General features: G+C 66.4%; 60 protein-coding genes (1 of these 60 cut by a window edge). 12 read left to right on the top strand and 48 right to left on the bottom strand.

Features of this window, described 5'->3' with window-relative positions:
- Positions 1 to 61 precede the first annotated feature (61 nt).
- The 6 genes from flhA to H9Q09_RS09805 are packed head-to-tail and all read left to right on the top strand — an operon-like array spanning position 62 to position 4,704.
- Entirely contained in the window at positions 62 to 2,152 is a 2,091-nt protein-coding gene (flhA, locus tag H9Q09_RS09830; RefSeq protein WP_024350356.1) for a flagellar biosynthesis protein FlhA, read from the top strand.
- Entirely contained in the window at positions 2,149 to 2,904 is a 756-nt protein-coding gene (locus H9Q09_RS09825) for a flagellar biosynthetic protein FliR (protein ID WP_024350355.1), read from the top strand. Before flhA ends, H9Q09_RS09825 begins: the two co-directional genes overlap by 4 nt.
- Complete coding sequence (locus H9Q09_RS09820; protein WP_024350354.1) at positions 2,901 to 3,308, top strand: hypothetical protein; 408 nt, start codon at positions 2,901 to 2,903, stop codon at positions 3,306 to 3,308. Before H9Q09_RS09825 ends, H9Q09_RS09820 begins: the two co-directional genes overlap by 4 nt.
- Positions 3,309 to 3,364: 56 nt before the next feature.
- Positions 3,365 to 3,877: a rod-binding protein gene (locus tag H9Q09_RS09815; RefSeq protein WP_187390859.1), complete on the top strand. Its 513-nt coding sequence runs from the start codon at positions 3,365 to 3,367 to the stop codon at positions 3,875 to 3,877.
- 12 nt (positions 3,878 to 3,889) lie between these two features.
- Complete coding sequence (locus tag H9Q09_RS09810; protein WP_040325827.1) at positions 3,890 to 4,246, top strand: hypothetical protein; 357 nt, start codon at positions 3,890 to 3,892, stop codon at positions 4,244 to 4,246.
- The gene (locus H9Q09_RS09805; protein WP_187390858.1) at positions 4,243 to 4,704 is read left to right on the top strand and encodes a hypothetical protein; all 462 of its coding nucleotides are present in this window, start codon (positions 4,243 to 4,245) and stop codon (positions 4,702 to 4,704) included. Before H9Q09_RS09810 ends, H9Q09_RS09805 begins: the two co-directional genes overlap by 4 nt.
- Before the next feature lie 13 nt (positions 4,705 to 4,717).
- Here the strand turns inward: H9Q09_RS09805 and H9Q09_RS09800 are convergent, their stop codons facing one another.
- Positions 4,718 to 5,020, bottom strand: coding sequence for a hypothetical protein (locus H9Q09_RS09800; RefSeq protein WP_024350350.1), 303 nt, complete (start codon positions 5,018 to 5,020; stop codon positions 4,718 to 4,720).
- A gap of 209 nt (positions 5,021 to 5,229) precedes the next feature.
- On the opposite strand from H9Q09_RS09800, the gene H9Q09_RS09795 reads away from it, so the two are divergent.
- Positions 5,230 to 5,709: a hypothetical protein gene (locus tag H9Q09_RS09795; RefSeq protein WP_187390857.1), complete on the top strand. Its 480-nt coding sequence runs from the start codon at positions 5,230 to 5,232 to the stop codon at positions 5,707 to 5,709.
- 31 nt (positions 5,710 to 5,740) lie between these two features.
- Here H9Q09_RS09795 and H9Q09_RS09790 read toward each other — a convergent pair whose 3' ends face one another.
- The 45 genes from H9Q09_RS09790 to motA form a co-directional block, all read right to left on the bottom strand.
- Positions 5,741 to 6,052 carry a polyhydroxyalkanoic acid system family protein gene (locus tag H9Q09_RS09790; protein ID WP_024350348.1) on the bottom strand — a complete coding sequence of 104 codons (312 nt, stop codon included), beginning with the start codon at positions 6,050 to 6,052 and terminating at the stop codon, positions 5,741 to 5,743.
- 205 nt (positions 6,053 to 6,257) lie between these two features.
- A complete protein-coding gene (locus H9Q09_RS09785) occupies positions 6,258 to 7,622 on the bottom strand; it encodes a DEAD/DEAH box helicase (RefSeq protein WP_187390856.1) in 1,365 nt (454 codons plus the stop codon).
- Positions 7,623 to 7,849: 227 nt separating this feature from the next.
- Entirely contained in the window at positions 7,850 to 9,031 is a 1,182-nt protein-coding gene (locus H9Q09_RS09780; RefSeq protein WP_187390855.1) for a D-alanyl-D-alanine carboxypeptidase family protein, read from the bottom strand.
- A gap of 166 nt (positions 9,032 to 9,197) precedes the next feature.
- Positions 9,198 to 9,467 carry a flagellar biosynthesis protein FliQ gene (fliQ, locus tag H9Q09_RS09775; RefSeq protein ID WP_024350345.1) on the bottom strand — a complete coding sequence of 90 codons (270 nt, stop codon included), beginning with the start codon at positions 9,465 to 9,467 and terminating at the stop codon, positions 9,198 to 9,200.
- Positions 9,468 to 9,472: 5 nt separating this feature from the next.
- Positions 9,473 to 9,877, bottom strand: coding sequence for a flagellar hook assembly protein FlgD (gene flgD, locus H9Q09_RS09770; protein WP_024350344.1), 405 nt, complete (start codon positions 9,875 to 9,877; stop codon positions 9,473 to 9,475).
- Positions 9,874 to 10,323, bottom strand: a complete 450-nt coding sequence (gene flbT, locus H9Q09_RS09765) for a flagellar biosynthesis repressor FlbT (protein WP_244495404.1) — start codon at positions 10,321 to 10,323, stop codon at positions 9,874 to 9,876. Before flbT ends, flgD begins: the two co-directional genes overlap by 4 nt.
- A gap of 11 nt (positions 10,324 to 10,334) precedes the next feature.
- Complete coding sequence (flaF, locus tag H9Q09_RS09760) at positions 10,335 to 10,682, bottom strand: flagellar biosynthesis regulator FlaF (protein WP_009210323.1); 348 nt, start codon at positions 10,680 to 10,682, stop codon at positions 10,335 to 10,337.
- Between the two features lie 146 nt (positions 10,683 to 10,828).
- Positions 10,829 to 11,887: a flagellar hook-associated family protein gene (locus tag H9Q09_RS09755; protein ID WP_187390854.1), complete on the bottom strand. Its 1,059-nt coding sequence runs from the start codon at positions 11,885 to 11,887 to the stop codon at positions 10,829 to 10,831.
- Positions 11,888 to 11,898: 11 nt separating this feature from the next.
- Positions 11,899 to 13,398, bottom strand: a complete 1,500-nt coding sequence (flgK, locus tag H9Q09_RS09750) for a flagellar hook-associated protein FlgK (protein ID WP_187390853.1) — start codon at positions 13,396 to 13,398, stop codon at positions 11,899 to 11,901.
- Between the two features lie 42 nt (positions 13,399 to 13,440).
- The gene (locus tag H9Q09_RS09745) at positions 13,441 to 14,598 is read right to left on the bottom strand and encodes a flagellar hook protein FlgE (RefSeq protein WP_187390852.1); all 1,158 of its coding nucleotides are present in this window, start codon (positions 14,596 to 14,598) and stop codon (positions 13,441 to 13,443) included.
- Positions 14,599 to 14,757: 159 nt separating this feature from the next.
- A complete protein-coding gene (locus H9Q09_RS09740) occupies positions 14,758 to 15,429 on the bottom strand; it encodes a winged helix-turn-helix domain-containing protein (protein ID WP_009210327.1) in 672 nt (223 codons plus the stop codon).
- Between the two features lie 238 nt (positions 15,430 to 15,667).
- Positions 15,668 to 17,179: a flagellar hook-length control protein FliK gene (locus H9Q09_RS22775; protein WP_187390851.1), complete on the bottom strand. Its 1,512-nt coding sequence runs from the start codon at positions 17,177 to 17,179 to the stop codon at positions 15,668 to 15,670.
- The gene (locus H9Q09_RS09730; RefSeq protein WP_187390850.1) at positions 17,176 to 18,561 is read right to left on the bottom strand and encodes a hypothetical protein; all 1,386 of its coding nucleotides are present in this window, start codon (positions 18,559 to 18,561) and stop codon (positions 17,176 to 17,178) included. Before H9Q09_RS09730 ends, H9Q09_RS22775 begins: the two co-directional genes overlap by 4 nt.
- 11 nt (positions 18,562 to 18,572) lie before the next feature.
- Entirely contained in the window at positions 18,573 to 19,814 is a 1,242-nt protein-coding gene (locus H9Q09_RS09725) for a MotB family protein (RefSeq protein WP_187390849.1), read from the bottom strand.
- Positions 19,811 to 20,779, bottom strand: a complete 969-nt coding sequence (locus H9Q09_RS09720) for a hypothetical protein (protein WP_187390848.1) — start codon at positions 20,777 to 20,779, stop codon at positions 19,811 to 19,813. Before H9Q09_RS09720 ends, H9Q09_RS09725 begins: the two co-directional genes overlap by 4 nt.
- A gap of 3 nt (positions 20,780 to 20,782) precedes the next feature.
- Positions 20,783 to 22,474, bottom strand: coding sequence for a flagellar basal-body MS-ring/collar protein FliF (fliF, locus tag H9Q09_RS09715; RefSeq protein ID WP_187390847.1), 1,692 nt, complete (start codon positions 22,472 to 22,474; stop codon positions 20,783 to 20,785).
- Positions 22,475 to 22,646: 172 nt separating this feature from the next.
- A complete protein-coding gene (locus H9Q09_RS09710; RefSeq protein WP_187390846.1) occupies positions 22,647 to 23,009 on the bottom strand; it encodes a hypothetical protein in 363 nt (120 codons plus the stop codon).
- Positions 23,010 to 23,084: 75 nt separating this feature from the next.
- The gene (locus H9Q09_RS09705; protein WP_187390845.1) at positions 23,085 to 23,624 is read right to left on the bottom strand and encodes a chemotaxis protein CheD; all 540 of its coding nucleotides are present in this window, start codon (positions 23,622 to 23,624) and stop codon (positions 23,085 to 23,087) included.
- Positions 23,624 to 24,013 (bottom strand): response regulator, encoded by a 390-nt coding sequence (locus H9Q09_RS09700; protein WP_009210333.1) that lies wholly within the window; start codon positions 24,011 to 24,013, stop codon positions 23,624 to 23,626. Before H9Q09_RS09700 ends, H9Q09_RS09705 begins: the two co-directional genes overlap by 1 nt.
- 110 nt (positions 24,014 to 24,123) lie before the next feature.
- The gene (locus H9Q09_RS09695) at positions 24,124 to 25,167 is read right to left on the bottom strand and encodes a chemotaxis response regulator protein-glutamate methylesterase (RefSeq protein WP_187390844.1); all 1,044 of its coding nucleotides are present in this window, start codon (positions 25,165 to 25,167) and stop codon (positions 24,124 to 24,126) included.
- An 86-nt stretch (positions 25,168 to 25,253) separates the two neighbouring features.
- Positions 25,254 to 26,099 (bottom strand): protein-glutamate O-methyltransferase, encoded by an 846-nt coding sequence (locus tag H9Q09_RS09690; RefSeq protein ID WP_246716080.1) that lies wholly within the window; start codon positions 26,097 to 26,099, stop codon positions 25,254 to 25,256.
- A 185-nt stretch (positions 26,100 to 26,284) separates the two neighbouring features.
- Entirely contained in the window at positions 26,285 to 26,779 is a 495-nt protein-coding gene (locus tag H9Q09_RS09685) for a chemotaxis protein CheW (RefSeq protein ID WP_009210336.1), read from the bottom strand.
- A 5-nt stretch (positions 26,780 to 26,784) separates the two neighbouring features.
- Positions 26,785 to 29,082, bottom strand: coding sequence for a chemotaxis protein CheA (locus H9Q09_RS09680; RefSeq protein ID WP_187390842.1), 2,298 nt, complete (start codon positions 29,080 to 29,082; stop codon positions 26,785 to 26,787).
- 89 nt (positions 29,083 to 29,171) lie between these two features.
- A complete protein-coding gene (locus H9Q09_RS09675; protein ID WP_009210338.1) occupies positions 29,172 to 29,543 on the bottom strand; it encodes a response regulator in 372 nt (123 codons plus the stop codon).
- Positions 29,540 to 29,845, bottom strand: a complete 306-nt coding sequence (locus tag H9Q09_RS09670) for an STAS domain-containing protein (protein ID WP_187390841.1) — start codon at positions 29,843 to 29,845, stop codon at positions 29,540 to 29,542. The genes H9Q09_RS09675 and H9Q09_RS09670 overlap by 4 nt, the downstream gene beginning before the upstream one ends.
- On the bottom strand, positions 29,845 to 31,776 hold the full coding sequence (locus H9Q09_RS09665) for a methyl-accepting chemotaxis protein (protein ID WP_187390840.1): 1,932 nt from the start codon (positions 31,774 to 31,776) through the stop codon (positions 29,845 to 29,847). The genes H9Q09_RS09670 and H9Q09_RS09665 overlap by 1 nt, the downstream gene beginning before the upstream one ends.
- Positions 31,777 to 32,165: 389 nt before the next feature.
- On the bottom strand, positions 32,166 to 33,056 hold the full coding sequence (locus tag H9Q09_RS09660) for a flagellin (protein WP_187390839.1): 891 nt from the start codon (positions 33,054 to 33,056) through the stop codon (positions 32,166 to 32,168).
- A 314-nt stretch (positions 33,057 to 33,370) separates the two neighbouring features.
- Entirely contained in the window at positions 33,371 to 34,339 is a 969-nt protein-coding gene (locus H9Q09_RS09655) for a flagellin (protein WP_187390838.1), read from the bottom strand.
- Positions 34,340 to 34,501: 162 nt separating this feature from the next.
- Positions 34,502 to 35,275, bottom strand: a complete 774-nt coding sequence (gene fliP, locus H9Q09_RS09650; protein ID WP_024350317.1) for a flagellar type III secretion system pore protein FliP — start codon at positions 35,273 to 35,275, stop codon at positions 34,502 to 34,504.
- Complete coding sequence (locus tag H9Q09_RS09645) at positions 35,272 to 35,793, bottom strand: flagellar basal body-associated FliL family protein (RefSeq protein ID WP_024350316.1); 522 nt, start codon at positions 35,791 to 35,793, stop codon at positions 35,272 to 35,274. The genes fliP and H9Q09_RS09645 overlap by 4 nt, the downstream gene beginning before the upstream one ends.
- A 116-nt stretch (positions 35,794 to 35,909) precedes the next feature.
- Complete coding sequence (gene flgH, locus H9Q09_RS09640) at positions 35,910 to 36,614, bottom strand: flagellar basal body L-ring protein FlgH (protein WP_009210349.1); 705 nt, start codon at positions 36,612 to 36,614, stop codon at positions 35,910 to 35,912.
- Positions 36,611 to 37,213, bottom strand: a complete 603-nt coding sequence (locus H9Q09_RS09635; RefSeq protein WP_155898448.1) for a MotE family protein — start codon at positions 37,211 to 37,213, stop codon at positions 36,611 to 36,613. Before H9Q09_RS09635 ends, flgH begins: the two co-directional genes overlap by 4 nt.
- Entirely contained in the window at positions 37,213 to 38,397 is a 1,185-nt protein-coding gene (gene flgI / locus H9Q09_RS09630; protein WP_246716079.1) for a flagellar basal body P-ring protein FlgI, read from the bottom strand. The genes H9Q09_RS09635 and flgI overlap by 1 nt, the downstream gene beginning before the upstream one ends.
- Positions 38,394 to 38,891 (bottom strand): flagellar basal body P-ring formation chaperone FlgA, encoded by a 498-nt coding sequence (gene flgA / locus H9Q09_RS09625; RefSeq protein ID WP_024350313.1) that lies wholly within the window; start codon positions 38,889 to 38,891, stop codon positions 38,394 to 38,396. Before flgA ends, flgI begins: the two co-directional genes overlap by 4 nt.
- 3 nt (positions 38,892 to 38,894) lie before the next feature.
- Positions 38,895 to 39,683, bottom strand: a complete 789-nt coding sequence (gene flgG / locus H9Q09_RS09620) for a flagellar basal-body rod protein FlgG (protein ID WP_024350312.1) — start codon at positions 39,681 to 39,683, stop codon at positions 38,895 to 38,897.
- An 83-nt stretch (positions 39,684 to 39,766) separates the two neighbouring features.
- On the bottom strand, positions 39,767 to 40,084 hold the full coding sequence (locus H9Q09_RS09615; RefSeq protein ID WP_024350311.1) for a flagellar hook-basal body complex protein FliE: 318 nt from the start codon (positions 40,082 to 40,084) through the stop codon (positions 39,767 to 39,769).
- A 2-nt stretch (positions 40,085 to 40,086) separates the two neighbouring features.
- Positions 40,087 to 40,503: a flagellar basal body rod protein FlgC gene (flgC, locus tag H9Q09_RS09610; RefSeq protein WP_009210354.1), complete on the bottom strand. Its 417-nt coding sequence runs from the start codon at positions 40,501 to 40,503 to the stop codon at positions 40,087 to 40,089.
- Between the two features lie 4 nt (positions 40,504 to 40,507).
- Entirely contained in the window at positions 40,508 to 40,888 is a 381-nt protein-coding gene (gene flgB, locus H9Q09_RS09605) for a flagellar basal body rod protein FlgB (protein WP_187390837.1), read from the bottom strand.
- 215 nt (positions 40,889 to 41,103) lie between these two features.
- Positions 41,104 to 41,505, bottom strand: a complete 402-nt coding sequence (locus H9Q09_RS09600; RefSeq protein ID WP_228239723.1) for a hypothetical protein — start codon at positions 41,503 to 41,505, stop codon at positions 41,104 to 41,106.
- Positions 41,506 to 41,534: 29 nt separating this feature from the next.
- Positions 41,535 to 42,623: a flagellar biosynthesis protein FlhB gene (gene flhB, locus H9Q09_RS09595; protein WP_024350308.1), complete on the bottom strand. Its 1,089-nt coding sequence runs from the start codon at positions 42,621 to 42,623 to the stop codon at positions 41,535 to 41,537.
- A 99-nt stretch (positions 42,624 to 42,722) separates the two neighbouring features.
- A complete protein-coding gene (locus tag H9Q09_RS09590; RefSeq protein WP_024350307.1) occupies positions 42,723 to 43,766 on the bottom strand; it encodes a FliG C-terminal domain-containing protein in 1,044 nt (347 codons plus the stop codon).
- A gap of 11 nt (positions 43,767 to 43,777) precedes the next feature.
- Complete coding sequence (gene fliN, locus H9Q09_RS09585) at positions 43,778 to 44,107, bottom strand: flagellar motor switch protein FliN (protein ID WP_024350306.1); 330 nt, start codon at positions 44,105 to 44,107, stop codon at positions 43,778 to 43,780.
- A gap of 74 nt (positions 44,108 to 44,181) precedes the next feature.
- Positions 44,182 to 44,556, bottom strand: coding sequence for a hypothetical protein (locus tag H9Q09_RS09580; protein ID WP_187390836.1), 375 nt, complete (start codon positions 44,554 to 44,556; stop codon positions 44,182 to 44,184).
- Entirely contained in the window at positions 44,537 to 45,472 is a 936-nt protein-coding gene (locus H9Q09_RS09575) for a FliM/FliN family flagellar motor switch protein (RefSeq protein ID WP_024350304.1), read from the bottom strand. Before H9Q09_RS09575 ends, H9Q09_RS09580 begins: the two co-directional genes overlap by 20 nt.
- Before the next feature lie 4 nt (positions 45,473 to 45,476).
- The gene (motA, locus tag H9Q09_RS09570) at positions 45,477 to 46,334 is read right to left on the bottom strand and encodes a flagellar motor stator protein MotA (protein ID WP_024350303.1); all 858 of its coding nucleotides are present in this window, start codon (positions 46,332 to 46,334) and stop codon (positions 45,477 to 45,479) included.
- Between the two features lie 338 nt (positions 46,335 to 46,672).
- On the opposite strand from motA, the gene flgF reads away from it, so the two are divergent.
- From flgF to H9Q09_RS09545, 5 genes are all read left to right on the top strand, one after another.
- On the top strand, positions 46,673 to 47,398 hold the full coding sequence (gene flgF, locus H9Q09_RS09565) for a flagellar basal-body rod protein FlgF (RefSeq protein ID WP_009210361.1): 726 nt from the start codon (positions 46,673 to 46,675) through the stop codon (positions 47,396 to 47,398).
- On the top strand, positions 47,395 to 48,768 hold the full coding sequence (gene fliI / locus H9Q09_RS09560; protein ID WP_187390835.1) for a flagellar protein export ATPase FliI: 1,374 nt from the start codon (positions 47,395 to 47,397) through the stop codon (positions 48,766 to 48,768). The genes flgF and fliI overlap by 4 nt, the downstream gene beginning before the upstream one ends.
- 90 nt (positions 48,769 to 48,858) lie before the next feature.
- Complete coding sequence (locus H9Q09_RS09555) at positions 48,859 to 49,377, top strand: MarR family transcriptional regulator (RefSeq protein ID WP_187390834.1); 519 nt, start codon at positions 48,859 to 48,861, stop codon at positions 49,375 to 49,377.
- Positions 49,374 to 50,927 (top strand): efflux RND transporter periplasmic adaptor subunit, encoded by a 1,554-nt coding sequence (locus H9Q09_RS09550; protein WP_187390833.1) that lies wholly within the window; start codon positions 49,374 to 49,376, stop codon positions 50,925 to 50,927. Before H9Q09_RS09555 ends, H9Q09_RS09550 begins: the two co-directional genes overlap by 4 nt.
- A complete protein-coding gene (locus H9Q09_RS09545) occupies positions 50,924 to 54,130 on the top strand; it encodes an efflux RND transporter permease subunit (protein WP_187390832.1) in 3,207 nt (1,068 codons plus the stop codon). Before H9Q09_RS09550 ends, H9Q09_RS09545 begins: the two co-directional genes overlap by 4 nt.
- A gap of 113 nt (positions 54,131 to 54,243) precedes the next feature.
- On the opposite strand, the gene H9Q09_RS09540 is transcribed toward H9Q09_RS09545, so the two are convergent.
- Positions 54,244 to 55,239, bottom strand: coding sequence for an ABC transporter substrate-binding protein (locus H9Q09_RS09540; RefSeq protein WP_024350298.1), 996 nt, complete (start codon positions 55,237 to 55,239; stop codon positions 54,244 to 54,246).
- Between the two features lie 35 nt (positions 55,240 to 55,274).
- Positions 55,275 to 55,898, bottom strand: the 3' portion of a protein-coding gene (locus H9Q09_RS09535; RefSeq protein ID WP_210315295.1) for an ABC transporter permease. It continues 282 nt past the right edge of the window; only the last 624 of its 906 coding nucleotides appear in the window; its start codon lies beyond the right edge, outside the window — the gene reads right to left on this strand; it ends in the stop codon at positions 55,275 to 55,277.

Here is a 55,898-nt window from a genome sequence, read left to right as displayed (position 1 = left end):
GCGATGAAGCCCGTCTGAGCTTTGGGGTCTGGCGGAACGCAATGCCGCAGAAGGGCCCCCTATGGCCGTCGACACGCTGAATCCCATCGCCTCCGTCGAATCCAAGGGTGGGCGCGACATCGGCTTCGCCGTTGCCGTGGTCTTCGTCCTCACCGTCCTGTTCGTTCCGATTCCGGCATTTCTCATCGACATGGGGCTGGCGCTGTCCATCGCCCTGTCGGTGCTGATCCTCATGGTCTCCCTGTGGATCCAGAAGCCGCTGGATTTCTCCGCCTTCCCGACCGTCCTCCTGCTCGCGACCATGCTGCGGCTGTCGCTGAACATCGCCACGACGCGCGTGATCCTGTCCGAGGGCCACCAGGGCGTGAACGCCGCCGGTCATGTCATCGGCGGCTTCTCGCAATTCGTCATGAGCGGCGACTTCTTCATCGGCATCGTGGTCTTCGTGATCCTGATCGTCGTGAACTTCATGGTCATCACCAAGGGCGCCACGCGTATCGCGGAAGTCGGCGCCCGCTTCACCCTCGACGCCATCCCCGGCAAGCAGATGGCCATCGACGCCGACATGTCGTCGGGCCTGATCGACGAGAAGCAGGCTCAGGCCCGCCGCAAGGAGCTGGAAGAAGAAAGCGCCTTCTTCGGCTCCATGGACGGTGCCTCGAAATTCGTGCGCGGCGACGCCATCGCCGGCCTGATCATCACCGCCGTCAACGTCTTCGGCGGCATCATCATCGGCATCACCCGCCACGACATGGATGCCGCCGGCGCCGCCGAGGTGTTCACCAAGCTGTCGGTCGGCGACGGCCTCGTCTCGCAGATCCCGGCGCTGATCGTCTCGCTGGCCGCCGGCCTTCTGGTGTCGAAGGGCGGCACCCGCGGCGCGGCCCAGACCGCCGTTCTCGGCCAGCTCGGCTTCTACCCGCGCGCCCTCGCCGTCGCCGCCGGCCTGATGGCGCTGCTCGCACTGCTGCCGGGCCTGCCCTTCATCCCCTTCATGCTGCTGGCCGGGATCATGGCGTCGATCGCCTATCTCGTTCCCAAGCGCCGCAACGAGGAACTGCGCCAGGCCGCGGCGACCGTCGCCGAGGAAAAGCAGGTCGCCCAGAACGCCGAGCGCAACTCGGTCAAGGAATCGCTGAAGATCGTCGAGATCGAGCTGGTCTTCGGCAAGCAGACCTCGGCGCATCTCCTCCTGCAGCGCGACGAGATGGCCCACCGCGTCCAGAAGATGCGCCGCCGCTTCGCCGCGCGCTACGGCTTCGTGGTGCCCGAGATCAAGCTGTCCGACGATCTGGCGCTCGATCCCAAATCCTACGCCATCAAGATCCATGGCACGACCATCGCCACCCAGCCGCTGCGGCTTGGCGAGTCGATGATCGTCCTCGGCGACGCCGGCGCGCCCGACGTGCCGCACGACCTGACCAAGGAGCCGGCCTTCGGCATGCGCGCCGCCTGGGTCTCGGAGACCTTCGCCACGGAAGTGCGCCGCCAGGGCTTCGAGCCTATCGACACGCTGTCGATCGTCCTCACCCATCTGTCGGAGACGATCCGCAACAACCTGGCGCAGCTCCTGTCCTACAAGGACATGCGCACCCTGCTCGATCGCCTGGAGCCGGAATACAAGCGCCTGATCGACGAGATCATCCCGGCCAACATGTCCTATTCGGGCCTGCAGGCGGTGCTCAAGCTGCTGCTCGCCGAGCGCGTCTCGGTCCGCAACCTGAACCTCATCCTGGAGGCCATCGCCGAGATCGCGCCGCATGTGCGCCGGTCCGAGCAGATCGTCGAGCATGTGCGCATGCGCATGGCCCAGCAGATCTGCGGCGATCTCCTGCACAACGGCCAGCTCGGCGTCCTGCGCCTCGGCAACCAGTGGGACCTCGCCTTCCACCAGGCGCTGAAACGCGACGCCAAGGGCGAGGTCGTCGAGTTCGACATCGACCCGCGCCTCGTCGAGCAGTTCGCCACCGAGGCCACCAAGGTGATCCGCGAGAAGATGGATCAGGGCGAGATGTTCGTGCTGGTCGCGGCGCCCGACGCCCGCCCGTATGTGCGCATGATGATCGAGCGCATCTTCGTCACCCTGCCGGTGCTCTCGCATCTCGAGATCGCACGCGGCGTGGATATCCGGGCGCTCGGTTCGATCTCATGAGCGTGGAACTGTCGGAACTCGTCTTTTCGCTGTTCCTGATCTTCTGCCGCTTCGGCTCCTGCCTTCTCTTGATGCCGGGTTTCTCATCGTCGCGCGTGCCGCTGCAGGTGCGCCTGTTCCTGTCCCTCGCCGTCTCGGTGGCGTTGTCGCCGGCACTCCTGCCGACATTGCAGCCGCTGGTCGCGGCGGCCGACGACAACGGCAAGGTGGCGCTGATGATCTCCGAGATCCTCAACGGGCTGTTCATCGGCCTGCTCGGCCGCAGCTTCATGATCGCCCTGCAGTTCGCCGGCCACGTCATCGCCAACTCGATCGGCATGGGCATGCAGATGGGCGTGCCGATCGACGAGAGCGATCCGATGCCGGCCGTCGCCTCGCTGATCACGCTGACCGCGACGACGCTGATCTTCGTGCTCAATCTGCATGCCGAGATCGCCCGGGCGCTGGTCGCCTCCTACTCAGCCATGCCAGCCGCCGCCGGCTTCTCGATCCGCGGCAGCCTCGTCAACATCACCGACAATCTCGACGAGGCCTTCCTGCTCTGCCTGCGCATTTCCAGCCCGTTCGTGCTCTACGGCGTCGTCGTCAATTTCGCCATCGGCCTCGCCAACAAGCTGACGCCGACCATCCCGATCTACTTCATCTCGCTGCCCTTCGTCCTCGCCGGCGGCCTCGTGCTGCTCGGCTACACGATCAGCGATTTCCTCATCCTGTTCATGCAGGATTTCGAACGCTGGGTGCTGGTGGGATGAGCGACGACAGATCGCGCGTGCGCCGGCTCGACCGCATCCTCAAGGTCCAGGGCCAGAAGCGTCTCCTGGAGGAATGGCGCCTGTCGAACCTGCGCCAAGAGCGTGAGACCATCGACAAGGACGACGTCGCCCTGCTCGACAGTCTCGGCACGGAATCGCAGTTGCACGGCCTGTTCATCGAGGCCAAGGTCCGCAATCTGCGCCGCAACGAGGTGAAGCGCAGCGCCAATCTGGCCGACCAGAGCGCCACCGAACAGCGCATCACCACGACGCGCCGTGCAGAAAAGGGCGTCGAGAAGGTGCGCGACGACGCCCGGCGCAACCGCGATGCCGACGAGGAAACGCGCAGCCTCGAAAGCAGCGTCGAGGGACATCTGGCCCGCCGTCACCCCAGCTTCGAATAAGCCTGCGCCGGTAGAAGCGGTTCGAACCTTCCCGTGTTTGAACCGCGAACCCGCCGATGACCAGCACCGCCAGCCTCCATGCCATCCTGCCCGCCGCCCAGACGGCGAGCGCCAGGACAGCACCTGCCCGCAAGAGCCCCGATGGCGGCAGCGAGACCTTCGTGGCGGCCCTCGACGCGGTCAAGACCAACAAGCCCGATGGTGGCAGCGCTCCCGCCGCCCCCATCGTTCCGCTCGTCAAGCACCGCTCCCGGGAGATCTCGCCGCTCGAACAGTTCGAGGGCTTCGTCCTGCGCAACTTCGTCGAATCCATGCTGCCGACCGAAGCCTCGAACTATTTCGGCGAAGGCACGGCCGGCGAAGTCTGGCGCTCGATGATGGCCGAGGAGATCGGCAACGAGCTGGCCAAGAACGGCGGCATCGGCATCGCCGATTCGATCCGCAGCCGCGAAACCACCAGCCTCGCCTCGGACAACGGCGCCGTGTCGGCGACCAGCGGCCTCGAGCGCATGCTGCGGCAGGCGGATCTCGCCCGCGCCGGCGCCATGCGCGACAACATCGCAGAATAGGAGTTGCACATCGTGGACCTCGCCCTCAGCAAAGCCGTCGACCGCCTGGAAGCGGTCCTCACCGCCGAAACCGGCGCCCTGGCCAGCGGTACGCCGATCGATCTCGGCGAGATCGCGGCCCGCAAGAACCAGAGCCTTCTGGAGTTCAGCCGCCTCAGCCGCCGCATGCCGGCGCGCGACGATGTCGAGCCGGAATTCGGCGACCGCCTGAAGCGTCTGGCCGGGCTTCTCGAGCAGAACCGCCGGACGCTGGAGCTCCACGTCACGGCCAGCCACGAAGTCTCGGAGATGATCTCGCGCTCCATGACCGAGGCGGAATCCGACGGCACCTATAGCGCCCAGATGGGCCGCCGGGCAGCCGCACGGTGATCAAGCTCCTCGCGGTCGGTCTGTGGGTTTGTGCCGTGACGCTCGGATCGAGCTACGTCATGGCGTCGATCAACTCCGCCCCGAGCGAGGTGGCGGAGCCGGACTATTTCGAAGGGCTCGACTACCGCAAGACCGAGAACATCACGATCCCGATGATCAAGAATTCGGCGATCCGGGGCTATATCCTGGCGCGCTTCGTCTACACGATCGACGGCAAGACGGTGGCCCAGCTCAAGGTGCCGCCGGACCCGTTCATCCTCGACGAGGCCTTCCGCCGGCTCTACACGACCGACGGCTTCGACTTCGACGAGCCGACGCGGTTCGACCTCAGTTCGCTGACCAACGGGATTCGCGACGCCGTGAACGCCCGCTACAGCGAGGAACTCGTCAAGGAGATCCTGGTCGACCAGTTCGACTACATCGCCAAGGACGACATCCGCAACGGACGGCCGGGGTAGGCACCCCGCGCCGTCATCCGGTGACGGCGTAGAAGCGTCCGGTGAGGCGGTGGACGTCGGCCCGCGTGCCGGCGCGCGGCGTGCCGACGAAGCGCACGCCGATCTCAGGCCCCCGCGACCAGATCACCAGCGCAAGGCGGAAGCTGTTATCCGCCTCGTCATAGACCGCCAGCCGCCCGGGAACTCGGCCGGTGCCGAACCGCCGGATGCGGCAGCCAGTCTCCGACACGTCGATGGCCGTTCCGTCCTCGATGAACCGTCCGGCGACCGTGACGAGCTTGACCGGGCGCAGGCGCGTGCGGCGGCGCGATGCCATCCGGCTTTCGTGACTGTCGGGATTCGGGGGTCCGGCCATGCCCGATGATAGCCTGCACAAGCCGAACAAATCCTGAAGGCGCTGCCTGAGCCCGCCGCACCGGCGGCGCAGAAAGCATTAACCGTTCGATGCGATGTTGGATGGGCAATCCAGCTCCGGACCAGTTCCGGCGGCTGGATCCCCGAAATCCAGCGTTCGTCGAGGTCGCCTTGTCCGCGTCAGGTTCCCCATCTTCCGACGCCGGTCGCAGGAAAGCTGCGGACGAATCCAGTTCCGACCGGATCGGGTTCCTCGGCGGCACGCTCTTTGCGCTGTCCATCCTCTTCTTCGCCGGCGTCAACGCCATCTCGTCGCTGGACCCGGGCTATTTCGACCGGCTGCTCTTGTCGGCGATGCGCGACGACGCGATCGACCCGATCGAGACCGGATCGACCGACACGGGCGAGGCAACCGGCGTCGACGCCATGCCGGTGTCGACCGTGGTGCGGGCGGTGCCGCTGAAGCCCGAGGATTTCCAGATCATCATGGTCTTCCAGGCCGAGGCGCATCTGGCCTCGCCGGGCGAACTCTGGCGCGTGCGCGTCGGCTCGCAGGTGCCCGGCCTCGGCCGCATCCTCGCCATCGAATCGGGCCGCCACGGCGGCACGGTCAAGACCGAGAAGGCGACCCTGACGGGCGTCCTGAAATAGGCTTCGGAAGGAAGCGGCCTGAGAGCCGCTCCTACTTCTTTTCGAGCAGGACCTGGCCTTCCTTGCGCAGGCGGCCCTTCAGCTTCTCGGCGATGGCGGCGAGGAAGCTCGGCAGGTCGATTTCCAGATGCACCGACTCGTCGAGAACGTCGAGGCGGCCGGTCACGCGCTGGCCCATGACCCGCGCGGTGAAATCCAGATGGTCGCCCGTCCAGGTGTCCTCGAACTTGACCATGCCGCCCAGCATCTCCTGACGCACGCGGTCGAAACCGTCGTCGATGCGCTGGCGTGCGGTCTCGCGGGTCAGCTTGTGCGGGATGTCCACCTTGATGGTCTCGGCCATGAAATAGCTCCTCGTCTCGTTGCGCCTCATATGGCGACCCCGCCGTCGCCAGACAACGGTCACGCCTGCCGCCGGCTCCAGCGCCGTTCATGGAGACCCCGTGCCGGGCTGCCCCGAAACGCAAAAGGGGGCGGCCGGTAAGGCCACCCCCTCTCGATGTCGACTGCCGTGCCTGCCCGCTCTTTCGAGGGGGCGGCGGGCCGTGTCAGGCGTAAGTCGCCGAACGGTTCGAGGTGCCGCTGCGCCGCGGACGGCTGCTGCGACCACCGGGCTTGCCGCCCTCGGTGCGCTGGCCACGGCCCTCGCCCGAACGCTGGCCGCCCGCACCCTGGCCACCGCCACCACGGCGACCGGCGCCCTGGGGCTTATTGCCGAAGCGCTTCGGGGCGCCGCGCGGCGGACGCTTCTCTTCCGGCGCGTTCAGGTCGACATGCGCCGAATAATCGGTCTGCTGCAGGTCGAAGTTCAGGCCGGTCAGACGCTCGATCTGGCGCAGCTTGGACCGCTCCGACGGATCGACCAGCGCGACCGCGATACCGGACTTACCGGCGCGGGCCGTGCGGCCGATGCGGTGCACGTAGCTTTCCGGCTCTTCCGGCAGGTCGAAGTTCACGACATGGGAGATGTCGTCGACATGGATGCCGCGGGCCACGATGTCGGTGGCGACGAGCACGCTGACCGTGCCGGTCTGGAACTCGCCCAGCGCCTTCTGGCGGGCGCCCTGGCTCTTGTTGCCGTGGATCGCGCGGGCGTCGATGCCGGCCTTCTCTAGATCGGCGGCGAGCTTGTTGGCGCCGTGCTTGGTGCGGGTGAAGATCACCGTCTTCTCGAAGTCGGGCTTGGCCAGATGCTCGATGAGCCAGAGCTTCTTGGCCTTCTGGGGGACCAGATAGACGCTCTGGTTGATCTTCTCGACGGTGACGACTTCCGGCGTCACTTCGACCCGAACCGGATTGGTCAGGATCTTGGCGGCCAGCTCTTCCATCGCACGCGGCATGGTGGCCGAGAACAGCAGCGACTGGCGGTCCGCCGGAAGCTGCGCGACGATGCGCATGACGTCCTTGACGAAGCCCATGTCGAGCATCCGGTCGGCCTCGTCGAGAACGACGTGGTGGACTTCGGACAGCGTCAGGGCACGTTGGTTCAACAGGTCGAGCAGACGGCCCGGCGTCGCGATGACGATGTCGACGCCGCGGCGCATCGCCTCGATCTGCGGACGGATCGAGACACCGCCGAAGATCACGTGATGGGTCAGCTTGGTGCCGGCGGTGTAGGACTTGACGTTGCCGGCGATCTGCGAGGCGAGCTCGCGGGTCGGGGTCAGGACAAGGACCTTCGGCGTCTTCGGAGCCGGGCGACCGCCCTTGGCGATCAGCGCGTCGATGACGGGCAGCGAGAAGGCCGCGGTCTTGCCGGTGCCGGTCTGGGCGATACCCAGAACGTCGCGGCCCTGCATGACCGCCGGAATCGCCTGGGCCTGGATCGGCGTCGGCTGGGTGATGTCGAGACGCGCAAGCGCGGAAAGAAGCGTGTCGGCGAGGCCGAACGCCTTGAAATCGGTATGGGTCAAGATATGCCTTGCGGAAGGCGGACACTGTCGGTCCGCTTGAGATGCCGATCGTCTTCGCGCTGGCGGACGGTTCGGCGGGCCGTGTCGGAACGCGGGACCCCGCAAGCTTCAGAAGCTGCGGGCCGGTCCGATGGCGCTGGCTAAGAATTCCGTCAGATGTCGGGAAACAAGCAGGCGCTGCGCGATCACGGCGTGCAGGCTTCATATCGGCGTTTAGGTGCGCCGCGTCAAGGCGTTTGTGCGCCGCCCCATGTCAGGTGCCGGGCCAAGGTGTCGGCGATCCGCTGAAACAGCCCCGCCTCCTCGACCGCGGTTTCGGCCACGAGCGGCACCTGCCGCAGGCTCTCGTCGCCCCGGCCGAACCGCACCCAGCCGAGCCGCTGGCCCTTGGCGACGGGCGCCACGAAGGGACCGTTCTCGACCACCTCGCGCTCGACATCGGCCAGGCTGCCGCGCGGCACCAGCATCCGCAGGTCCTCGGCCGCGGCCATGCCGACGGTCTCGGCGACGCCGCCCCGCACCTGCACGGTGCCGAGGGTTTCGCCCGCGGTCACCAGCACCACTTCCTCAAAGTCCTGCAGGCCGAAATTCATCAGCCGGCGGGCTTCGCTCGCCCGCTCGGCAGTCGAACTCATGCCGCTCATGGCGAGGACAATGCGTCGGCCGTCGCGTTCGGCGGAGGCGACCAGACCGTAGCCCGCAGCCGACGTATGGCCGGTCTTCAGGCCGTCGGCGCCCAGATCCAGGAGCGGATTGCGGTTCTGCTGCTTGATGCCGTTATAGGTGAAGCTCTCCTCGGCGAAGATCGGGTAATCCTCGGGAAATTCGCGGATGAGGTATGTGGCAAGGCGGGCGAGATCGCGCACGCTGACATGCTGCTCAGGGTCCGGCAGTCCATGCGGATTGGTGAAGTGGGAATGCGTCAGGCCGATCTTCTCGGCCTCGGCGTTCATCCGTCCCGCAAAGGCCTCGACCGAGCCGGACAGGCCTTCGGCGACGACGATCGTCGCGTCGTTGCCGGACTGGACGATGATGCCACGGATCAGATCCTCGACGGCGACCTCGGAGTTCAACGGCAGAAACATGGTCGAGCCGCCGGATGACGCGCCGCCGGTGCGCCAGGCGTGTTCGGAGACGACAAAGCGGTCGTCGCGCTGCACCCTGCCCTGTTTCAGATCGTCGAACAGGACCGCGATGGTCATCAGCTTGGCGAGGCTGGCCGGGGGAATCTCGGTATCGGCGTCCTTCTCGTAGAGGACGCGGCCGGTGCCATAATCCACCAGGATGGCGGTCGGCGCTGTGGTCTCGAAGGCGGCGGCGGGCAGAGCGAACAGCGCGGCAAGCATTGCCAGCACGGCAAAGCCGCGACGCAGGCCGGCGCGAAGGGCGCCGCCGGGACGGCGCGGCATTTTATACGATGTCTGGTTTCGACTGGTCCTGAACGCCACCTGCCTGCCCTCTTTCCGTCCGCGACGCGGCCTACCGGCCGGGCGTCGCTCCTGTCACGCTGGGTCAACCTACAGGGTTTGACCGGTCTGCGTGAACAGGAAACGGTGAGTTACGGCGCCATTGCGCTCAGCGGAAGCCGTTCTCGATGCGCGAGTAGGATTCCTGGGTGAAGGCGTAGACCTGCGCGCCGGTGAAGGAGGCGGTCAGCGCGATCACCACGAAGATCGCCAGGATCTTCGGGACGAAGGTCAGCGTGACCTCCTGGATCTGGGTGAGTGCCTGAAACAGTGCGATCAGGACACCCACGAACATGGCGGCGCCGACGGCCGGCCCGCAGGCGGCGACGATCGTCCAGACCGCGGACTGGACGATATCGAGTGCATCGGCTTCGTTCATGTCTTCTACCCCACGGTGGTTCCGGAGATCAGCGGCAGGCTGTCGCCGCTCTCCAGGATGGCCTCGACGACACCATTGACCGCGCGTACCGCGGCAACCTTGCCGGACAGTGAGCCGTCCGCCGAGGTCGCCGTCTGACCGATCAGCGAGTTCGCCTGGGTCAGCGCGGAGACCGTCATCATCGAGTCCAGCTTCTTATTGGTCTGGATGGCTTGCTCGACGCTGGAGAAGGACGCGAACTGGGCGACATATTCGGTGGAATCCGTCGGGTTGAGCGGATCCTGATTGGACATCTCGGCGACCAGCAGCTTCAGGAAGGCGTCGTAATCCATCCCGGTCTGCTGGGTCGCGGCGCTGATGCCGTTCTGGGCCGCGGTGGCGCTGGTAGCGCCGACACCGGTCACGTTCATCGCATTCCTCCGGCGGCAAGCCGCAGTTCGGGTGTGTGGGGGACGACCGGCGCGCGCGCCTCGCCCTGCCCCTGGATGACGCCGTCCTCGATCGGGATCAGCGTCCGCAGTCCCTTGAGCGCCTCGAAATTGCGCTCGCGGCCGACCAGTTCCTTGATCTCGATGAGGCCCTCGATGATGTCGCGATTGCGGTAGGTGCCGATCATCGCCGCGTGGGTGGTGCCGAAGAGCTCGCGGGCGGCCTCGGCGCTGCCCGGCTCGATCAGCATCATCTGGACGATGAAGTAGAGCTGGCGCAGCGGGGTCGTGGCATCCTCGGCCTGCATCACATGGCTTTCGAGGAGGAAGGTCACGTCGTTGAGGAATTCCAGCGTGGTCTTGCGGTCGACCTTCAGGACGGCCCCGTTGACGAAGATCCGTTCGCCTGCCCGCAGGGTGATGCGCAAACTTGCCATGGTTATTTCAAGCCTTCGCGGATGAGGGTCGTGATCTCGATGATGCCCTTGAAGTTCTCGGACTTGCCGAGACGGATGGCTTCGGCCTCGCGCATGATCCACAGGCCGATCGAGATCAGCTCGGCGCGCAGCGCCTCCGGCAGGCCGTTGTCGGCGCTGGCCAAATCCTCGATCACCAGCGCCCAGAGGCTGCGGGTGGTGTAGATCGCTTCGATCGCCGCACGCGAACGTGGCCCCTCGGCATCGGCTTTCTTCAGCTGCTCGATCGAATGATCGAGCGCCTGCCGCTCGCGCTCACGGGCATCGACTTCGATGTCCTGCGCCACTTCCGCGTATGAGAACTGATACATTCCATCCCCTTGTGATCGTCAGATCGGTTTGGCAGCGCCCCGGACCGACCCTTGCGACCTGTCGTTTTCATGTGCCCGGCCGACAGTCCCCGACGCCGGCCGATCGCTCGGTTGCCGGAGGATTTCGGGTCCGGCGCCCGCTGAAACTACAGGTAGTTCATGATGCTGAGCCGCGAGATGCGGGCGGTCAGCGCGTAGGAAGCCTCAAGCAGATTGGTCAGTGTGGTCACCCGCGTGGATGCCTCGTAGGCGTCGACATCCTCGAAGGAGGAGATCGACATGGTCAGGACGTTCTTGCGGGTTCCCAGCGTCTCGTTGGTGATCTCCAGCCGGCTCTGCTTGCCGCCGATCTCCGCCCGGATTTCGGTCAGCTGCGACAGGCCCAGGCTCAGAGTTTCCACTGCCCGGCTTGTGAGAAGCTGACGTTGCTCCTCGTCCATGGTCTTCGCGCCAAGATCGCTGATCATGACGTAGGCCTTCACGATGTTGCGGAAGGCTTCGTCGCTGGCCGGATAGGACACATCGAGGGTTTCGCTATCGCTGATCCGGTTGACCACCGGCGAAGGATCCGCCTTCGACCACATATCCCAGCCGGTGCCGTCGCTGGGCTCAGGGACCTTGAAGAGGTCGTTGAACGCGCCGTCGAGGAAGGCTTCCAGATCCACCGCGCTCGCCGGGGCTGCCGCGGTCAATGCGTCGTTCACGGCCTTCTTGGCGGTCGAACTGTCCTCGTAGCTGGAAGCGACACCGCCGCCGACCTTGCTGAAGGCGAGCGCCGGCTGGTCGGTCGCGGCACCCGAGAACAGGAAGCGCGAGCCCGAAGCGGCGTTGATCGCACCCATGAACTGCTGCAACCCCGCCTTGGCCTGCTGCACGCTGGCCGAGATGCCGGCATCGGCAGGGCCGTTCGAGATCAGCGACGCCAGAAGGTTCTCGCCGGTCTTGGCGATGGATTCCAGGGCCGTCTGCATGGTGTCGAAGCGCTGCCCGATGAGGGTGTTGGCTTCCTGGATCCGGATGGCGCTCTCGCGTTCGACGCGCAGCGACACGGTCTGGTTGGTGCGCGATCCGAGGGTAAGGCCGACATCGGCGAAGCGGCCGGTCGTGACCTCCTTCTGCGCGTTGCGCAGCTCATCCTGGATGCGGAAGACGGCGGAGCGCGGCGCCGACGAGAGCGAGAAGCTGGAGACGAGGAAGTTGCTCATCGATGGTCCGTTCAGGCGATCGCAAGGAGGGAGTCGATCATCTGACCGACCGTGGAAATCAGCTTGCTGGACGCCTGGTAGGAGCGCTCCAGGTCGAGCAGGCGCGTCATCTCGTCGTCGATGTTGATGCCGGTCGCGTCGGAGAGCGTCTCCTGGGTCCGCGAAAGCAGCACCGTCTGGTAGGACGAGGCGTCGTTCGCCGTGGCGCGGCGGCCCTCGAACCAGCCGATCGACGAGGCGGTGTATTCGGTCAGGGTCGCCGAACTGCCGGCGCCGAAGGCCGCATCGAAGCTGCGCGGCGTGGAGAAGCCGGCGATCAGGTCGTTCAGGCGGCCGGTGAAGCCGCTCGAGCCGTTGGCGTTGTAGCTGAAATACTGCTCGTTCGCGGTACCGGCGAAGGCAATGCCGCCGTCGCGCAGACGGGCCGGCTCGCCGCCGGGCTTGGTCGGATCGACCCCGGCCGCGATCTGGATGGTGCCGGCAAGCCCCTTGGCGCCGGCCATGCTTGCCGGGATGGCATTGCTGCCGCCATCGGTGAAGAGGCCGGCATAGCTGCCGGGCATGTACCCGGGATCGCCGGCGGCCCGCTGATCGGTCTCGGCAAAGGCCTGGACCAGCGCATAGGCGATGCCGTCGAGCTGGCCCTGGAAGGTTGCGGCGGTCTCGTCGCGCAGGGTGATCAGGCCGTAGACGCTGCCGCCCTTGATCGGCATGGGCGAAGAGGCGCCGGCGACGACGACACCGTCGATCTTGAAGCTGTTGCCCGCCACGGTGGCGTCGTAGGCCGGCTGCGGCGTGAACTCGACCGACCGCGCGGTCTTGTCGAACATCGTGATGCCGGAGTCGGTGTAGAGGGCCATGTCGTTACCGGCCCGCACCTGCACGTTCAGGCCGACATAGCCCGACAGGGTGCGCACGATCTGGTCGCGCCGGTCGACGGCGTCGGTGACGTCCGAGCCGCTCGCGCTGCCGGCCATGATCTTGGCGTTCAGGGTACCGAACTCGCCGAGCAGGAGGTTCATGTCCTTGGCGGCGAGATCGAGCTGGTCGTCCGCGTCCTTGCGGGCGGACTGCACCGCGCTGGTGGCACGGTTGAGGCTCAGCGCCATGTCACGGGCGGCGTTCACCGCCGCCTCGGCGGTCTGGCCGTTCTCCGGGGAGACCGCGAACTGCGACAGCGCCGCCTTCAGCGACGACAGGGTCGCAGCCGGCGAGGTCGGTGAATCGACGTCGCCGATGACCTCGCGGATCCGGTTCAGCGACTCGGCGCTGACACTGGCCGAGCCGAGGGCGGAGTTGGTCGTGATCAGCGAGCGGAACAGGGCCTGGTCGCCCGACTGGGCGATCGACATGATCCGCACGCCGCCGGTCTGGCCGACGGTGAGGCCCGCATATTTCTTGGTCGCGTAGGGACTGTCCGCATTCGCGATGTTGCGCGACACGAGCGCCGACTGGCTGGCGACGCTCGAAAGCGACGCCGTTGCGTTGGAGAAGGCTGACAGAAGTGACATGATGAGGACTTATCCAGTGCGCAGCAAAGAGCGGGCTCGCGCCTATCGCTTCAGGTTCACGAGGACGTCGAGGATCTCGGCGCCGGTCTGGAAGACTTTCGAGTTCGCGCTGTAGCTGCGCTGGGACTCGATCATGCTGGTCAGTTCCGAGGCGAGGTCGACATTCGACTGCTCCAGACCGCTGGAGACCAGCGAGCCGTAGCCGTTGGTGCCTGGTCCACCGAGGGCCGCGACGCCCGACGAGGCGGTGGCGCTGTAGACGTTGCCGGCGGAGGCCTGAAGCTGGTCCGGGCTGGCGAAACGCGCGAGGTTCATCTCGTAGAGCGGGATCAACTGGCCGGTGTTCATGACGCCGCTCAGCGTGCCGTCGTCGGCAAAGGCAAAGCCCGTGAAGCTGCCGGGAGGGTTGCCGTTGGCGACCAGCTTGGCCGAAAAGTCGGTGGCATACTCGGTCAGCGACTCGAACTCGATGTCGATCGCGTCGCCGTTCACCGGGGTATAGGTCATGTTGGCCGGAGCGGCCGTCGGCCGACCGGTATTCGGGTCGAAGACAATTGTCGTCGGCGCTCCGCCGCCCACTGTGATGTCCCAAGTGTTAGCGCCGGTCTTTTCCATCTCGACCGGGACCTCGATCGCCTTACCGATCTTGTCATATACAACCATCGACGACTTCTTGGTGTCGCCGACAGCGGCTGATTCCGGGAACTGGATCGAGAAGGATCCGGCGTTCGTGGCCTGCGGGGCGACGATCGCGCCGACCGGGAGCTCGATTGGCGCGGCGGCGCCGCCACCGACGGGCGTGCCGGTCAAGCGGTAGCCGGCTGTATTGACCAGGAAGGTGGTCTCTTTGCCGCCGACGGTCTCGGTGCGCTGCACGAAGGAACCGGCGCGGGTATAGAATTCGCGGCCGGCCGTATCCTGCACGACGAAGAACCCGTCGCCCTGAATGGCGAGGTCCGAACCCGACGAGGTGGCGGCGATGCTGCCCTGCTGGCTGATCGACTGGCGAACCTGGGTCTTCACCGACCCCGGATTGTACTCGCCGCCGCCCTGGGCAAGGACGAGGGAGGCGAATTCGGTGGAATTGCGCTTGTAGCCGTTCGTGCTGGAGTTCGCGATGTTCTCCGACACGGTGGACAGCCGGTTGGCCTGTGCATTCATGCCGGACACGCTGGTCCTGAAGACACCGTTGATGCTCATTGCCTGGTACTCCGTGGCGTAGATCTCTCTTCCGCAATACGGAGTGAAGCTTGCGCCGAACTGTCAGGAACCAGCTTTTGCAGTATACCGGCAAAATAAAAGGCCCCGCCGAACTAACGGCGAGGCCTCTATTCTTAAGAACTTGTTAACCAGTTTGTGTCAGTCGACGCCGATGCCGTAGCCGAGATAGCGCTTCGAGGACACCGGATCGTAGCCGAGGCGCATCTTCAGCTTCTTGCGCAGCTTCGAGATGTGGCTCTCGATGACGTTCTCCTCGACGTTCTCGTCGAAGATGCCGTAGATCGCGCTGAACAGCTGCTGCTTGGAAACGCGGCGGCCGCGGTTGGCAACCAGATATTCCAGGATACGGCGCTCGCGGCGCGGCAGGGCCATCGGCTTGCCGGCGACTTCAGCGTCGCGGCCGTCCTGGTAGACGGAGATCTCTCCGACGACGGTGCGGGCGTCCTCGGTCTCGTTGCGGCGGCGGATGGCGCCGACCCGGGCGAGGATTTCCTTGACGTGGACCGGCTTGGCGACGACGTCATCGACGCCGGCGGCGAACAGGTCGAGCGTGCCATCCAGGTTGCGGCCTTCCGACAGCGCGATCATCGGCGCCTTGGAACGAGCCCGGATCAGTCGCGGGCAGATCGTGCGGTCATCGAAATCGCCGAGCAGGAAAGCCTCGACGGCCGAGAGATCGGACTCCGGTGCGGTCTCGACCCAGTCGCGGAATTCGTCGGCCTTGAAGCCCGCTGCCGACACGCCTTCGCGACCGAACATGGACTCGTAGCCGTCCGTCACGAGTTCCCGGTTGTCCACTACAACGATCATTTCCGTCACCCTCGGTCCGCCGTTTGTCTGTGAACAGAGAGTTAAACTGACCCCGAACTTGCGCCTATCCTGAAATTTAGTGATCCGTTAACCATGCCGTTCATTTTCGGACTAAGTCACGAATCCGACTCACGAATTTTTTTCGTTAACGAAGTCTTAACGGCCCGATCGCCGCCATGATTGCGCCATGGTCGGCCAAACGCGTCGCCGCGATCTAGTCCAGTCGGACCGTGAGGTCTCAGAGATAAACGGAGGGATCGAGTTCGCGGCGGGGCGCGCCGGTCTCCTCGGCGGGCGTTGACGTCATGGCCTGCTCCGGTCGTCCCCCCCCCTGGCGCGCTGAGCCCTCGCCGCCAGAGCTTGCGGCGCCGTCACGGGCCGCGCCATTCTGCGATTGGCCCGTCGATGCCTGGCCATCGGCCTGACCCTGCGCATTGGCGATGCCGCCGCGCGGCGCGCCGGCGTCACGGACACCGATGCTGATCGCGGCTTCGTCGACCGAGAAACCAGCCTTGGTCAAAAGCTTGTTCAGGCCTTCGGCGTCGTCCTTGATGCGCAGTGCCGTGTCGGCTTCGCTGGCCACGATGTGGACCGCGAGCTTGCCGTCGATCAGACGCATGGTGACGTCGAGCTTGCCCAGCTGCTCGGGCTGAAGCTGGATCTGGATGGTCTTGAGCGCTGCACCGCCGGCCCGCATCTGCACGCGTGCGGCTTCGGCGGTATCACCCGTCGGCAGCGGCGAACCTGTGAGCGAGGTGGTCACGGCGTCGGCGACCTGCCGGCCAATAGTCGACGTCGCACCCGCAGCGGCCATACCGGTCGCCGCGGTTTCGCTCACCTTGACGCTCACGCCGGCCGCGCCGTTCCTGGTGCCGTCACTGTCGGCACGCGGATTGCGATCGAAGGCCGCGCGCTCGCCCCTCGGCTCGCTGCGGCCGCGACGTGTCTCGTTGCCTTCGCCAGCGGCAAAGACGTCGCCGGTTTCACCGTCGACAGCCGATCCGCCCTCGCCGTCCGGCGTCGCGCCGTTGCCGGCGCGCATGTCGACGGATGCCAGCAACTGGCGGATGTTCGTGGTGGCCGCGCCGCCCGGCTTGCCTGCGGCAATGGCTGATGCGCCAGCGGCGGTGGTCGCCGGTTCGAAATCAGTGCGCTGCGAGACGAGGTCGACCCGCGCACGCGCCTGTTCACCGGCGGTCTGCGCCGAGCTGGCACTCGCCGTTTTGTTGGCGCCAAGTGCCTCGCCTGTCGCTGCCGCGATCCGCGAAACGGTCTCGTCAGCATCGTTTGCGGCGAACCGGGCAAGGGGATTGGCAACCTTCTCGTCCTTGCCCATGGCCGTCCTGGCCAGAGCCGCATCAGTCGCGGAGCCCGCCTCGCCATCGGCCGCGTTGGCCATGGTCGCGGCGGTCGCGGTTCCAGAGCGCAGCAGGCGGTCCATGTCGGCGAGGATTGCGGCGAGACCGTTGTCGCGCGGCCGCCCGGCCGGTGCGGCGTCCGCGTCTCGGTCGCTGGCCTGCGTCGTCTCGGCGGCGTCCTCGGAGCCTTCAGCCCTAGTCTCGTCGGTCTCGGCCTCGCGGGTGTCCCTGCTCTCGCTGTCGGAACGCGAGGCCTTAGGAGCCTGCTCGGCATCCTTGACGAAGCTGTCGAAGGCATCGCGCGCCTCAGTGGCGCTTTCCGCGCCACGGCCGGTCGGCGCACGGGTCGCCGGAGCGCGCATTTCGACGGAGGTGCTGACGGATGCGGTCACGGCATGGCTCTCTTCAGGTCGCCGCGAACGGCGTCGAGGAGCGCGGCTCCCCGGGTCAGAACGGCGGATTGCTCGACGGGCGGCTGCGGACCGTAGCGTTCGGCGGGGTCGATATTGGCGGCCATCAGCGGCTTGCGCATCTCGCTGAGCACCTCGTAGGCGGCCTCGTGCAGCTTGCGATCGGCGGGATGGAGCGTGGCAACGTCGATTGCTTCCAGCGCGACACGCGCTTCGACCGGATTGCCCGTCGTCAGCGTGGCGGCGGTCTTGTAGAGCAGCGCGCGCTGGCTGTCGGCGGGAGCGGCATTGCCGTTCTCCAGCGCCTCGGTCGCCATTGCGGCGGCGAGCGGCAGATTGCCGCCGACGAGCGCGCGGCGCGCCACGGCGAGGAAGATCGCCAGCCGCTGGTCGTCCGGGATACGGGCGGTCGCGTTGTCGATCGTGGCGACCGTTGCGTCCTTGGTCTCCGGTGGCCGTGCCGCGTAGACCGCCGAGAAGCGGGCGCGGAAATTGCCGGCATAGGCGGAATCGGCGAAACGGTCGAAATATTGCCGCGCATAGCGATCGGCGGCCTTGTGGGAGCCGATGCCCTCGGCGAGCAGCACGCCCATTCGCAGCGCCGCCTCTTCCAGAAGCGTGCCGGGCGCCGCCAGCATGACCTGCTCCAACCGGTGCAGCGCATCGGCCGGGGCGTCCTTCTGCTGGAGCTGCGCGACCGCCAGGTTCAGCTGGGCCGCAAGGGCGGTGTCCATCTCCGATACGTCGATCGGCACCAGGGCCGCGCGGGCGTCCCGCGCACGGTTTTCGACATAGGCCAGGGCGCCGTCCAGCAGGGCCCGTTCGTCGCCATCGATGGTGGCAGTCGACAGGATGCCGCGCAGGACCGCAGGCGGCCCTCCGCTCAGGACGAACAGGGCTGCGGCGCGCAGGTTGCGCGGGTCGGTCCACACTTCGGGCGGCTGTTCGAGGAAGGTCGGTCCGTAGCGGCGCAGGAGCTGCGCCTGCACGCGGATCGCCGCGCCGTTGCCGCGGGCCACCTGGTCCTGCAGGAACTGCACCGAGCGCACGATCTCGTAGGGCATCGGGGCCCGTTCGCGCGGCCAGGGCCCGGTGCCGTCGCCGTTCTCGTCCTCATGCGCGTCGGCCTCGCCATCCGTCGCGACCTCCGCATGTTCGCTTGCGGCCTCGCCTGCATGGGCCTCGGGTTCGACCGCAGGACCGCCTTCGGAGCGGATCGCATCCTCACCCGCCTGGCGCACCCGCTCGGCGACGCTGGCCGGCTCTGATGCGCTCTCTCCGGCCGCCCATGCCACCGGCAAGGCGGTCGTCAGCATCAGGGCGTAGGCGATCACGCCCAGCCCCAGCCGGCGTTCGGTGGACAAGCAACCCATTCTCATTGCGCCGGCTCGGTCAGCAGGATCTCGATCCGGCGGTTCGCTGCCGCTTCCGGATCGTCGGCAATCTTCGGCGCGCGGTCGGCGACACCCTCGATCGCCTTGACGCGGTCCTCTTCCAAGCCGCCGCGGGCCAGCATGTAGTAGGCCATGTGGGCGCGGGCGGTGGACAGGCGCCAGTTGTCGTACTGGGCGCTGCGGAACGGCCGGGAGTCGGTATGGCCGCGGATGGAGACGTTGCCGGGCTGCTTCGACAGGACGGAGGCAATGCGCTCCATCATGGCGACGACCTGCGGCGTCGGCCGGGCCGATCCGACCTCGAACATGCCCGACATCATGTCGTCGGCGATCGAGATGGTCACGCCGCCTTCGCCTGGCACGACCTCGAAATTGGTCGGCAGGGGCTCGCCCTGGCGGGCAAATTCGGCGGCGATCTCGGCCTTGAGCTCGTCGGCCCGGTCGGCCTGCGCAACGGCTTCGCCATCCGCCGGCTCGGCGTCCGCATCGGCCTCGGCCAGCTCGGCCTCTCCGGCTTCAGGGGTCTCGGCTTCGGCCTCAGCCTTGGCCTCGGAGACCGCCTCGGCCTGCGTCTCCGCATCCACCGGCACCGGCTCGTCCGACATGTCGTTCGGCAGCACCGCGGTCTTGAACTCGCTCGGCGGCGCCTCGTCGATGACGGCCGCGCTTTCGGTGGCGTTCGGGGCGAGCTGCCAGGAGGCGGGATCGAACGGGTCGCGATAGGCGTCGCCGCCATTCAGGCCCGGCAGGCCCGTGCCATCCGGCTTGCCCTGCAATTCGCCCGTGGTCTCGGACGCGCCCTCGGCGGCGATCTCGGCGAGCACCGCATAGGGATCGCGGAACAGCGCTTCTTCCTCGCCGCCTTCCTGGTCGCCGGCCAGCGGCTTGCCGTGGGGATCGCCGTTGGTGTCGGCCTTGCTGATGCCGTTCTCGTTCTCGTCGCGCGAGGCGCCGTCGTCGGACTGCTCGACGCCGCGCGTCGCCGGCGACGCGTCGTTGAGACGGATCGGATTGAAATACTGGGCGACCTGCTTGCGCGTCGCCATGTCGGAGGCCTGGGTCAGCCACATCACCAGGAAGAAGGCCATCATTGCCGTCATGAAGTCGGCGAAGGCGATCTTCCAGACGCCGCCGTGATGGGCTTCCTCGCCGTTGCCGCCGCGGCGGCGCACGATAATGATTTCCTGACGGTCCAGATGCCCCGCCCCGGACTGATCGGTCACGCGAGCGCCTCTTCCAGTGCCGTGCGCCAGCCCATCAGTCGTGTCTCGACGACGGTCTGGTCGCATTCAATTTTCACCTCGACCATGTCGGGGTCGGGTTCACAAACGATGAAGGCCTTGCGCTTGCCGAGCGCCTGTTCCAGCGCTTCGAGCAGATCGGCCGGGCCGGTGACGCGGATGTTCAGGGCCTTGCCGTCGCCGATCAGCATGTGGACCGCGTCGGCCAGTTCCAGAACGGTCTGGCGCCGGCGCGCATCGAGCGCGATCGGCTTCAGGACGCTGGACAGCGAGGCCCGCACGATGGTCTCGATCCGGTCGAGCCGATCGGTCAGGAGCGCGCCCATCTGCTCGCCCTCCTCGCCGGCCCATTCGCCGCGGGCCGCCTCGACAGCAGCGGCCTTCGCCGCTTCCGCCGTTTCGCGCGCCTCGTTCAGTGCCGCCGCGGCCTCGGCCTCGGCTTCCGCCCTGCCCTGCTGGATGCCCGCCTCACGGGCGGCCTCCAGCGGATCGAGCTCGCCCGACGGTGCTGCGGCGAGGTCCGGCAGACCGTCCTCTGCATCCTCGTCGCAGAAGCCATTCATCGCCGCATCGGGATCGAAGTCCGGCGCATCGAAGCCGCCGAGATCCGGCAAACCGCCGGCGGCGCCATCGGCATCGTCGTCATCGAGGTTAAGCGCCGAGGAATCCGGCAGCATGCCGGCCGGTGCCGGGGGCTCGCCATCGTCCTCGCCGGCGAACTGCGCGGCAAAGTCGATATCGGCTGCGCCGGTCTCGGCCTCGTCCTCTTCCTCGATCTCAATCTCGGGGATCGGCGAGGACTTGGTCTGGGCCGCGGGGCGCGCCTGGTTGGCGGCCACGAGCGCCAGCGGTTCGAAGACTGTCGCCTCGCGGGCCGACGCCCCGGGGCGGTCCGGCATGTCGGTATCGGCGTCCAGCTCGGGCAGGTACTGAGCGAGAGAGATCATGGCTTAGGCCGCCTCTTTCTGGTTGAGCCACTGTTTCATGACGGTGGCGGCATGCTCTTCGTTGTGGTCCAGGAGCCGCTCGAGGCGGGCCCTCGGCGAATTGCCCACATTGAAGTTGAGGTCGTCGAGGAAGCCGATCTCGTTGCCGGAGCCGCCGGCCGGATCGGAATCGTAGTTCAGGTTCTCCAGGAGGCTTTCCGACAGGGCGCGGGCATCGTCGTCCAGCTCCGGCATCTCGTCGTCGTCCAGTGCGGCCAGGGTGGTCCCTTCGGCGGCCGGCATGGCGGCGATGGCGCGGACGGCCGGCTTGAGACCGAACCAGATCAGCATGATCGCCACGGCGAGGATGGTGAGAGCGTTGATGAGCGTGCCGGACTGGCGCATGAACATCTCGCCGAGGCTCGGGGCCGGGATCGGCTCGAGGGCGTCGTCGGAGGCGATGAAGTCGACGGCGGTCACCTCGATCTGGTCGCCGCGATCGGCCGAGAAGCCCGACGCCGAAGCGACCAGAGCCTTGATCTCGCCGATCCGCGCGTCGATCTGGGCGTCGGTCGGGTTCTCGCCGATGGCTTCGAGCACGCGCTTGCGGTCGACGACCACGGCCACCGACAGGCGCTCGACTTGGTAGCCGTCGCTGGTCGTGGAGATGGTCTTCTCGTTGATCTCGTAGTTGGTGAGTTCCTCGCGACGCTCGGTCTCTTCCGACGACTGCTCGCCGCCACCGCCGCCCGCCGGGGGCGCGTCGATTTCGCGGACATCCTGCTCGACGCCCACCGGGGTCTCGCTGGCGCGGTTGGCCGACTGGTTGTTCTCGCGGATGGTGCGGGTCGAGCGCTCGACCCGGCTTTCGGGATCGAAGATGCGCTCGCTGATCTGCTTGCGGTCCGTGTCGAGGCGGGCAACGACGCTGGTCTGGAAGTTGCCGATGCCGAGATAGGGCGCGAGCGTGCGGCGGATCGACTGCTCGATGTCCTTGGAGACGACGCTTTCGATGCCGAAGAGCTTGGTGGGCGCGGCCGAAACACCTTCGTCGCCGGACGCCAGCAGCGTGCCGTCGGCATTGAGGATGGTCACCTCTTCCGGCGTCATGGACGGGATCGCCGAGGCGACCAGCGAGCGGATCGCCTGGGCGGACCCGAAATCATTGCCGTTCTCGGTGCGCACGACGACGCTGGCCGAGGGCTTCTGCTGTTCACGGCGGAACGAGCCCTTGTCGGGCAGGACGATGTGGACGCGGGCGGCGCGCACGTTGCGCAGGGTCTGGATGGTGCGGGCGATCTCGCCTTCCAGGGCGCGAACCCGGGTGATCTCCTGCATGAAGGAGGTCAGGCCGATCGAGCCGAGATTGTCGAAGAGCTCGTAGCCGGCGTTCTCGGAACGCGGCAGGCCCTTTTCGGCGAGCAGCATGCGCGCCGGGGCCGTCTGCGAGAAGGGCGTCAGGATGGCGTCGCCCTTGGAATCTACGTCGAAGGGGATGCCCGCTTCGGTCAGGGCCGCGCCGATGCGTGTCACGTCGGTGCGGTCGAGCCCCGAATAGAGCGTCTCCATGTCGGGACGCGACAGGTAGTAGCTGCCCAGTCCGACCAGGGCGACGACGAGCAGTCCGACCAGGCCAAGTGCTCCGAGCCTGCGTGGACCGAGCGCGGTCAGATTCGTCAAAAGCTGCTGAGCTTTTCCGCCAACGGCAAGCGCCATGGATCTCTCTACCCTGCCTTAACTGTAGCTGCGAAGTACGAGCGGACCATGCCGGTCGAAGCTTGCGCGAGACCACGGTTAATGAAGGGTTAACGCGAGAAACCTGTCGGTGAATGCAATCTGGGCGAGTGTCCGGCGCCGTGGAACGGAACGTCGGAGATGTCGGGGCCGGTCAGGACGCCTGGGAGAACAGTTCCATCTCGCCGTCGGAATCGTCCGACATTGCTGCGGCCATGCTGTGCGCGGAGGGGACGAGACGCAGCTTGAGATCGTTCAGGCGCACGGTCTCGAGCGCCGATTTCAGCGCGACTTCGTAGCTCTCCGGCAGTTCGTCCCGGGCCGCTTCGAGGAAGGTGGAGAGATTGCACAGCGTCTGCTGGGTGCGGTCGATGCGCTGCACGGCGCGCACATAGGCGGCGTCCTGCGTCGCGTGGTCCGGGCAGACGAGATCATGCATCGCCTCGGCATCCTTGGCGAGTTCCCGCAGCTCGAGGGAGAGGGTCCTGAAAAGGTCGGACAGGGAACTCATCGACATGGCGCTTCGCTTCGATCGCTAGAATTGAACGAGACAGTGGTTCGAGACGGCTCGCCAGAGTACGTCGCGATCCTTTCAGAAAAGTTCCACGTCGCCGATGGCATCGGGCTTGCGGACGGGACGGGCCACCGGGATCTTCGGCATCGCCGTCGGCGCGAACAGGATCTGCCGGGCCCGGCCGGAATGCGGCCAGTACTCGATGCGGCGTCCCGATTCCCCGCCCAGGCTGCCGCCCAGATAGGTGATCTTCTCCGTGCGCAGGAAGCGCTCGGCGAAGACGGCATTCTTGGAGCCGACATTCGACAGGCGATCGACGGTCTGGGCGCCGCCGAACAGCTTCGCCTCGAGATTCTCGCGACGCGCGCCCTGCTGCAGCAGCCCGTTGATCAGCAGTTCCATCAGATAGAGGCCGAAGCTCTCCGTCCGGCCGCTCTCCGAGTCGCCGGCGCCCGGCAACAGGAAGTGGTTCATGCCGCCGACCCCCGCCACCCGATCGTGGATGCAGGCCGCAACGCAGGAACCCAGCAGGGTCGTCAGGACCGTATCCGGTCCCGTCGCCACCCGGGCTTCGCCTTGCATAACATGGATGCGCTGCATTCCCGACCGGTTCAGCATCACTGAAGACGACCGACCACCGCTTCCATGGTCTTCTTAAGGACGGGGACCGTGATCGGCTTGGCGAGGAAGTTGTTGACGCCGAACTGGGCGGCACGCTGCACCAGCTCGCGGTCGCCCTGCCCCGTCAGGATGATGAAGGGCGTCTTCTTCGTCGGCGCATAGGAGCGTACGGCCTTCAGAAGCTGGATGCCGTCCAGCTTGGGCATGTTGAAATCCGAGATGATGATGTGGCACGGCGCCGTCATCATCGTCTGCAGCGCCTCTTCACCGTCGACGGCAAAGATGATCTGCTTGATTCCAAGTTGTTCCAACGCATCTCGTATCAGCATCCGGCTGGTACGATGATCGTCGACGATGAGAACTCTGATCCGGTCTGCGATGCTCATGGGGTCTATCCTTGTCGGATCCCTATTAAAGGGGAATTTTATGAAGAGATTCTCTCATCCGGATCGAATTTTGCGCTGACTTGAAACAATGTCGGATGAACATCAGTCCGTCAGGCAAATATTTGCCGTGTCACTCTGGCAAGAGGGACTCTCTTCTCCGCGGCGCCGATCTCGTAGGCCACGCGCGGCATGCCGTAGACGAGCGAACTCGCCTCATCCTGCGCCAGGGTGCGCGAGCCACCCTTGCGCATCTCCAGGAGCCCCTGCGCACCGTCGCGGCCCATGCCGGTCAGGATCACGCCGCTGGAGCGGCCCTTGAAGTTCTTGGCGATGGACGCGAACAGGACGTCCACCGAAGGTCGGTGCCCGGAAACCGGATCGTCGGCGACCAGCGAGATGTAAGGCTGCATCGACTTGCGCAGGACCATATGCCGGCCGCCACCGGGGGCCAGATAGATATGGCCCGGCCGCAAAACGTCGCCATCCTTGGCTTCGCTCACATGGGCCGGGCACAGGCGGTCGAGCCGGGCGGCGAAGGAACCGGTGAAGGCGGCAGGCAGATGCTGCACGATCAGCGTCGGCGGACAGTCGGCCGGGAACTCGGCCAGGACCTGGGTCAGCGCCTCGACGCCGCCGGTCGACGACCCGATGCCGATCAGCTCGGGCCCGGTCGGCGAGCAGGTGATCTCGTGCTGCGCTTGCGCCGACGGTGCAGTGCGGGTCGTCGGTGCCGCCACCCTGCCCCGACGCTTGACCAAACGGCCCTTGGCCTGCGCGGCTTCCTTGATCAGGCCCGGCAGGGTCTCGAAGGTATTGCTGCCGGCGCCGGGCTTGGCGATGCAGTCGAAGGCGCCGATCTCCAGCGCTTCGAGGGTCGCCGACGCGCCGGGCGCGGTGAGGTTCGACACCATGATCACCGGCGTCGGCCGCAGCTGCATGATCTTCTGCAGGAAGTCGATGCCGTTCATGTTGGGCATCTCGACGTCGAGCGTCACCACGTCGGGATCGAGCGCCTTCATCTTCTCGCGCGCCTCGAAGGGATTGGCGGCCTCGCCGACCACCTCAATGCCCGGATCGTTGCGCAGCACGTTGCGGATCAGGGCCCGCATGGTCATCGAATCGTCGACGATGAGAACGGTTGCGGGTGCCGTCATCGGTGCTCTGCTCCGTCCGGAATCACGAGGGTCGGATCCAGTGGACGAATCCGCAATCTGGTTCGGGTCGATGCGGTCCATCACGATCAGCCACCAGCCTTGCGATAGGAGGTGTTGGATTCGTAGCTGAGCGTGTTGGACGCCGGTCCGGTGACCCGCTCGGAATGGCCGACATAGAGAAAGCCGTCCGGCAGGATGCGCTCGGCGAAGCGGTTCCACACCTTTTCGCGGGTCGTCTGGTCGAAATAGATGGTCACGTTCCGACAGAAGATCGCGTCGAACATGCCCTTCATCGGCCACTGGCCGATCAGGTTCAGTTCGCGAAAGGCGACGAGATCGCGCATCGTGTCGGCGACCTCGAAGGCCATCTCGTCGGTCGCGCCGCGCTTGCCGCCGGAGGCCCCGTGCACCGGGCGGAACCACCGCCGGCGCAGATCGGCCGGCACGTTCTGCAGGTCGCTCGACAGATAGATACCGGCGCGGCCCGTCGCCACGACGTTCGGGTCGATGTCGGAGGCCAGGATGCGCACGTCGTGATCGGCCGCATCCGGCATCATCGACAGGACGGTCATGGCGATCGAATAGGGTTCATGGCCGTTGGAGCAGCCTGCCGACCAGATGCGCACCCGCCCGCCCAGCTTGGCGCTCGCCAGGAGCGGCGGCAGTAGGTTGTTGCGCAGATGGTCGAAGTGATGCTGCTCGCGGAAGAAATGCGTGACGTTGGTGGTCAGCGAAGCGAGCATCTTCATCCGCTCGTCGGCGCCACCCGCACCGGCGACATGCTCGCAATAGTCGCGGAAACTCTCCATGCCGAGGCTGCGCAGCCGCTTGGACAGCCGCGAATAGACCAGTGTCGCCTTGGAGGGCGACAGATGGATGCCCGCGTCATCGTAGAGAATGCGCGCGATATTGGTGAAATCCGCCTCGGTCATCGGGAACTCGCCCGCCCCGATCGACGCGGAATCGGCCCGCCGCCTGCCTACCGGCTTTTCCTGCTGATATCCGGCCGCCAAACGCCCCACTCCACTTCGGGCACGGGAACCGGGCATCCCATGCCCGGCTCCATCGCACCATTTCTGTCATCTTGTCTGCTGTTGCCTACCGTGCTGCGCCCGGCTCAGGCCGCGTCGCGCAGCTGCGGCAGCACGTTGTCGGTGGCGATCAGGGAGACCATGCGGCCTTCCAGCGCCATGACGCCGCGCACGAACTGCTTGGCGAACTCCGTCGCCATGTCCGGCGGCGGCTGCAGGGCGTCGTCGGTCACCGTCAGTATATCGGAGACCGCGTCCACCAGCAGGCCGAAGAGCTGCTGCTGCGAGCGTGCCACGATGATGACGCTGCGCGCCGTCGGCTGCGTCTTCGGGAAGCCGAGACGGGCCGCCAGGTCGACGATCGGCAGAACCGCGCCGCGCAGGTTGATGACGCCGTTGACGTAGGACGGGGCGTGCGGGATCGGGGTCGCCGGGGTCCAGCCACGGATTTCGCGCACCGACATGATGTCGACGCAGAATTCCTGCTCGCCGATGCGGAAGGCGACGAGCTCGCGGCCATTGCCTTCACCGCGATTGTCGTTCTGGGCGGGCTTGCCGATCTGATTGTGAGAAGTCGTCATCTATCCTACTCCGCGGCCTGTTGCATGGCGTTGCTGGCGAAGGCGATATCGCCCCGCGATGTCGCGACGACGGTATCGACGTCGAGAATGAGGGCGACACGACCGTCGCCGAGAATGGTGGCCGCGGCGATGCCGGGCACGTTGCCGTAATTGGTCTCGAGGCTCTTGATCACGACCTGGCGCTGCCCCTGGATGGCATCGACGAGGAGCGCCGAACGCAGGCCCTTCTCCGCTTCGACCAGGATCGCGACGCCGCCGGTGGCGTCCGTCGGCTGATCGGTGAAGCCGAGCTCCCGCCCGACATCGACCAGCGGCAGGAAGCTGTCGCGCACCTTCACCAGCCGCGCGTCGCCGCCGAAGCTCTTCACCTCTTCGGGCTTGGGCTGCAGCGTCTCGATGATCGCGGTCAGCGGCACGACGACGGTCTGGTCGCCGACCGAGACGATCATGCCGTCGAGGACGGCCAGCGTCAGCGGCAGGCTCATCGTGAAGATCGAGCCCTTGCCGGGTTCGGAGGTGATCGACACGCGGCCGCCGAGGGCCTGGATCGAACGCTTGACGACATCCATGCCGACGCCGCGGCCCGAAAGCTCGGACACCGAGGAGGCGGTCGAGAAGCCCGGCGCGAAGATCAGATTGTCGATCTCCTCGTTGGTCAGGTTCGCATCGGCCGGGACGAGGCCCTTGCTGACGGCGATCTCCTGGACCTTAGGACGGTTGATGCCGGCGCCGTCATCGGTGATCTCGATGACGATGCGGCCGGAGCGGTGCATCGCCGCGACCTTCACCACGCCTTCGGCGGGCTTGCCGGCCGCCAGCCGCACCTCGGGCTTCTCCAGCCCGTGGTCGATGGCGTTGCGCAGCATGTGGGTGAGCGGATCGGCGAGGCGCTCGATGACCGTCTTGTCGACTTCGGTCCACTCGCCTTCCGTGACGAGGCGCACGGTCTTGCCGGAGATCTCGGCGACTTCGCGGGCAAGCCGTGGCAGCCGCTGGAAGACCGACTTCACCGGCTGGGCGCGGATCGCCATGACGCTGTCTTGGATGCCGCGGGTGAGCTGCTCCAGCTCGTCGAGACCGACCGCCAGCTCCGAGGTACGGGCAAGGCCTGCCTGATAGGCGCGCTGGGACAGCATGACCTGATGGATGACCAGCTCACCGACGAGGTCGATCAGCCGGTCGACGCGCTCCAGATCGACACGGATGGTCTGGGCGGCCGCGGTGGTGGCGGTGGCCGGCTTGCCGTCGGATTCGGGAGCCGCCTTGGCCTCGGAAGGCATCGCCTTCGGCACGGCGTTGGCGGCCGGAGCCGGTGCTGCGGCCGGAACGCTCGCCGGCTCGGGCGCAGCGGCCGCTGCCGGAGCGGCGGGCGTCTCGTCCTCGGCGACGGGTTCGACGTCGGGCGCGGCTGCTTCCGGCGCGTCGGCGATCTCCTCAGGAGCCTCCGCCGGCACGTCCCCGCGGATGCGGGCGAGGATCTCGGCCAGATCGGAATCGAAGCCGCCGGCGTCGCCTTCCGGCTTGTCGGCCTCGATCGTCAGGTCGCAATCCCACTCGACGAATTCGAAGATCTCGCGCACGGCCTCTTCGGTCGCGGAGGTGCGCAGCTCGATGTTCCAGGTGAGATAGGCGCTCTCGGGATCGAGATCCTGAAGCTGCGGCAGCTCGCTGGTGTCGCAGGTTACCTCGGCCTCGCCGAGCTTGCAGAGATCGCGCAGGACGACCGCCGCCTCGTTGGCCTTGGAATAGAGACCTTCATGCGGCTTGAAGGAGATCTGGAAAACCGTCTCGCCGTCATCGTCCGCGTCGTCGCCGCCGCCGAGAAGATCGTCGAGATCCACGGCGATCGGGACGAAATCGAGATCGCCCATGCCCTGGTTGTCGTCCTCGCCGGCCGCGTCCTCGGTCTCGACCGCGCCGCCGCCGACCAGTGCCTTGAGTTCGGCGGCCAGGCCGTCATTGCGGGCCGCGTCGGCCACGCCGCCGTCGCGGGCGACGGTGACGAGATCGGCCAGCGCGTCGCCGGAACGCAGCATCACCTTGATGACCGTGTCCGTCGCTTCCAGCCGGTTGGAGCGCAGCTCGTCGAGCGTCGTCTCGAAGATGTGGGCAAAGCGCACCAGATCGTCGAGGCTAAAGGCGCCGGCGCCGCCCTTGATCGAATGGACAGCCCGGAAGACGGCGTTGACCGTATCGGAGTCGGCCTCGCCGTTCTCGATCGCCAGCAGCCCGGCTTCCAGCTCTGCAAGCTGCTCGGCACATTCCTCGAAGAATGTCTGCCGGATTTCGGCCATCGCGTCCATGTCGCTACCTTCTTGTTCCTGCTCGGACTGCTGTCTGCGTCGCGGTCACTGGCCCGCTCGGGCCCGTGACCGCCGACAGGGCGCTCTGCCTAGGCGGCGACGCGGTTGATCGCGTCGACCAGCTTGACCGGGTCGAACGGCTTGACGATCCAGCCGGTCGCGCCCGCGGTGCGGGCCCGCTGTTTCTTCTCGGCGTCGCTCTCGGTGGTCAGCACCAGGATCGGGATGGCGCGGCGCCGGGGATCGACCCGCACTTCCTCGATGAACTGGAAGCCGTCCTTGCGGGGCATGTTGATGTCCGTGATGATGACATCCGGCTCGACTTCCATACCTTCCAGAACCTCGATCCCGTGGGCACCGTCCTCGGCCTGCACGACAATGAAACCTTGCGACGACAGCGTCGCCCGCAGCATCTCGCGCATGGTGCGCGAGTCGTCGATCGTCAGAACTGTCCTGCTCATGCGAGGCTTCCCTTGTCGCTGATGTGCTCGGGCGACAGCCCGAGAAGTTCGAGGCCGCTCAAAAAGGCGTCCGAAGGTGTGTCGAGGTCGAACGGCGTGTCATCGCCCTTCCAGGTCGCGGCTGCCGAGAGCAGGACCTGAACGCACTGGCCGCCGAGCCGGGTGACCTTGGAGGCGTCGACCTTGACCGGTCCGCCGCGCAGGGCCAGGAGCTGTTCCGCCAGTGGCGCGGCTGCCTTGATGTCGAGAACTTCCGGCAGGCCGACGGATGTCGCCTTGCGGGTTGCGGGCTTCCGGGCCATCAGAACTCCTCCCAGCTATCTTCTTGAATCTGCGCGGCGCGGGCGGCGCCGCCCGAACCGGTGGTGCGCATCTGCGTCACGCCGCGGGACGGAGCATGGCGCTGCGGCTGCGCCCGGCCATCGCTGCGGCGGGCGCCGGCATTGCCGGCACTGGTGCTGAACTTGGCCATGGCATGGGCCAGTTCGTCGGTCTCGTTGGCCAGCGTCTGGCTGGCCGCGGTCGCCTCTTCCACCATCGCGGCGTTCTGCTGGGTCACCTTGTCCATCTGGTCGGCGGCGCCCGAGACTTCCCGCAGGCTCGTCGCCTGTTCGCGGGCCGAGGAGGCAATGGTCGAGATGACCTCCGCCATGGCGCTGACTTCGGTGACGATCTCCTCCAGCGACTTGCCCGAGGCCGTGACCAGCTCGACGCCGGTGCCGACCTGCTCGCGGGACGTGGCGATCAGCGTCTTGATCTCCTTGGCCGCTTCCGCCGAGCGCTGGGCGAGGCCCCGCACTTCCTGGGCGACGACCGCAAAGCCCTTGCCCGCCTCGCCGGCCCGTGCCGCCTCGACGCCGGCATTCAGCGCCAGGAGGTTGGTCTGGAAGGCGATCTCGTCGATGACGGAGATGATCGAGTTGATCTTCTCGGAGGACTGCTCGATCTGGCCCATGGCCGCGACCGCCTTGCCGACGACCTCGCCGCCCTTCTGGGCCTTCTCACGGGCACCCGACGCCACCTGCTGCGCCTTGCCGGCGCCCTCGGCAGTCTCGTTGACGGCCTGGGTCACTTCGCCAAGGGCTGCGACGGTTTCCTCGAGGCTCGCCGCCTGCTGTTCGGTGCGGTGGGCGAGATCGTTGGACGCCGTGTTGATCTCGCCGAGACCGGTGCGGATCGAGGCGATGGACGTCACGACATGGCCGATGGCCTCTTCCAGCGAGGTGACGCTGGCATTGAACTTCGCCCGGATCGGCTCGAATTCCTCGGCCACCCTGTCCTGCATGCGCACGGTCAGGTCGCCGGCCGACAGACGCTCGAAGCCCACTTCGACGACCGCGACAAAGGCTCGTAGGTCTTCCGCTTTGGCATTGTCGAGCGCCGCCTGGCGCTTCTTGGCCTCGTCCTGGCTGATGCGGGCGGCCTCGGCCGTTGCGGCGAGTTCGTCCCGCTCGATCGCTGCCTGCTTGAAGGTCTCGACAGCGCCGGCCATCTCGCCGACCTCGTCCTTGCGCTGCGCGCCAGGGACCGTGATGGTCTTGTCGCCATCGGCCAGCTTGCGCATCACGCCGGTCATCTGGACGATCGGAGTGGCGATCCCGCGGGACAGGGCCCAACCGAGACCGGCGGCAACCAGGATCAGCGCGCCCATGCCGGCCAGAAGAGCGCTCTCGGCGGCGACATTGGCAGCGGCTTCGGCGTTGCTGGCCGCGGCGACGCCGGCCGTCGTCGTCTCGCGGACGCCATCGAGAATGGTCTCGATCGGCTCGATGAACTCGTCAGCCTTGCCGGAATTGAAGAGCGCCAGCGCCTGCGGGTAGGTGAGTTCGTTGCCGGCATTGCGGATCACCGGGTCGGCGATCTCGGTCTGCCAAGCCTGCATCGCGGCAGACACCTGCGGCAATTGCGCGGCGATCGGGCTGCCGGCACCGGCGACCTCGCCGAGATATGCGACGTTCTTCTGGAAGGTCGCATAATGCTCCTTCACCCGGCCCGAGAAATAGGCGTCGCGGGTGATCATGAAGCCGCGCAGCGAGTTTTCCTGGCGGGCCAGCGCGAAGCGCGCGTCGATCGCGGCGTTCGACAGCGCGACCTGATTGTTCTTGTCCTCGGCGGCCGTCTCGATCTTGACCATCGACTGGAACAGCAGCGCCCCCATGCAGGCGGCGATCACGACGAGGATCGCGAAGGCTGCTGCGATCTTCGTTGATATCTTGAGATTGGCCATTTGCATGAGCAGGTACGTCCTTGGAAAGCGGCGGCGACGGCTCCGGGCTTGCGGAACGACGCCGAGTGGAAATTAGGGGAGCGATGGTTAACGGATTCTTATCGTCGGCCCATCGAAGCTTGCGTCAGGGATGCGCTGCATCGTCTTTGCAGTCGCCGCCCATCTGGACTGAAATTGCTTTCATTTGTCTTGCGGACCCGGCCCTGAGGTTGGTTCTCGGAAAATAAAAACAGTAAGATTATCTTGCAGTTGCCCCGTGCAAGGTAAGATTGTCGTACAGTTCGTAGGCCGATCTGTTCCACCCCCCTCCCCTCACCGCCGGCCGGAAGCCGGACGCAAAACGGGCCCGGCCTTGCGGCCGGACCCGACCGGTCCCTTCGGACTGTGCGATCCGATTAACGGAAGAGCGACAGCACCGACTGCGAGGACGAGTTGGCGATGGACAGCGCCTGGACGCCGAGCTGCTGCTGCGTCTGCAGCGCCTTCAGCCGGGTCGACTCCTCGGTCATGTCCGCATCCACCAGCGTGCCGACGCCCTTCTCGATGGAGTCGCGCAGAGTCGAGACGAACTCCGACTGGATGTCGACACGGTTCTTGGCAGCGCCGAGGTTCGAGGCAGCGGTCGTCATGTCCTGCAGCGCCTCGTCCACATCCGAGATCATCAGAGAAACCTGAGGGTCCGACGCGCCGACGATCGTGAAGGTGGAGACGACGGTGCCGTTGGTGCGTCCGACATCGAGAATGCCGTTGTTGTTGTCGGCATCGAACAGCTTGGTCTTGGTGGTGTCGACGCCGATGGTGCTGACCGAAACCGAAGCATCGGCGGCACGGTTGAACGAGGACACGATCGTCTTGGTGCCGGCGGTGATACCCGCGCCGATTGACAGCCAGTTCTCGCCCGAGAAGGAGGCCGAAGTCGCGATCGAGGTCAGCTGGCCCTGCAACTCGGTGATTTCCGCCTGGATCTTGGTCTTGTCGACGCCCGGCTCGCGGGCTGCAACGAGCTTCGCCTTGATCTCGTCGACCACGTCGATGGCGGCCTTCATGCCGGTATAGGCGGTGTCCAGCTTGGCCTGGCCGAGGCCGAGCGCGTCCTCGACGGCACCGAGCGCCTTGTTGTCGGAGCGCATGGTGGTGGCGATCGACCAGTAGGCCGCGTTGTCGGACGCCGCGTTGACGCGGTAGCCGGTCGAGATGCGGCTCTGCGTCTCGTTGAGATTGGTGTTGATCATCGACAGGCTCTGGAGAGCCGTCATCGCCGACACATTGGTATTGATCGAGGTCATGATGATGTCCCGTAACGCGGTAAACTGAATAGGGGGACAGTCCGGGTTGGCCGGCATAGCGAGACGGCATCATGCCCTGCGCTCTCGACCTGCAAGGTGGAACGCATCGCTATGAGGACGACTATCGCGGCAGCCTCCTTCCGACTTGTTAACGGTAACGCTCTGTTCCCTTTCATGGTTAACAGAGACTTTCGGGCCCTCTCCCCTCACCCCGGCCTGCGCAGTACGTTAGAACGCAAAAAGCCGCCCCTGAGGACGGCTTCCATTCGTCATGCCGGCGACCCGCGAGAGGCGCCGCCGAAGTCTTGCGCCGATCAGTTCTGGAAGAGCTGCAGGATCGCCTGGCTCGAGGAATTGGCGATCGACAGCGCCTGGACGCCCAGCTGCTGTTGCGTCTGCAGCGCCTTCAGGCGGGTCGATTCTTCCGTCATGTCCGCATCCACCAGTGCGCCGATGCCCGACGAGATCGAGTCGGTGAGATTGGAGACAAAATTCTGCTGCAGCTCGATACGCGACTTGGCGGCACCCAGATTGGCTGCGACGTTGGTCATGTCCTTGAGGATCGCGTCGACGACCTTGATCATCGACGAAATCTGGAGGGTGGTGGTCGCGCCGGTCAGTGCGATCTCGGTGCCGCTCGCGCCCGTGCCCGTCGCGCCGGCATCCAAAAGGACGTAGTCGGCGGCGGTGCCGGCCGGAATGCTGATGCCGTCGGCGTTGTAGTTCTTGGTCAGAACGCCGGTGGTCTCGTTCACCGTTCCGATCAGGGTCATCGCCGAAACGTCAACGGTGATCGTGCCGATCGAGACCGCGCCGGTGGAGTCGCGGTTGAAGGAGGCGACGATGTCCTTGTTGCCGGCGGCCAAAGCAGCGTCATTCTGCAGCCAGTTCTCGCCGGAGAACGAGGCGGAGGACGCGATGCTCTGCAGCTGCTTCTTCAGCTCGCTGATTTCCGACTGGATCTTGGTCTTGTCGACACCCGGCTCGCTGGCCGCGACCAGCTTGGCCTTGATCTCGTCGACCACGTCGATGGCGCTTTCGAGCGCGGTGTAGGCGATGTCGACCTTGGCGGCGCCGAGACCCAGCGAGTCCTCGACTGCCGACAGGGCCTTGTTGTCCGAGCGCATCGTCGTGGCGATCGACCAATAGGCGGCATTGTCCTTGGCTTCGGCGACGCGGTAGCCCGTCGAGATGCGGTTCTGGGTCGCATCCATCGACCGGTTGGTCGCCTGCAGCGTCTGCAAGGCCGCCATGGCCGCGATATTGGTATTGATGCTGGTCATGACACTCTACCCTCGGTGCTAACTTCGCCCGCATTCCGCTAAGGCGACGCACGGAGGCCCGCCTGCGCTCGCCCCCATTGGTCGTAAAGGTAGTTTGTTAACCTTAATGGGGAGTTAAGGCTGACGACGCGGCAGGCGGAACGCGCCCGGAAAATCGCGTCGTCAGAAGAAGGATCGGACCAGGGACCCGACCAGCATGTTCCAGCCGTCGATCAGGATGAAGAACAGGATCTTGAACGGCAGCGAGATGATCGTCGGCGGCAGCATCATCATGCCCATCGACATGGTCAGCGTGGCGACGATCATGTCGATCACCAGGAACGGCAGCACGATGAGGAAGCCGATCTCGAAGCCGCGGCGCAGCTCGGAGATCATGAAGGCCGGGATCAGCTCCCGCAGATCGACGTCGCGCTCGTCGGCGGCGCCCTGCTCTTCCGGCTCGACCCGCTCGCGGCTGGTGGCCGCCGCGATGTCGCCGAACAAGGTCAGGTCTTCCGGCCGCACCTGCGTCAGCATGAAGTCCTTGAACGGCTCGCTGATCCGGTAGAACGCCTCTTCCTCGGTGATCTCGTTGTTCAGCAGCGGCTGCAGGCCGTCGTTCCAGGCCCGGTCGAAGGTCGGCGCCATGACGAAGAAGGTCATGAACAAGGACAGCGAGATCAGGATCAGGTTGGCCGGCGTCGTCTGCAGGCCGAGACCGGTGCGCAGGATCGACAGCGCGATGACGATGCGCGTGAAGGACGTGACCATGACCAGGAGGCCCGGCGCGATCGACAGGATGGTGACGATGCCGAAGAGCTGGACGATGCGGCCGGAGGCGGTCGAGTCGCCGGCCGGCAGGAGGCTGGCGAGATCGGGCAGTCCCGAGGTCTGGGCGGTCTGTGCGAGCGCCGGTCCGGCAAACAGCAGCGCCGCCAGAAAGAGGAGCGTTCTCATTCGGCGATCATCGTCTGGATGAGGTAGTCGACAACGGCGGGCGAGCGCAGCTTGGCGCGCTGGCGCAGATCCTCGCGCAGATGCATCAGGCCGCGGGTGCCCTCGACCTGGGACAATTGCACCGAGCGCAGGAAGGCCAGCGTGTCGGCCTCGATCTGGGCAGCCAGCACCTCGGGATCGGCCGAGCCGTCGTCGCGATAGACCAGGGCCGCCTCGACGCGGAGCCAGGTCTGGGGCGGCGAATAGATGTTGGTGAGGACCGGCTTGAGCGGCATCAGCTTGAGCGGCAGCTTGTCCGCGCTCTCGGCCAGATCGCCGGCCTCGATGTCGACGATCTCGGCGCCGGGCGCCTCGGCCGGCGCCGTCGTGGCCGCTGCGGGTTCCGGCGAAGCGAGCATCATGCCCAGCACCGCGCCGCCGCCGCCGCCCACGAGCGTCAGTATCGCCACTGCGATCGCCGTGGGGATCAGACCCCCTGCCTTTTCGGTCTCTTCGTCCGATGCGCCAATGCTGGCCATGCGCCGAACCCTTCCGCTGTTTCGTCGATGGACGGACCCTCATGGTCCAGCCCTGCCCGACGATCGAGCGTTAGCGGTTCAGCCTGACGCGAGACTTGCCTTGGCGGCAGCGTCCCCTACTGGATGGCGACGGCGTCGTAGATCTGCTGCCCCCAGCCGGGCTGCTGGACGTCGGTTATCCGGCCGCGGCCGCCGTAGGAGATCCGCGCCTCGGCGATCTTGTCGTAGTTGATCGTGTTGTCCGGCAGGATGTCGCGCGGCCGGATGATGCCGGCGATCGACAGCACGCGCACCTCGAAATTGACCCGCACTTCCTGCTGGCCCGAGATGAACAGATTGCCGTTCGGCAGCTTCTGGCCGACGACCGCGGCGACCGACAGGTCGATGTCCTCGGAGCGCTTGATCTTGCCCTTGCCGGTCATGTCGGAGCTGTTGTCCGAGCCGAGCTGGGCGCCCACCGTCGGCAGCGTGTACTGGCCGAGATTGCCGGCCAGATCGAGGCCGGCGGCGATGCCGGACTTGCGCGAGCGTTCGGAGTTGTTGTCGATCGAGGCCTGGTCGCGGATGCGGATCTTGACCGTGACGATGTCACCCTCGCTCAGGGCCCGCGGGTCCTGGTAAAAATCGGCCCGGGCATCGGACCACAGCGAATGCGACGTATGCGGCTTGCTGGCCGGGAAGGACGCCGGCTGGGCGATGATCGGCGGATATTCGTAGAGCCCTGCGCCGACCGGCGAGAGCGACGGCTCGCGCAGCGCGTCGTTGCCGGCCGTCGAACAGCCGGCGAGAGCCGCGACGGCGAGAAGGATCAAAGGCTTCACGTGCGCTTCTCCGCAACCTGCTCGGCGCCCTGGGTGCTGCCGGCCGACGTCTTGGCGACGATGAGCGAGGCGATCTCGGCGGCCACCTTCGGTTCCATCTCGCTGAGGATGTCGCTCGCCAGGCGCGATTTCAGGCGCACCAGCACCGACGCGGCATCGCTGCGCGAGACGATCGCAAGCTGCGACGCGGCGGCGACGGAATCCATGTTGGTGTAGATGTCGACGACGATCTTGGAGGCGTCGTCGAGGAAGCGCTGACGCTCGGCGAGCCAGGCGTTGTAGTCCTCGCGCTTGGCCTGCAATTCGTCGATCTGCTCGGAGACCGCCGCTTCCAGTTCGGTCAGCTGCTTCTGCTCGAGGGCATAGCGCGCATCCTGGGCCTTGTCGGCGATGCTCAGGCAATAGGCCTCGACCTCGGTCGAAGGCTTGGGGGGCGTGATCACCTCCCCCTTCGGCCCGACGACCCGCACTTCCTGCGGCGGCAGTTCGTCCGGCTGCACCGGCTTCTTGGCTTCGACCGCATGGGCGGTACCCGCGGCAAGGGAGACGGTCAGGAACAGGGCGAGGCACCGCCAGCGGGGATGGAAAGCCTGGATCATCATTGCACCACGAGTTCGGCCTGAAGGGCGCCGGCCGTCTTGATCGCCTGCAGGATCGCGATGATCCCGGTCGGCTTGAGTCCGATGCGGTTGAGGCCGCGGACGACTGTTTCGAGATCCGCGCCGCCGACGAAGGCGAAATTGCCGCCATCCTCGCGAGCGTCGATGATGGTCTCCGACGTGACGACCGTCTGGCCGTCCGAGAGCGGGGCCGGCTGCGACACCGACGGCATCTCGCTGATCCGCACCGTCAGATTGCCGTGGGTGACGGCGACGAGGGAGATCTGCACATCCTTGCCGATGATGACGGTGCCGGTGCGCTCGTCGATCACCACGCGTGCCGGCTGGTCCGGTGCGATCCGCAATTCGCCGATCTCGGCGATGAAGCGCGTGCTGGAGACCTCGGACGGGCGCTTGAGATGCACCGTGCGGAAATCCTCCTCGCGGGCCACCGGCTGGCCCCAGCGGCTGCGGGCATAATCGTTGATCACGTCGACGACGCGGATCGAGGTGCGGAAATCGGGATTGCGCAGCTCGATCGCCAGCTTGCCGTCGTCGTTGAAGCCGCCGGGCACCTCGCGCTCGACCAGCGCGCCATTGGGCACGCGGCCGGTGGTCGGCACGCCCTGGGTCAGCTTCTCGCTGTCGCCTTCCGAAGCGAAGCCGCTGACGGCGAGCGACCCCTGCGCAACCGCATAGATCTCGCCATCGGCGCCGTAGAGCGGTGTCATCACCAGCGTGCCGCCCATCAGCGAGGTGGCGTCGCCGAGCGAGGACACGGTCACGTCGATGCGCGAGCCGGTGCCGATGAAGGCCGGCAGTTCGCTGGTCACGGTGACGGCGGCGACGTTCTTGCTGCGCGAATTCTGCGAGCGGATGTTGACGCCCATGCGGTCGAGCATCGACTGCATCGACTGTTCGGTGAAGGGCGAGTTGCGCATGGAATCGCCGGTGCCCTGCAGGCCGATGACGAGACCGTAGCCGACGAGCTGGTTGGGGCGCACGCCGCGGATGTCGACGATATCCTTGATGCGCACGCTGCCGCGGGCACTCGCCGCGTCGCCGATGACCGGCGCCGGCAGCGACGGCACACCGCCGCCCGAGCCCGGATAGTCGGCGGCCAGGCTGCTGTTCACCAATGCGGCGACCAGGCCGGCAACGAGGATCAGATGCTTGCGGATCATCCCGATATCCTGATGCTTCCGTCCGCCGACACGATGCCGGAGACGATGATGCCGCTGTCGGCATTGCGGACGCGTATGGTCTCGCCGGCGCCAGCGGAGCGCAGCGCGGTACCCTGGCCGGTGATGACGAGGCCCGCCTCGCTGTAGACGAGGGTAACGGCGGCTCCGGCGCGCACCAGATCCGGCTCCTTCAGGTCGGACAGGCGGATCGCCTTGCCCGGCAGAAGGGTGCGGCGGGCGACCCGGCCGATCAGGGCGCTGTCATCGACGGCATAGAGCCCGATCTTGTCGTCCTTGACGTAAAAGGCTTTGTGGTTGAGCCCCGGCGCGGTGACGCTCTGGCCGGGATAGATGACCGTGGTCGGCACCGGCAGTTCGAGTTCGGCCGCCAGGGCCCGAACCGGAACCGACAGGATGACGAGGGCCGCGAGCGCCAGCGCCACGGCGTAGAGTACGGCCATGACCCGGCCGGGATCGCGCGTACCGCCGCCCATGATTCAGCGAATCCCCTTCGAGACGACGCTCGCCATCTCGTCGGCTGCCGAGATCACCTTGGAGTTCATCTCGTAGGCGCGCTGGGCCGAGATCAGCTCGGAGATTTCCTTCACCGGATCGACGTTGGAATCTTCCAGATAGCCCTGCTGGATGGTGGCATAGCCCTCGTCGCCCGGAACGCCGGCCGTCGGGGCACCCGAAGCGATGGTCTCGCGGAACAGATTGCCGCCCTGCGCGGCAAGGCCGGCATTGTTGGCGAAGGTGGCAAGCGTCAGCTGGCCGAGCTCTTCCAGATCGGCGGCACCGCCGACGCGGGCGAAGACCTGGCCGCTCTCGTTGACGATGACCTCGCTGGTGTTGGCCGGCACGGTGATCGCCGGATCGACGAGCAGGCCGTCAAGGGTCACGAGCTGGCCGTCGCCATTGGTGTTGAAGGCGCCGTCGCGAGTGTAGAGAATCTCGCCGCCCGGGCCCTGGACCTGGAACCAGCCTTCGCCGTTCAGGGCGAGATCGAGCTTGTTGCCGGTCTGGTTGAGCGTGCCCTGGATATGCAGGTTGCGGATGGCCGCGAGCCGCGTACCGAGGCCGAGCTGGGCACCCTCGGGCACCACGCCCTGACCGCCGCGGGCTGCGACGCCCTGGGCGCGCTCGACCTGGTAGAGCAGATCGGTGAACTCGGCACGGGCCCGCTTGAAGCCGGTCGTGTTGATGTTCGCGATGTTGTTGGCAATGACCTCGACATTGGTCTGCTGCGCATTCATGCCGGTCGCGGCGATCGCAAGGGCTCGCATCGGATGCTTCCTTCAGGACGGTGTGCCCGGTCCCCGTCGATGCGGGGCGCCGTGGAAAGTTTCAGGTGGCGGAGACCGCCGGATCAGATCGCCATCCGCGACAGTTCCATGTAGGCGCTGACCGCCTTGTCGCGGATCGAGACCGCGGTCTGCAGCGTGCGTTCGGCTTCCATGACCGCCTCGACGACGGCCTGGGTGGTCGCCTGGCCGTTGATCCCACGGATCGAGGTGGCCTCGGCGGACTGGACGGTGGTCACGGCGTCCTTGGCGATCTGCGACAGGACGGCGCTGAAATCGGCGCCGGCGCCCTGGGGGGTCGCGGTTGCGCCGGTGGTGGCGAGGCCGGCATCCACGCTGCCGGTCTGGATGCGGGGCAGGCTCGCTCCGATAGCAGGAATCATGGTCAGCTCCTCAGCAGGTCGATGGTCATGTTGATGATTTCACGCGCCTGCTTCACCACCTGGATGTTGGCTTCGTAGGAGCGGTTGGCTTCGCGCATATCGGCCATCTCGACCAGCATCCGCACATTCGGCATCTTAACGTAGCCGTCGGCATTGGCGGCCGGATTGCCGGGATCGCTTTCCAGGATGAACGGCGTGTCGTCGCGGCCGACCTTGTCGACCGAGACCATCTGGGCGCCCGAGACCCGGTCGAGCTCGCTCTGGAAGCTGACCATCTTGCGCTGATACGGATCGCTGCCGGGCGTCGTGCCGGTGGTCTGCGCATTGGCGATGTTCTCGGAGACGATGCGCATGCGCGTCGATTGCGCCTGCAGGCCGCTGGCGGCGATCTTCAGAGACGAGAGCAGTGGATCGGCCATCGGATTATCCCTTCGCGGACATGATGAGCATGCGATGGAACGACTTCACCACCGACGTGCCGAGGGCGTATTCGCGCGACACTTCGCCGGCCTTCAGCATTTCCTGCGGCAGGCTGACGGAGTTGCCCGAATGCTTGACGCTCCAGGGCATCTCGTTGACGACGTCGGAACCGCCGCCCGCACTGTCCATCGAGGCCAGATGCATCGCCTGCGACCGCGACATGCGCAGCGCCGTGGCGTCGAGCGCCTCGGTGAAGGACGAGATATCCTTGGAGGTGTAGCCGGGCGTGTCGACATTGGCGACGTTCTCGGCGACCACCGTCTGGCGCTGGGCCAGATAGGCGGTGCGCTGCGATGCGAGCCCGAAGATGTAGAGACTATCCATGACGATCCGCGCTGAAAACTTGCGACGGGTCCAGCCTTAGGACGAGGCGCTTGTCCGAAGCTTGATGGATCGGCAGGAACGACTTGAAATGAAACGTCAGGGGGAAAGTATTGCCCGCAGGAGGCCATAATCCCGCATCCGCGGCATGGCGCGCGGAGCGGGGCTGGTGCGGGACTTGCGGAGAGGGATCGGAGCGGTCCGCCGGACCGCCCGGATCAGGACGCGCGCGGCTTCAGATGCGCGTCGTGGATGGCGTTTTCCAGACGCTCGACGCCCTCGTCGGGGCAGGCCGGGCTGTCGAAGGAGATGTAGGTGATGTCGACGGCCGCGGTGGCGGCGCCCAGCTCGAGCTGGAAATGCGCGGTCACGCCGTCATAGACGAATTCCAGCGCCAGGCAGACGATCGGCACCGTGCCCCACGACACCCGGACATGACCGGAATTGGCGAAGCGCAGGACACCCGGCTTGAGAAACAGCTCCGCCGAGGAGGTCACGATGTCGGACAGATTGCCGTAGCGCTCCAGTCGCAGGAAGGCGATGTAATCGACCACTTCGACCAGCCGCAGCTCGGCGGCGACTTCCTTGATGCCTTCGGCGAGCGCGCGCTCCCGGGACAAGGTCCTGTGCTTGCGAATATCCAGCATGGCTACGCTGTAGCAACTCCTACCTTGGATCCCGTGCGGGAGTGGAGGAAATAGATGATCTCAGCGATCGCCTTGAAGAACTGGGGCGGAATCATCTGATCGATTTCGACATGATCGTACATCGACCTTGCCAAGAGCTTGTCTTCGATTACCGGAACATCGTTGGCTTCGGCGATTTCACGAATTTTCAGCGCGACCAGATCGGCGCCCTTGGCGACGACCATCGGAGCGCCGCCCTCTTCGCGATTGTAGCGCAGCGCGATGGCGTAATGGGTCGGGTTGGCGATCACCAGGGTGGCCAGCGGCACGTCGGCCATCATGCGGCGGCGGACACGGTCACGGCCGATCTGGCGCTGGCGCGCCTTGATCTGCGGATCGCCCTCGGCCTGCTTGTTCTCGTCCTTGATTTCCTGCTTCGACATCATCAGGTCGCGGCGCCAGTGGAACCGGGTCATGGCCAGGTCGGCGGCGACGAGCACGATGGTGGCGATCGAGATGCCCGACAAGAGCTTCATCGCCATCTGCAGGATCAGCTCGGGCACCAGCACGGGGTCCGCGAACATGGCCTGCATCATCGTCGGGAAGCTCGACACGAGCAACATGCTGACGACGACGCCGATGGTGATGAACTTGAACACCGCCTTGCCGAACTCCGTCAGCCCGCGCAGGCCGAAAATGCGCGTGAAGCCGGATGCCGGCGACACGTTCGACCATTTCGGCCGAATGCGCTCGATATTGATCTGGGGCGGATTCTGCAGGACGGAAGAGATGACGCCGCCGGCGACGAAGAGCCCTGCGGCCGGCAGGATGAACCAGACGGCCTCGCGGGCCAGCATATGCAGGACGTGTAGAGCATCGGCACTCGTATCCAAATCCCACTGGAGCGGGTTCTCGAACGTCGTCTGCAGCGACAGCAGGAGGCGCTGGACACCCTCACGGGCTTGCAGCGCGATGAACGCCATGATGGCCAGAAGCGAGGCCAAAATAGGCGCTTCCCGCGAAACCGGAAGGTTGCCCTTCTCGACCGCGTCGCTGATCTTCTTCTCGGTCGGGAACTCTGTTTTTGAGGATTTGTCCTCGCTATCCGACACTGGCGATTAAGCTCCGCAGGTGTTGACGTTCAGTGAAGAGAACGGCTTTCCCGGCCGATGACGGGAAAGCCGTGGAGGACACGCGGCGCTTTCGCGCCGTTATGCTTCGGATTCGCCGTGCAGATCCAGCTTGCCCTGGCTCCACAGCTCCAGCGCCGTGCTGGCCACCTGGCGGCGGGCGCGATCGATGTCGGCCGCCGGCTTTTCGTCGCCGCGCTTGAACTCGGCCTCGACCATGCGCCGCGAACGGGCACTGAGCGAGGACAGTGCGGCCTCCTTCAGCTCTTCGCTCGCGCTGACGAAGGCGGTGATGATCACCTCCGTGTCGATCGCATCGAACAGCACCATGCGGGCGCGCTTGTCGAGCGCCACGATGTCGTCGAAGGCGAAGAGCAGGTTGCGGAGCTTCTCGGCATCCTTCGGCGAGGTCTGGTCGAGCATCACGATCAGGTCGTCGGCATGGCTCTTCGACATGCGGTTGACGATGTCGGCGAGGATCGTGTGGCTGCTCTGCTGCTCGCCCCTGTCCGGCGACGCCAGATAGGCCTGCCGCAGATGGACCTCGAGCAGGCGCTGCACCGGCCGCGTCAGCGACTTCAGCGTCAGCACCCGGCGCATGACGTCATGCCGGAAAGCCGGATCGAATTCGCGGGCGACGGTCGCCGCCGTATCGGGCCGGATCTTCGACAGGAGCACCGCCACCACATGCGGGTGTTCGCGCGACAGCCGCGGCGCAAGGATCTCGCCCTGCAGCTCGGCGACCGAATCCCAGACATTGCGGGAATCGCGCTCGGCAGCCTTCGCGCCGTCGTCGCCTTCGCCGGGCGACACCGAGAAGATCGTCTCGAATTCTTCTTCCGACAGCGACTCCTTGAGCAGATTGGTCATCTGCTGGGACGGCGCGTCCAGCCCCGGCGCCTTCTTGAAGGCGTCCTGGAACTCGTCGACCAGCTCGGCGATCTGTTCGGGCGTGACCGATTGCAGACCGGCCGCGCTTTCCTTCAGAAGCTTGATCTCGCTGGCGGAGAAATGCTTGAGCAACCGGGACGTGCCGGGTGCTCCGAGCGTAAGGAGCAGAACAGCCACGCGGGCCTTGCCGCTTGCCGGCAGTTCCGGAACGTTATCCTGAAAAGCGGCGATCATCGACATGATCGTCAGGCTGCCCGCTGGTTCTTGGCGGCAATGCGCGCGCCCGGCTTGGCAACTTCGGTGAGGGTGACGCCGAAGCGCTGCTCGTCGTTGTCGAGGACGACGATCTCGCCGCGGGCGATGACACGACCGTTGATGATCACGTCGACCGGGTCGCCGACCTTGCTCTCCAGCTTGACCACGGCACCGCGACCCAGGTCGAGCACTTCGGCGACGGTCATGCTGGTCGAGCCGAGCACGATGTGCATCGTGACCTGCAGATCCTTCACCAGGTCCAGATCCATCCGGCCGGTGCCCAGGTCAGCGCTGCTGGTGGCGAAGTTGTCGTCGGTCATGGCGTTTTCGTCCTTGGGTCTTCAGCCGTCCGCATCATGCGGGGGCCGTGTCACACGGGAGTGATCAATCCGATTTAGCCGGCCAGACTGGCGTGAAGCCTGCGATCGGTCCATTCGCCTGCCGGCGGCAGGACGCGATGAACGCGGCCGGCCTCGGCACGGCGCGGCAGGGCGTCCGCCTCGACGATCAGACGCCCGAGCCGGTCGGTGGCGTCGTCGGCTTCGGCAATCCGGAATTCCAGGCGGCGCAGCGTCTCGACGCCCTCGTGCTTCAGCCCGACCACCACTTCGGCGGCGCGGGTGATCGAGGCATCGGCCTGTGCGAGCGAGGCGGAGAGCGCACTTTCCGAGGAGCGCAGGGTCCGCAGCTCGCGCTGCATGCGGGTGCAGCGGAACGCCGTCACGACCAGCGCCACGACGAGAGCGAAATCAAGCAGATAGGATATCATCAATAAACTCCTCGGCGGGGTCGATGCGCTCTTCGATGCGGACGACGTAGGAATCGCGCGAGCGGCCCATATGGGCGCGGAACAGCGGCTGGTCCTCGCATTCGATGGCGATCAGGCTGTTGGCGCTGACATCCAGCGGAATGGTGTCGCCAACAGCGAAGCCGGCGATCGTTCCCAGGTCGATCTTCTTCTTGGTGACGATGGCACTGAGACGAAGATCGCTCTTGGCGAAGCTTTCCTTGATGGCGTTCGACCAGCTTTCCTCGCGATCCGGCGGCGGCATCTTCGGCGGCTCCCGCAGGAAGCGGAGATGCGGCGCGAAGAGCGCGCCCGGCAGCGCGAAGGTGATGGTCGTCGACAGCGAGGCAACCGTCAGATCGAAGCGGAACAGGATGAACCGGTCGGTCTCGCCGGCCAGCTGCTCGCCGAGTTCGGCCGCGTTGATGATGTTGCCCACCGACAGACGCAACTCGCCGATCATCTCGAACACCGACAATGCGGAGTCGGCGATGGTCGCCAGCCCCAGCTTGACGATGCTGCGGTCGAGATCGGTCGGCGTGCGCGGCGGGGTTCCCGGCGGTGACGGCTCGGCGGCGAAGAGCGCGGAGATCAGGGCCTCCAGCGCCTCGTGGTCGAGCATCGCATAGCCGGGGCTGCGAAAACGCGGCGAAGACAATGGCGCATACATGGTGCCGTCGTCTTCGGCTTCGTCGAGCTCGGGACCGAAATCCGATTCCACCTCCCGAAGCGTCAGGTCGAGGCTCGCGCCGGCGATCGCGGAAATCTTGGTCGCGGCCGAGGCGGCCCAGGTCTCGGCCATGTGCTTGAGGCGCGGCAGGCGCCGGGGTTCGAATTCGGCGGCATTGCGAAGGCGTTCGCCGACATCCGCACCGCTGATCTGTTCGGTCTGGCTCATCGGATCAGGCTCCACCGCCGATGGTCTCGGTCTCGACCTGGTCGATGGACGGGCGGTCGTAGGCAGAGATGGTCTTGCGGCCGTATTCGAGGGCGACCTGCGGAATGGCGCCGTTCATGTAGGCGATCAGCGTGGAGCGCACGATGACGAAGACGCGGATGTTCTTCTCGCGCACCGACTTCACCTTGGTGGCGACCGGGCCGACCACGCCATAGGAGAAGAAGATGCCGGCGAAGGTGCCGACGAGGGCGGCGCCGATCAGGTGACCGAGCACTTCCGGCGACTGGTCGAGCGCGCCCATGGCCTTGATGACGCCGAGAACGGCGGCGACGATGCCCAGTGCCGGCAGGCCGTCGGCCATGTCCTGGAGGGCGTGCTTGGGCTTGAGCCGGTCCGAGGAGATCGTCTGGATCTCTTCTTCCATCAGCGCCTCAATCTCGTGCGGACGAGCGTTGCCGATGATGATGAGGCGGCAATAGTCGCAGATGAAGTGGACGAGCGACTCGTCCTTCATCAGCTCCGGATAGGCCTGGAAGATCGGCGACTCCTTCGGCTCGTCGATATGCGCCTCGACCTCGCCGCGCGACTTGGAGCGCATCTCGCGCATCAGCTGATGCAGCAGTGCCAGCACCTTCAGATAGTCGTTCTGCGTGGGCACCTTGTTGGCGAAGGCTTCCTTCACCGCCTTGCCGGTGTCCTTGACCACCTTGGTGGGGTTGGCGACCAGGAAGGTTCCGATCGAGGACCCGAGAATGATGACGTACTCGAACGGCTGCACGAGAACGCCGAGATGGCCACCCATGGCGACGAAGCCGCCGAGAAGGCAGCTCAAGGTGACGATCAGTCCGACTACAATGCCCATGCGGCCCCCGAATGCGAATGTTGCAGACCACCGGTAGGAAGTACCGCTTGTGCGAGCCTTGCCCCCGCACCAATCTGGCGGGCGGATCGGGCTGGAACGGCGCGTGGCGACAGGCTGGCGCAAGGGTGAGACCGGATTTTCACGGCATACATTCTTCTACCGGAGGCCCGTATGCCGGCCGCAACCAACCGATCGACCCTCAAGCGCCGCGATATGGCCGGTGCCATCGTGCGCATGGCCGGACGGGCCCGCATCGAGCGCGTTCTTGACCGGTCGGCCCTGTCCGCCGGTTCGGCCGCCACGTCCGGTCTCCTCCAAGACAGTCGGGATATCTGACGATGGAAACTGCTCTTCCAGTCGCCCTGTCGGCGCAGCTCGCCATGTCGAAGCGGCTCGACACCATTGCCCACAACGTCGCCAATTCGCGCACGACGGGCTTTCGCGCCGAGGAGATCAAGTTCGAGGAGCTGATCTCGCTCAGCGCGCCCGAGCCGGTCTCCTTCGCCTCCGAGGGCACCACCTATTTCTCCACCCGCTCCGGTGAGATGACCCAGACCGGCAACCCGCTGGACATGGCCGTGGACGGCGACGCCTTCTTCGCCTTCCAGGGGCCGAACGGGCCGGTCTACACCCGCGACGGCCGCATGCGGATCAATGCCCAGGGCATGGTCGAGACGATCAGCGGCTATCCGCTCGTCGATGTCGGCGGCGCGCCGCTGCAGGTCGATCCGAATGCCGGCCCGGTGACCATCACCCGTGACGGCATGATCACCCAGAACGGCGCCCAGGCCGGCGCCGTCGGCCTGTTCCAGCTGCCGGCCGGCGCCAAGCTGACGCGCTTCGAGAATTCCGGCCTGATCCCGGATCGCGCCGCCGTGCCGATCGTCGAATTCGCCGATGTCGGTGTGATTCAGGGTTTCCAGGAAGGCTCGAACGTCAATCCGATGCTCGAGATCAGCCGGCTGATCTCGCTGCAGCGCGCCTTCGAGAATGCGTCCAACCTCGTGCAGAGCTCGGAGCGCACGCTGGATGACGCGGTCAAGACGCTCGGGACGAACTCGTGACGGCTGCGCCGACCTCCGGTTCCGGCCAGACCCGGCTCGACGATCATTGCCTGTCGATCACCGGCCACATCATCGACGTCTCGCCGCAGGCCTTCCGCGTCGCGGGCCTTTCGCCATTCGTGCGGCTGGGCGATCGCATTGCCTGCCCGGGCGATGATGGCGACGCGATCGGCGAAGTGGTGCGCATCGAGCAGGGCAGCCTGACCGTCAAACCCTTCGCCAACCGCTTCGTGCGCGGCGTCAAGGCGCCGGCCCGTCAGATCGGGCCCTTCATGGTCTCGCCCTCGCGCAGCTGGAAAGGCCGCGTTCTCGACGCCTTCGGCCGGCCGACCGACGGCAAGGGGCCGGTAACCGAAGGCGACGATCCGCGCCGCGCCGACGCGCCGCCGCTTCCCGCCATGCAGCGTGGCCGCACCGGCAAGCCCGTCGCCACGGGCGTGCGCGCCCTCGACATCTTCACGCCGCTGGTCCGCGGCCAGCGCATCGGCATCTTCGCCGGCTCCGGCGTCGGCAAGTCGACGCTGATGAGCATGCTGGCGCGCGCCAAGGGCTTCGACACCGTGGTGGTCGCCCTGGTCGGCGAGCGTGGCCGCGAAGTGCGCGAGTTCCTCGAAGAGACCATGGCCGGCAATCTGTCCAAGGTCGTCACCATCGTCGCCACCGGCGACGAGAGCCCGATGATGCGGCGCCTGGCGCCGCGCACCGCCACCAGCGTCGCCGAATATTTCCGTGACCGGGGCGACAGCGTCCTTTTGATCGTCGACAGCGTCACCCGCCTCGCCCATGCCGCCCGCGACGTCGCCCTTGCCGCCGGCGAGCCGCCGGTTGCGCGCGGCTATCCGCCGAGCGTCTTCTCCGAACTGCCGCAGCTTCTGGAGCGCGCCGGACCGGGGCTCGAAGGCTCCGGCTCGATCACCGGCATCTTCTCCGTACTGGTCGATGGCGACGATCACAACGATCCCATCGCCGACGCCATCCGCGGCACGCTGGACGGCCATATCGTGCTGGACCGCGCGATTGCCGAACAGGGCCGTTTCCCGGCTGTGGACGTCCTGAAATCCATCTCGCGCCTTGCCGACCGGGCCTGGAACCCGCAGGAGCGCGAGCTCGTCAGTCGCCTGCGCAGCATGATCTCGCGCTACGAGGACACGCGGGATCTGCGTCTCCTCGGCGGCTATCAGCGGGGCAGCGATCAGACGCTGGACCAGGCCGTCGATCTGGTGCCGCATGTCTACGAGCATCTCGTCCAGCATCCTGAGGAAGGGCCCTGCAAGCAGCCCTTCGAGGATCTGAGCGCGCGGCTGAAGAAGAGCTTCCAGCCGCCCGCTCCGGTCGTCGCCGCAGGTCCGGGCAAGCCCGCCGTCGCCTGACCGGCACCCTTCCGTGACATTCAGCCATAGCTGAACGATTTGTCTGCGTTCAGTCTTGATTGAACGGCCCGGCGCACGTATCTGCGCCGGATGAACATCGTCCTCGATCACCAGTCCGTCCCGGCCGACGACGGCAGCGCCGTGCGCGCGCATTTCGTCGACCGCATGGGCCACCATCTCGAAGTGGAAGGTTTGCCGCGGATCGCGGGTCGTCTGTTCGGCTATCTGATCCTTGCGCCCGAACCGGTGAGCTTCGGCGCGCTGGCCGAGACCCTCGGCGTCAGCCGCGGTTCGATCTCGACCAATGCCCGGCTCCTCGAGAGCAAGGGGCTGATCGAGCGGATGGCCGTGCCGGGCGAGCGCCAGGACTTCTTCCGCCTCGCCGAGCGCCCTTATGCGAACATGATGCGCGGCATCATCGCGCGGATGCAGGACATGCTCGCCACCCTTGCCGAGACCGCCGATGCCCTGCCCGGCGACGCCGCCGTCGAGCGCGCCCGGCTCGATGAGGCACGCCAGTTCTTCGAAACGTCGGTCTCCGCCTTTGCCGACATCGCCGCGCGCCTGGCCGATCAGCCTGTGCCCGCGCAAACCCCGGACGACCGATGACCAGCACCGACGAAAACCGGACGCAGACACCGGCCGCCGACACCGCGCCCCCCGCCAGGGAACCGAGGTCCTATGCCGGCTGGCTGGCGACCCTCTTCGTTCTCGCCCTCGTGGCGTGGATGGGCTCGGGCTATCTCTACCCTGCCGAAGACACCGCCACGGCGCCGCAGGCGCGCCAGCAGCAGCCCTTCACCGTCGAGGCTTTCGCCTCGACCGCCAAGGCGGTGACCCAGTTCGTCGCCGCCGAGGGTCAGGTCTCGCCCGACCGCATCACCCCGGTGCGCGCCAAGGTCGGCGGCACGGTGGAAGAGGTGCTCGTCGCCAAGGGCGATTTCCTCGAGGAAGGCACGCTGATCGCCCGGATCGCGCTCGACGATCGCAGCGCCCAGGTCGCCCAGGCCGAGGCCGAGCTGTCGCGCCGCCAGGGCGAGTACGACCGGGTCTCGGGGCTGGCCGATCGCGGCTATTCGACCGCCGCCGAAGTCGAGGCCGCGCAGGCCGAACTCGCCAGCGCCAAGGCGGCGCTTGCAGCGATCCGGCAGACCACCGGCGACACCGAGATCCGCGCGCCGATCACCGGCGTGCTCGACGCCTTCGACCTCGATCTCGGCGAATTCGTCGCCGCCAGCGCTGAGGTCGGCCAGCAGATCGACATCGATCCCCTGACCGTCGACGTGCAGATCGCCCAGCAGAATGTCGGCAAGGTCCGGGTCGGCCAGCCGGCCGCCGTCACCTTCATTACCGGCGAGGCGCGCGAGGGCACGGTGCGCTACATCGCGGCCAATGCCGATACCGCCACCCGGACCTTCCCGGTGGAGGTCGTGGTCGAAAATCCCGACCGCGACATCCCGGCCGGCATTTCGGCGCAGGTCCGCATCCCCACCGGCGAGACGCCGGCGCATTTCATCTCGGCGGCCCTCCTGGCGCTCGGCCCGGACGGCACGCTCGGCGTCAAGGCGGTCGGCGAAGATGACGTCGTCAGCTTCCACCCGATCGAACTGGTGCGCGCCGAGACCGACGGCATCTGGGTGAGCGGACTGCCGGACGAGCTGCGCATCATCTCGGTGGGCCAGGGCTTCGTCGCGGCCGGCGAGACCGTGCGCGTCGTGGCGCCCGAACCGGGTAAACCGGGTGAGCCGGACACCGCAGCAGATCCGCAGGTGGAGCTTCCCGAACCGGCCCCCGACATCGTCGGCGAAACCGCCAGCGAACAGGGAGAGGGCGCCGGCGGGATCGTGGCGCAGGGCGATGCCGACGCCGACGTGCCGGAGGCCGCGACCACCGAAGAGAGCACCGAGACCGCTTCGATCGCCCCGCAGACCGCCGCCGAGATCGAAGCGTCGCTGGAGGCCCTGCCGGTGCGGGCGCTGCAGCAGCGGCTGGAAACGCTCGGCTATTCGCCCGGCACCGTCGACGGCGTTCTCGGCGCATCGACGCGTTCGGCGATCCGAGCCTATCAGCGCGACAACGGCATGGAGGTGACCGGCGAGGTGACGCCGGCGCTGGCGGGCGCCTTGCTTTTCGACGATGCCGCGGAGACGGGCCAGTGAGAGCCCTTATCGACGCCGCCTTCGACCGGTCACGCACGGTCCTCCTGTTCCTCATCCTGGTGCTGATCGCCGGTATCGCCGGCTATCAGGCAATCCCGAAGGAATCCTCGCCCGACATCCCGATCCCGGTGATGTATGTCAGCGCGGTGCTGGAAGGCATCTCGCCGGAGGACAGCGAGCGCCTGCTGGTGCGGCCGCTGGAGACCGAACTGTCGTCCCTCTCCGGGCTCGACGAGATGGAGGCGCACGCCTCCGAGGGCTTCGCCTCGGTGCAGCTGAAATTCGAGGCGGGCTTCGACGCCGACGAGGCACTGACCGACGTCAAGGACGCCGTCGACCGCGCCAAGCCGAACATGCCGGCCGAGGTCGACGAGCCGGTGGTCACCGAGGTGAACACCTCGCTGTTCCCGATCCTGACCGTCGTCCTGTCGGGGCCGATCCCCGAACGCTCGCTGGTCAATATCGCCGGCGACCTCAAGGACGATCTGGAAGCCCTGTCGGGCGTTCTGGAGATCGACATCGGCGGCGAGCGCGAAGAGCTGATGGAGGTCCTGATCGACCCCACGGTCTTCGAGACCTACAATCTGTCCTTCGACGAACTGGTCAGCCAGATCAGCCGCAACAACCGGCTGATCGCCGCCGGCGCGCTCGACACCGGGGCCGGACGCATCGTCCTCAAGGTGCCCGGCCTGATCGAGGACGCGCAGGACGTGCTCGACCTGCCGATCAAGGTCGACGGCTCGACGGTTCTGACCTTCAAGGACGTCGCCATCGCGCGGCGCACCTTCGAGGACCCGGAGGGCTTTGCCCGCATCGACGGCGAACCGTCGCTGGCGCTGGAAGTGAAGAAGCGCTCCGGCGCCAACATCATCGAGACGGTGGACGCCGTGCGCGAGGTGGTCGCGCGCCAGAAGGAAGCCTGGCCCGAGACGGTGAGCGTGCGCTACCTGCAGGACGAGTCCGAGCAGGTGAAGACCATGCTCGGCGACCTGGAAAACAACGTCATCTCGGCCATCGTCTTGGTGATGATCGTCATCGTCGCGGCGCTCGGCTTCCGCACCTCGGTGCTGGTCGGCCTGTCGATCCCGGGCTCCTTCCTCGCCGGCATCGCGATCCTCTGGCTCGCCGGCTACACGATGAACATCATCGTCCTGTTCTCGCTGATCCTGGTGGTCGGCATGCTGGTCGACGGGGCCATCGTCACCACCGAGCTCGCCGACCGGCGGCTTCTGGAAGGCGCCTCCCCGCGCGAGGCCTATCGCCAGGCCGCCAAGCGCATGGCCTGGCCGATCATCGCCTCGACGGTCACGACGCTCGCTGTGTTCCTGCCGCTTCTGTTCTGGAGCGGGATCGTCGGCGAGTTCATGAAATTCCTGCCGATCACGGTGATGATCACCCTCGCCGCATCTTTGTTCATGGCGCTGGTCTTCATTCCCGTGCTCGGCGGCATGATCGGCAAGGCCCAGCCGATGCCGGCGCGCCAGCGCGCGGCCATCGAGGCCGCCGAGACCGGCGACATGTCGCAGATCGGCGGCTGGACCGGCACCTATCTGCGGGTCCTGCGCAGCGCCGTGAAGGCGCCCTTCGCCACGTTCGTCATCGCCACCGTCCTGCTCGTCGGCGCCTTCTACGGCTATTCGCAGCACGGCAAGGGCGTCGAGTTCTTCCCGTCGATCGAACCGGAATTCGCCCAGGTGCAGATCCGCGCCCGCGACAATTTCTCGATCTTCGAGCGCGACGCGCTGGTGCGCCGGGTCGAGAACCGGCTGCTCGGCATGGAGGAGGTGCAGACCGTCTATGCCCGCACGCTGAGCGAGGGCGGCGCCCGACAGGTCGGGGCCGACGTCATCGGCACCGTCCAGCTCGAGCTCGACGAATGGGACGAGCGGCGCAAGGCGACGGCGATCTTCGACGACATCCGCGCAAGGGTCGCCGACATTCCCGGCATCACGGTCCAGGTGCAGCAGGAGCAGAACGGCCCGGCCAGCGGCAAGCCGGTCAATCTCAAGCTGCTCGGCCCGTCGCTGGACACGCTGGCCGATGGCATCGCCACGGCCCGCGGGCTGATGGAGGAGATCGGCGGCTTCACCAACGTCACCGACACGCGCCCCCTGCCCGGCGTCGAATGGCAGCTGCAGGTCAACCGCGAGGAGGCCGCGCGCTACGGCGCCGACGTCTCGCTGCTCGGCCAGGCCGTCCGGCTGCTGACCGCCGGGATCGAGGTTTCCAACTATCGGCCCGAGGATGCCGGCGGCGACGGCGAGGTGCCGATCCGCGTGCGCTTCCCGGCCGGCGACCGCACGCTGGAGCGGCTGCAGGATCTGCGGATCCCCACCGCGCAGGGGCTCGTGCCGATCCGCAACTTTGTCTCCTTCAAGCCGGCGCCCAAGGTCGGCACGATCATCCGCATCGACCAGCGCCGGGTCATGGCAGTGGAGGCGGACGTCGCCGAGGGGCTGCTGGTCAACGACCAGATCGTCGCCCTGCGGCAGGCGCTGGAACAGGCCAGCCTGCCGCCCGGCGTCGATTTCCGCTTCGGCGGCGAGGCGGAGGACCAGGCGGAAGCGATGAGCTTCCTCGCCGGCGCCTTCGGCGCGGCGATCTTCCTGATGTTCCTGGTGCTGGTGACCCAGTTCAACTCGATCTACCAGGCGATCCTGGTGATGAGTGCCATCGTGTTCTCGACGGCCGGAGTGTTCTACGGCCTGCTCCTCACCGGCCGCCCGTTCGGGGTGGTGATGGGGGGCATCGGCGTGATCGCGCTGGCCGGCATCGTGGTCAACAACAACATCGTCCTGATCGACACCTACAACGATCTGCGGCGCTCGGGTCAGCCGCCGCTGGAAGCGCTGTTGCGCACCGGCGCCCAGCGCCTGCGGCCGGTGTTCCTGACCTCGATCACCACCGTTCTCGGGCTGATGCCGATGGTGATCGGCGTCAATATCGACTTCGTCCACCGCACCATGGCGTTCGGCGCGCCCTCGACCCAGTGGTGGACAGAGCTGTCGAGCGCCATCGCCGGCGGGCTGACCTTCGCGACGGTGCTGACGCTGGTGCTGACCCCGGCCATGCTGATGCTGGGCGAATGCCTGGTCGCCTGGTTCAAGCGCAAGCGCGGCGAGGACGTGCCAAGCCCGCTCATCGGCGATCCGCTGGCAAAGCACGCGCCGGCGCCGGCAAGCGCCGCGCCCGCCCCCGCCTGACGGAACCGCACCGGTAGCGTCGCCGCGCGCGGTCGATCGACGCGGCTCCCAGCATGCAGAAAGGCCGGGGACATGCCCCGGCCTTTCGCTTGTCCGTACTGACCGGCAGGCGGTCAGTCCATCTCGGCAGCCTTGTCGGTGACGACGCTGGTCCAGGCGCCCTCGGGCTCCTTTGTGATCACCGGGTCGGAGCCGCCCGACATCAGGACGCCGACGGTGTTGTCAGCCGCCGCCGTGTCGAGCGCGCCGTCGTCACCGAGGAGCTTGGCGATCTCGCCCATCATGAAGGTCTGGTGCGCCATGGTCTGGGCACCGGTCATGTCGTTGTCGAGAACGATCTCGGCCGCCTCTTCCGGGTTTTCGGCCGCATAGGACCAGCCCTTCATCGACGCCTTCACGAAGCGGGCATAGGCGTCCACCATCTCCGGCTTCTGCAGATCCTCCTCGAGGACATAGAGGCCGTCCTCGAGCGTCGCGACGCCCTGGTCGGTGTAGTTGAACACCACCAGTTCCTCGGCCGGGATGCCGGCGTCCAGAACCTGGCCGTATTCGTTGTAGGTCATGGTTGAGATGCAGTCGGCCTGCTTCTGGATCAGCGGATCGACATTGAAGCCCTGCTTGATGACGGTGACGCCCTCGTCGCCGCCTTCGGTCGACAGGCCGAGCTGCGACATCCAGGACAGGAACGGATATTCGTTGCCCGAGAACCAGACGCCGAGGGTCTTGCCCTTGAAGTCGGCGGGCTTCTCGATGCCGGTCTCCTTGCGACAGGTCAGCATCATGCCCGAGCGCTCGAAGGGCTGGGCGATGTTGACCAGCGCGACGCCCTTTTCGCGGGCGGCCAGCGCCGACGGCATCCAGTCGACGACGATGTCGGCGCCGCCACCGGCCAGCACCTGGACCGGAGCGATGTCGGGTCCGCCCGGCTTGATGGTGACGTCGAGATCGGCCTCCTCGTAGAAGCCTTTCTCCTTGGCGACGTAATAGCCGGCGAACTGCGCCTGGGTGACCCATTTGAGCTGCAGCGTCAGCGCATCCTGCGCCATTGCGGGCATCGCCAGACCAAGACCTGCCAACGCCACCGTGGCGCCTGCCAGTAGCTTCCTCATGCGCATTCTCCTTTGCTGCTGCGTTGCGTCGCCGCCTAGCCCTTGCGGTAGGACGGATGCCAGAAAGTCGTGATCCGCTCGATAACGGACAGAATGCCATAGGTCAGCGAACCCGCGAGCGCGGCGACCGCGATCTCGGCCCAGACCATGTCGGTGTTCATCCGGCCGATCTCGGTCGAGATGCGAAAGCCCATGCCGACGATCGGCGTGCCGAAGAACTCCGCCACGATTGCACCGATCAGGGCGAGGGTCGAGTTGATCTTCAGCGCGTTGAAGATGAAGGGCATGGCCGCCGGCAGCCGCAGCTTCAGAAGGCTCTGCCAGGGGCCGGCGGCATAGGTGCGCATCAGGTCGCGCTCCATCGCCCCGGCCGCCGACAGGCCGGCGACGGTGTTCACCAGCATGGGGAAGAAGGTCATCACCACGACCACGGCGGCCTTGGACGGCCAGTCGAAGCCGAACCACATCACCATGATCGGCGCGACGCCGACGATGGGCAGCGCCGAGACGAGATTGCCGACCGGCAGAAGCCCGCGCTTCAAGAAGGACGAGCGATCGACCAGCACCGCGACGGCGAAACCGCTTGCACAGCCGATGACGTAGCCCGCCACCACCGCTTTCAGGAACGTCTGGACGAAGTCGACCCACAGGATCGGCAG

The organism is Aurantimonas sp. DM33-3, assembly GCF_014334315.1.
In the GTDB taxonomy this organism is placed as follows: domain Bacteria; phylum Pseudomonadota; class Alphaproteobacteria; order Rhizobiales; family Rhizobiaceae; genus Aurantimonas; species Aurantimonas coralicida.
The sequence above is the reverse complement of the archived record's forward strand: the minus strand, read 5'-3'. Positions and strand labels throughout refer to the sequence as shown.

Bases quoted from the DNA above. Each gene is read 5' to 3' on its own strand.
- H9Q09_RS09680 (WP_187390842.1), bottom strand. From the start codon at position 29,082: ATGGACGCGATGGCCGAAATCCGGCAGACATTCTTCGAGGAATGTGCC.
- H9Q09_RS09580 (WP_187390836.1), bottom strand. From the start codon at position 44,556: ATGATATCCTATCTGCTTGATTTCGCTCTCGTCGTGGCGCTGGTCGTG.
- H9Q09_RS09755 (WP_187390854.1), bottom strand. From the start codon at position 11,887: ATGAGCAACTTCCTCGTCTCCAGCTTCTCGCTCTCGTCGGCGCCGCGC.
- H9Q09_RS09665 (WP_187390840.1), bottom strand. From the start codon at position 31,776: ATGCAAATGGCCAATCTCAAGATATCAACGAAGATCGCAGCAGCCTTC.
- H9Q09_RS09550 (WP_187390833.1), top strand. From the start codon at position 49,374: ATGACCAGCACCGACGAAAACCGGACGCAGACACCGGCCGCCGACACC.
- flgB (WP_187390837.1), bottom strand. From the start codon at position 40,888: ATGGATAGTCTCTACATCTTCGGGCTCGCATCGCAGCGCACCGCCTAT.
- H9Q09_RS09655 (WP_187390838.1), bottom strand. From the start codon at position 34,339: ATGACCAGCATCAATACCAATATCGCGGCCATGGCGGCCTTGCAGACG.
- H9Q09_RS09660 (WP_187390839.1), bottom strand. From the start codon at position 33,056: ATGACCTCGATCAATACCAATGTGTCGGCGATGACGGCTCTCCAGAGC.
- flgI (WP_246716079.1), bottom strand. From the start codon at position 38,397: ATGATCCGCAAGCATCTGATCCTCGTTGCCGGCCTGGTCGCCGCATTG.
- H9Q09_RS09635 (WP_155898448.1), bottom strand. From the start codon at position 37,213: ATGATCCAGGCTTTCCATCCCCGCTGGCGGTGCCTCGCCCTGTTCCTG.
- H9Q09_RS09800 (WP_024350350.1), bottom strand. From the start codon at position 5,020: ATGGCATCGCGCCGCCGCACGCGCCTGCGCCCGGTCAAGCTCGTCACG.
- H9Q09_RS09695 (WP_187390844.1), bottom strand. From the start codon at position 25,167: ATGACGGCACCCGCAACCGTTCTCATCGTCGACGATTCGATGACCATG.
- H9Q09_RS09720 (WP_187390848.1), bottom strand. From the start codon at position 20,779: ATGATCTCTCTCGCTCAGTACCTGCCCGAGCTGGACGCCGATACCGAC.
- H9Q09_RS09575 (WP_024350304.1), bottom strand. From the start codon at position 45,472: ATGAGCCAGACCGAACAGATCAGCGGTGCGGATGTCGGCGAACGCCTT.
- flgK (WP_187390853.1), bottom strand. From the start codon at position 13,398: ATGTCACTTCTGTCAGCCTTCTCCAACGCAACGGCGTCGCTTTCGAGC.
- H9Q09_RS09790 (WP_024350348.1), bottom strand. From the start codon at position 6,052: ATGGCCGAGACCATCAAGGTGGACATCCCGCACAAGCTGACCCGCGAG.
- H9Q09_RS09780 (WP_187390855.1), bottom strand. From the start codon at position 9,031: ATGCCGCGCCGTCCCGGCGGCGCCCTTCGCGCCGGCCTGCGTCGCGGC.
- fliN (WP_024350306.1), bottom strand. From the start codon at position 44,107: ATGACCGACGACAACTTCGCCACCAGCAGCGCTGACCTGGGCACCGGC.
- H9Q09_RS09700 (WP_009210333.1), bottom strand. From the start codon at position 24,013: ATGAGCATCGCAGACCGGATCAGAGTTCTCATCGTCGACGATCATCGT.
- H9Q09_RS09615 (WP_024350311.1), bottom strand. From the start codon at position 40,084: ATGATTCCTGCTATCGGAGCGAGCCTGCCCCGCATCCAGACCGGCAGC.
- H9Q09_RS09555 (WP_187390834.1), top strand. From the start codon at position 48,859: ATGAACATCGTCCTCGATCACCAGTCCGTCCCGGCCGACGACGGCAGC.
- flgC (WP_009210354.1), bottom strand. From the start codon at position 40,503: ATGGCCGATCCACTGCTCTCGTCTCTGAAGATCGCCGCCAGCGGCCTG.
- flgA (WP_024350313.1), bottom strand. From the start codon at position 38,891: ATGGGCGGCGGTACGCGCGATCCCGGCCGGGTCATGGCCGTACTCTAC.
- H9Q09_RS09710 (WP_187390846.1), bottom strand. From the start codon at position 23,009: ATGTCGATGAGTTCCCTGTCCGACCTTTTCAGGACCCTCTCCCTCGAG.
- fliF (WP_187390847.1), bottom strand. From the start codon at position 22,474: ATGGCGCTTGCCGTTGGCGGAAAAGCTCAGCAGCTTTTGACGAATCTG.
- H9Q09_RS09685 (WP_009210336.1), bottom strand. From the start codon at position 26,779: ATGACGACTTCTCACAATCAGATCGGCAAGCCCGCCCAGAACGACAAT.
- H9Q09_RS09540 (WP_024350298.1), bottom strand. From the start codon at position 55,239: ATGAGGAAGCTACTGGCAGGCGCCACGGTGGCGTTGGCAGGTCTTGGT.
- H9Q09_RS09745 (WP_187390852.1), bottom strand. From the start codon at position 14,598: ATGAGCATCAACGGTGTCTTCAGGACCAGCGTGTCCGGCATGAATGCA.
- H9Q09_RS09815 (WP_187390859.1), top strand. From the start codon at position 3,365: ATGACCAGCACCGCCAGCCTCCATGCCATCCTGCCCGCCGCCCAGACG.
- H9Q09_RS09645 (WP_024350316.1), bottom strand. From the start codon at position 35,793: ATGGCCAGCATTGGCGCATCGGACGAAGAGACCGAAAAGGCAGGGGGT.
- H9Q09_RS09820 (WP_024350354.1), top strand. From the start codon at position 2,901: ATGAGCGACGACAGATCGCGCGTGCGCCGGCTCGACCGCATCCTCAAG.
- H9Q09_RS09590 (WP_024350307.1), bottom strand. From the start codon at position 43,766: ATGATCGCCGCTTTTCAGGATAACGTTCCGGAACTGCCGGCAAGCGGC.
- H9Q09_RS09705 (WP_187390845.1), bottom strand. From the start codon at position 23,624: ATGCTGAACCGGTCGGGAATGCAGCGCATCCATGTTATGCAAGGCGAA.
- flgD (WP_024350344.1), bottom strand. From the start codon at position 9,877: ATGAACGTGACCGGTGTCGGCGCTACCAGCGCCACCGCGGCCCAGAAC.
- H9Q09_RS09740 (WP_009210327.1), bottom strand. From the start codon at position 15,429: ATGATCGTTGTAGTGGACAACCGGGAACTCGTGACGGACGGCTACGAG.
- flaF (WP_009210323.1), bottom strand. From the start codon at position 10,682: ATGTATCAGTTCTCATACGCGGAAGTGGCGCAGGACATCGAAGTCGAT.
- fliP (WP_024350317.1), bottom strand. From the start codon at position 35,275: ATGAGAACGCTCCTCTTTCTGGCGGCGCTGCTGTTTGCCGGACCGGCG.
- flgG (WP_024350312.1), bottom strand. From the start codon at position 39,683: ATGCGAGCCCTTGCGATCGCCGCGACCGGCATGAATGCGCAGCAGACC.
- H9Q09_RS09825 (WP_024350355.1), top strand. From the start codon at position 2,149: ATGAGCGTGGAACTGTCGGAACTCGTCTTTTCGCTGTTCCTGATCTTC.
- H9Q09_RS09675 (WP_009210338.1), bottom strand. From the start codon at position 29,543: ATGAGCAGGACAGTTCTGACGATCGACGACTCGCGCACCATGCGCGAG.
- flgF (WP_009210361.1), top strand. From the start codon at position 46,673: ATGGAAACTGCTCTTCCAGTCGCCCTGTCGGCGCAGCTCGCCATGTCG.
- fliQ (WP_024350345.1), bottom strand. From the start codon at position 9,467: ATGAACGAAGCCGATGCACTCGATATCGTCCAGTCCGCGGTCTGGACG.
- H9Q09_RS09670 (WP_187390841.1), bottom strand. From the start codon at position 29,845: ATGGCCCGGAAGCCCGCAACCCGCAAGGCGACATCCGTCGGCCTGCCG.
- motA (WP_024350303.1), bottom strand. From the start codon at position 46,334: ATGGGCATTGTAGTCGGACTGATCGTCACCTTGAGCTGCCTTCTCGGC.
- H9Q09_RS09690 (WP_246716080.1), bottom strand. From the start codon at position 26,099: ATGACCGAGGCGGATTTCACCAATATCGCGCGCATTCTCTACGATGAC.
- flhA (WP_024350356.1), top strand. From the start codon at position 62: ATGGCCGTCGACACGCTGAATCCCATCGCCTCCGTCGAATCCAAGGGT.